49 protein-coding genes and 1 pseudogene (2 of these 50 only partly in view) are annotated in these 56,969 nt (G+C 71.5%); 27 read left to right on the top strand and 23 right to left on the bottom strand.

Annotated features, from left to right (window positions below; genetic code table 11):
- Positions 1-574, top strand: partial view of a peptide ligase PGM1-related protein gene (locus ACMATS_RS24460; RefSeq protein ID WP_414169051.1) — the end only. Its footprint begins 740 nt before the window's first position; the window shows 574 of its 1,314 coding nt (coding positions 741-1,314); its start codon lies beyond the left edge, outside the window; its stop codon occupies positions 572-574.
- Positions 574-1,773 carry an MFS transporter gene (locus ACMATS_RS24455; RefSeq protein WP_414169050.1) on the top strand — a complete coding sequence of 400 codons (1,200 nt, stop codon included), beginning with the start codon at positions 574-576 and terminating at the stop codon, positions 1,771-1,773. Before ACMATS_RS24460 ends, ACMATS_RS24455 begins: the two co-directional genes overlap by 1 nt.
- Positions 1,774-1,874: 101 nt before the next feature.
- Here the strand turns inward: ACMATS_RS24455 and thrS are convergent, their stop codons facing one another.
- Positions 1,875-3,935 (bottom strand): threonine--tRNA ligase, encoded by a 2,061-nt coding sequence (gene thrS / locus ACMATS_RS24450; RefSeq protein WP_414169049.1) that lies wholly within the window; start codon positions 3,933-3,935, stop codon positions 1,875-1,877.
- Between the two features lie 93 nt (positions 3,936-4,028).
- Here thrS and ACMATS_RS24445 point away from each other — a divergent pair, with 93 nt between their 5' ends.
- Entirely contained in the window at positions 4,029-4,559 is a 531-nt protein-coding gene (locus ACMATS_RS24445; RefSeq protein WP_414169048.1) for a nuclear transport factor 2 family protein, read from the top strand.
- Positions 4,560-4,590: 31 nt separating this feature from the next.
- Here ACMATS_RS24445 and ACMATS_RS24440 read toward each other — a convergent pair whose 3' ends face one another.
- Positions 4,591-6,678: a UvrD-helicase domain-containing protein gene (locus ACMATS_RS24440; RefSeq protein ID WP_414169047.1), complete on the bottom strand. Its 2,088-nt coding sequence runs from the start codon at positions 6,676-6,678 to the stop codon at positions 4,591-4,593.
- A gap of 195 nt (positions 6,679-6,873) precedes the next feature.
- Here ACMATS_RS24440 and ACMATS_RS24435 point away from each other — a divergent pair, with 195 nt between their 5' ends.
- The gene (locus tag ACMATS_RS24435; protein ID WP_414169046.1) at positions 6,874-7,368 is read left to right on the top strand and encodes a hypothetical protein; all 495 of its coding nucleotides are present in this window, start codon (positions 6,874-6,876) and stop codon (positions 7,366-7,368) included.
- A 106-nt stretch (positions 7,369-7,474) separates the two neighbouring features.
- On the top strand, positions 7,475-8,629 hold the full coding sequence (locus ACMATS_RS24430) for a hypothetical protein (RefSeq protein WP_414169045.1): 1,155 nt from the start codon (positions 7,475-7,477) through the stop codon (positions 8,627-8,629).
- Here the strand turns inward: ACMATS_RS24430 and ACMATS_RS24425 are convergent.
- Together ACMATS_RS24425 and ACMATS_RS24420 are read right to left on the bottom strand one after the other, a co-directional pair.
- Positions 8,619-10,694, bottom strand: coding sequence for an NB-ARC domain-containing protein (locus ACMATS_RS24425; RefSeq protein WP_414169044.1), 2,076 nt, complete (start codon positions 10,692-10,694; stop codon positions 8,619-8,621). The two genes, ACMATS_RS24430 and ACMATS_RS24425, sit on opposite strands and share 11 nt — an antisense overlap.
- Positions 10,695-10,845: 151 nt before the next feature.
- On the bottom strand, positions 10,846-11,088 hold the full coding sequence (locus ACMATS_RS24420) for a chaplin (protein WP_336413373.1): 243 nt from the start codon (positions 11,086-11,088) through the stop codon (positions 10,846-10,848).
- 249 nt (positions 11,089-11,337) lie between these two features.
- Between ACMATS_RS24420 and ACMATS_RS24415 the strand changes: the two genes are divergently transcribed.
- The 6 genes from ACMATS_RS24415 (at position 11,338) to ACMATS_RS24390 (ending at position 14,602) form a co-directional block, all read left to right on the top strand.
- Positions 11,338-12,576 (top strand): styrene monooxygenase/indole monooxygenase family protein, encoded by a 1,239-nt coding sequence (locus tag ACMATS_RS24415; protein ID WP_414169043.1) that lies wholly within the window; start codon positions 11,338-11,340, stop codon positions 12,574-12,576.
- A gap of 47 nt (positions 12,577-12,623) precedes the next feature.
- Positions 12,624-13,088: a fluoride efflux transporter CrcB gene (gene crcB / locus ACMATS_RS24410; RefSeq protein WP_414169042.1), complete on the top strand. Its 465-nt coding sequence runs from the start codon at positions 12,624-12,626 to the stop codon at positions 13,086-13,088.
- The gene (locus ACMATS_RS24405) at positions 13,085-13,429 is read left to right on the top strand and encodes a DUF190 domain-containing protein (RefSeq protein WP_414169041.1); all 345 of its coding nucleotides are present in this window, start codon (positions 13,085-13,087) and stop codon (positions 13,427-13,429) included. Before crcB (ACMATS_RS24410) ends, ACMATS_RS24405 begins: the two co-directional genes overlap by 4 nt.
- The gene (gene crcB / locus ACMATS_RS24400; RefSeq protein WP_414169040.1) at positions 13,426-13,785 is read left to right on the top strand and encodes a fluoride efflux transporter CrcB; all 360 of its coding nucleotides are present in this window, start codon (positions 13,426-13,428) and stop codon (positions 13,783-13,785) included. Before ACMATS_RS24405 ends, crcB (ACMATS_RS24400) begins: the two co-directional genes overlap by 4 nt.
- Positions 13,786-13,850: 65 nt before the next feature.
- Positions 13,851-14,297: a hypothetical protein gene (locus ACMATS_RS24395; protein ID WP_390781087.1), complete on the top strand. Its 447-nt coding sequence runs from the start codon at positions 13,851-13,853 to the stop codon at positions 14,295-14,297.
- The gene (locus ACMATS_RS24390; RefSeq protein ID WP_390781086.1) at positions 14,294-14,602 is read left to right on the top strand and encodes a transcriptional regulator; all 309 of its coding nucleotides are present in this window, start codon (positions 14,294-14,296) and stop codon (positions 14,600-14,602) included. Before ACMATS_RS24395 ends, ACMATS_RS24390 begins: the two co-directional genes overlap by 4 nt.
- A gap of 14 nt (positions 14,603-14,616) precedes the next feature.
- On the opposite strand, the gene ACMATS_RS24385 is transcribed toward ACMATS_RS24390, so the two are convergent.
- A complete protein-coding gene (locus tag ACMATS_RS24385; RefSeq protein ID WP_390781085.1) occupies positions 14,617-15,525 on the bottom strand; it encodes a LysR family transcriptional regulator in 909 nt (302 codons plus the stop codon).
- Between the two features lie 95 nt (positions 15,526-15,620).
- Here ACMATS_RS24385 and ACMATS_RS24380 point away from each other — a divergent pair, with 95 nt between their 5' ends.
- The 5 genes from ACMATS_RS24380 (at position 15,621) to ACMATS_RS24360 (ending at position 20,388) form a co-directional block, all read left to right on the top strand.
- Entirely contained in the window at positions 15,621-16,328 is a 708-nt protein-coding gene (locus ACMATS_RS24380; protein WP_414169039.1) for a succinate dehydrogenase cytochrome b subunit, read from the top strand.
- 2 nt (positions 16,329-16,330) lie between these two features.
- Positions 16,331-18,277 (top strand): fumarate reductase/succinate dehydrogenase flavoprotein subunit, encoded by a 1,947-nt coding sequence (locus ACMATS_RS24375; RefSeq protein WP_414169038.1) that lies wholly within the window; start codon positions 16,331-16,333, stop codon positions 18,275-18,277.
- Complete coding sequence (locus tag ACMATS_RS24370; protein ID WP_414169037.1) at positions 18,274-19,017, top strand: succinate dehydrogenase/fumarate reductase iron-sulfur subunit; 744 nt, start codon at positions 18,274-18,276, stop codon at positions 19,015-19,017. Before ACMATS_RS24375 ends, ACMATS_RS24370 begins: the two co-directional genes overlap by 4 nt.
- 301 nt (positions 19,018-19,318) lie before the next feature.
- Positions 19,319-20,137 carry a helix-turn-helix domain-containing protein gene (locus ACMATS_RS24365; RefSeq protein ID WP_414169036.1) on the top strand — a complete coding sequence of 273 codons (819 nt, stop codon included), beginning with the start codon at positions 19,319-19,321 and terminating at the stop codon, positions 20,135-20,137.
- Positions 20,134-20,388, top strand: a complete 255-nt coding sequence (locus ACMATS_RS24360; RefSeq protein WP_414169035.1) for a DUF397 domain-containing protein — start codon at positions 20,134-20,136, stop codon at positions 20,386-20,388. The genes ACMATS_RS24365 and ACMATS_RS24360 overlap by 4 nt, the downstream gene beginning before the upstream one ends.
- Before the next feature lie 73 nt (positions 20,389-20,461).
- On the opposite strand, the gene ACMATS_RS24355 is transcribed toward ACMATS_RS24360, so the two are convergent.
- From ACMATS_RS24355 to ACMATS_RS24345, 3 genes are all read right to left on the bottom strand, one after another.
- Positions 20,462-22,063: a sigma-70 family RNA polymerase sigma factor gene (locus ACMATS_RS24355; RefSeq protein WP_414169034.1), complete on the bottom strand. Its 1,602-nt coding sequence runs from the start codon at positions 22,061-22,063 to the stop codon at positions 20,462-20,464.
- Between the two features lie 94 nt (positions 22,064-22,157).
- Positions 22,158-23,642: a PH domain-containing protein gene (locus ACMATS_RS24350; RefSeq protein ID WP_414169033.1), complete on the bottom strand. Its 1,485-nt coding sequence runs from the start codon at positions 23,640-23,642 to the stop codon at positions 22,158-22,160.
- On the bottom strand, positions 23,639-24,145 hold the full coding sequence (locus ACMATS_RS24345; protein ID WP_414169032.1) for a PH domain-containing protein: 507 nt from the start codon (positions 24,143-24,145) through the stop codon (positions 23,639-23,641). Before ACMATS_RS24345 ends, ACMATS_RS24350 begins: the two co-directional genes overlap by 4 nt.
- Before the next feature lie 131 nt (positions 24,146-24,276).
- Here ACMATS_RS24345 and ACMATS_RS24340 point away from each other — a divergent pair, with 131 nt between their 5' ends.
- Positions 24,277-24,879, top strand: coding sequence for a TetR/AcrR family transcriptional regulator (locus tag ACMATS_RS24340; protein ID WP_414169031.1), 603 nt, complete (start codon positions 24,277-24,279; stop codon positions 24,877-24,879).
- A gap of 109 nt (positions 24,880-24,988) precedes the next feature.
- On the opposite strand, the gene ACMATS_RS24335 is transcribed toward ACMATS_RS24340, so the two are convergent.
- A complete protein-coding gene (locus ACMATS_RS24335; protein ID WP_390781075.1) occupies positions 24,989-27,085 on the bottom strand; it encodes an FUSC family protein in 2,097 nt (698 codons plus the stop codon).
- Positions 27,086-27,272: 187 nt separating this feature from the next.
- On the opposite strand from ACMATS_RS24335, the gene ACMATS_RS24330 reads away from it, so the two are divergent.
- On the top strand, positions 27,273-28,097 hold the full coding sequence (locus tag ACMATS_RS24330; RefSeq protein WP_414169030.1) for an SGNH/GDSL hydrolase family protein: 825 nt from the start codon (positions 27,273-27,275) through the stop codon (positions 28,095-28,097).
- A 39-nt stretch (positions 28,098-28,136) separates the two neighbouring features.
- Here ACMATS_RS24330 and ACMATS_RS24325 read toward each other — a convergent pair whose 3' ends face one another.
- The 5 genes from ACMATS_RS24325 to iolC all read right to left on the bottom strand — a co-directional run bounded on the left by ACMATS_RS24325 (position 28,137) and on the right by iolC (position 34,287).
- On the bottom strand, positions 28,137-29,630 hold the full coding sequence (locus ACMATS_RS24325; protein WP_414169029.1) for a CoA-acylating methylmalonate-semialdehyde dehydrogenase: 1,494 nt from the start codon (positions 29,628-29,630) through the stop codon (positions 28,137-28,139).
- 14 nt (positions 29,631-29,644) lie between these two features.
- On the bottom strand, positions 29,645-31,537 hold the full coding sequence (gene iolD / locus ACMATS_RS24320; protein WP_414169028.1) for a 3D-(3,5/4)-trihydroxycyclohexane-1,2-dione acylhydrolase (decyclizing): 1,893 nt from the start codon (positions 31,535-31,537) through the stop codon (positions 29,645-29,647).
- Positions 31,534-32,406, bottom strand: a complete 873-nt coding sequence (iolB, locus tag ACMATS_RS24315) for a 5-deoxy-glucuronate isomerase (RefSeq protein WP_390781148.1) — start codon at positions 32,404-32,406, stop codon at positions 31,534-31,536. The genes iolD and iolB overlap by 4 nt, the downstream gene beginning before the upstream one ends.
- A gap of 70 nt (positions 32,407-32,476) precedes the next feature.
- On the bottom strand, positions 32,477-33,361 hold the full coding sequence (locus tag ACMATS_RS24310; RefSeq protein WP_414169027.1) for a deoxyribose-phosphate aldolase: 885 nt from the start codon (positions 33,359-33,361) through the stop codon (positions 32,477-32,479).
- A complete protein-coding gene (gene iolC / locus ACMATS_RS24305) occupies positions 33,358-34,287 on the bottom strand; it encodes a 5-dehydro-2-deoxygluconokinase (protein ID WP_391151506.1) in 930 nt (309 codons plus the stop codon). The genes ACMATS_RS24310 and iolC overlap by 4 nt, the downstream gene beginning before the upstream one ends.
- A gap of 287 nt (positions 34,288-34,574) precedes the next feature.
- Here iolC and ACMATS_RS24300 point away from each other — a divergent pair, with 287 nt between their 5' ends.
- The 5 genes from ACMATS_RS24300 (at position 34,575) to ACMATS_RS24280 (ending at position 38,334) form a co-directional block, all read left to right on the top strand.
- Positions 34,575-35,504 (top strand): sugar phosphate isomerase/epimerase family protein, encoded by a 930-nt coding sequence (locus tag ACMATS_RS24300; protein ID WP_391151292.1) that lies wholly within the window; start codon positions 34,575-34,577, stop codon positions 35,502-35,504.
- A gap of 56 nt (positions 35,505-35,560) precedes the next feature.
- Positions 35,561-36,583 (top strand): Gfo/Idh/MocA family protein, encoded by a 1,023-nt coding sequence (locus ACMATS_RS24295; RefSeq protein ID WP_414169026.1) that lies wholly within the window; start codon positions 35,561-35,563, stop codon positions 36,581-36,583.
- 2 nt (positions 36,584-36,585) lie between these two features.
- Complete coding sequence (locus ACMATS_RS24290; protein ID WP_414170782.1) at positions 36,586-37,623, top strand: Gfo/Idh/MocA family oxidoreductase; 1,038 nt, start codon at positions 36,586-36,588, stop codon at positions 37,621-37,623.
- Positions 37,624-37,809: 186 nt separating this feature from the next.
- Positions 37,810-38,016 carry a helix-turn-helix transcriptional regulator gene (locus ACMATS_RS24285; protein ID WP_336413349.1) on the top strand — a complete coding sequence of 69 codons (207 nt, stop codon included), beginning with the start codon at positions 37,810-37,812 and terminating at the stop codon, positions 38,014-38,016.
- Between the two features lie 105 nt (positions 38,017-38,121).
- A complete protein-coding gene (locus ACMATS_RS24280) occupies positions 38,122-38,334 on the top strand; it encodes a heavy-metal-associated domain-containing protein (protein ID WP_391151288.1) in 213 nt (70 codons plus the stop codon).
- 467 nt (positions 38,335-38,801) lie between these two features.
- Here the strand turns inward: ACMATS_RS24280 and ACMATS_RS24275 are convergent, their stop codons facing one another.
- The 5 genes from ACMATS_RS24275 to ACMATS_RS24255 form a co-directional block, all read right to left on the bottom strand.
- The gene (locus ACMATS_RS24275) at positions 38,802-40,091 is read right to left on the bottom strand and encodes a citrate synthase (protein WP_390781068.1); all 1,290 of its coding nucleotides are present in this window, start codon (positions 40,089-40,091) and stop codon (positions 38,802-38,804) included.
- Between the two features lie 174 nt (positions 40,092-40,265).
- Positions 40,266-42,509, bottom strand: a complete 2,244-nt coding sequence (locus tag ACMATS_RS24270; protein WP_390781067.1) for an ATP-dependent RecD-like DNA helicase — start codon at positions 42,507-42,509, stop codon at positions 40,266-40,268.
- A 264-nt stretch (positions 42,510-42,773) separates the two neighbouring features.
- Positions 42,774-43,604 (bottom strand): sugar phosphate isomerase/epimerase family protein, encoded by an 831-nt coding sequence (locus ACMATS_RS24265; protein WP_390781066.1) that lies wholly within the window; start codon positions 43,602-43,604, stop codon positions 42,774-42,776.
- Positions 43,601-44,764 carry a dihydrodipicolinate synthase family protein gene (locus tag ACMATS_RS24260; protein ID WP_414169025.1) on the bottom strand — a complete coding sequence of 388 codons (1,164 nt, stop codon included), beginning with the start codon at positions 44,762-44,764 and terminating at the stop codon, positions 43,601-43,603. The genes ACMATS_RS24265 and ACMATS_RS24260 overlap by 4 nt, the downstream gene beginning before the upstream one ends.
- Positions 44,761-45,930 carry a Gfo/Idh/MocA family protein gene (locus ACMATS_RS24255; protein WP_414169024.1) on the bottom strand — a complete coding sequence of 390 codons (1,170 nt, stop codon included), beginning with the start codon at positions 45,928-45,930 and terminating at the stop codon, positions 44,761-44,763. The genes ACMATS_RS24260 and ACMATS_RS24255 overlap by 4 nt, the downstream gene beginning before the upstream one ends.
- Positions 45,931-46,001: 71 nt before the next feature.
- Between ACMATS_RS24255 and ACMATS_RS24250 the strand changes: the two are divergent.
- Positions 46,002-46,784, top strand: a pseudogene (locus ACMATS_RS24250) (sugar phosphate isomerase/epimerase family protein); the annotation flags it as partial.
- Here the strand turns inward: ACMATS_RS24250 and ACMATS_RS24245 are convergent.
- On the bottom strand, positions 46,666-47,640 hold the full coding sequence (locus tag ACMATS_RS24245) for an EamA family transporter (RefSeq protein WP_414169023.1): 975 nt from the start codon (positions 47,638-47,640) through the stop codon (positions 46,666-46,668). The pseudogene ACMATS_RS24250 and the gene ACMATS_RS24245 sit on opposite strands and share 119 nt — an antisense overlap.
- A gap of 100 nt (positions 47,641-47,740) precedes the next feature.
- On the opposite strand from ACMATS_RS24245, the gene ACMATS_RS24240 reads away from it, so the two are divergent.
- The 3 genes from ACMATS_RS24240 (at position 47,741) to ACMATS_RS24230 (ending at position 50,253) form a co-directional block, all read left to right on the top strand.
- Positions 47,741-48,646, top strand: a complete 906-nt coding sequence (locus ACMATS_RS24240; protein ID WP_414169022.1) for a LysR family transcriptional regulator — start codon at positions 47,741-47,743, stop codon at positions 48,644-48,646.
- Between the two features lie 59 nt (positions 48,647-48,705).
- A complete protein-coding gene (locus ACMATS_RS24235) occupies positions 48,706-49,332 on the top strand; it encodes a TetR/AcrR family transcriptional regulator (protein WP_414169021.1) in 627 nt (208 codons plus the stop codon).
- A 294-nt stretch (positions 49,333-49,626) separates the two neighbouring features.
- The gene (locus ACMATS_RS24230) at positions 49,627-50,253 is read left to right on the top strand and encodes a hypothetical protein (RefSeq protein WP_414169020.1); all 627 of its coding nucleotides are present in this window, start codon (positions 49,627-49,629) and stop codon (positions 50,251-50,253) included.
- A gap of 16 nt (positions 50,254-50,269) precedes the next feature.
- Here ACMATS_RS24230 and ACMATS_RS24225 read toward each other — a convergent pair whose 3' ends face one another.
- The 3 genes from ACMATS_RS24225 to kdpB form a co-directional block, all read right to left on the bottom strand.
- Positions 50,270-51,730, bottom strand: a complete 1,461-nt coding sequence (locus ACMATS_RS24225; RefSeq protein ID WP_414169019.1) for a S28 family serine protease — start codon at positions 51,728-51,730, stop codon at positions 50,270-50,272.
- 96 nt (positions 51,731-51,826) lie between these two features.
- Positions 51,827-55,615: an ABC transporter ATP-binding protein gene (locus ACMATS_RS24220; protein ID WP_414170781.1), complete on the bottom strand. Its 3,789-nt coding sequence runs from the start codon at positions 55,613-55,615 to the stop codon at positions 51,827-51,829.
- A gap of 147 nt (positions 55,616-55,762) precedes the next feature.
- Positions 55,763-56,969, bottom strand: partial view of a potassium-transporting ATPase subunit KdpB gene (gene kdpB, locus ACMATS_RS24215; RefSeq protein ID WP_414169018.1) — the 3' portion only. It continues 947 nt past the right edge of the window; only the last 1,207 of its 2,154 coding nucleotides appear in the window; its start codon lies off the right edge, out of view — the gene reads right to left on this strand; the stop codon is at positions 55,763-55,765.

Below are 56,969 nucleotides of genomic sequence, written 5' to 3'. Positions count from 1 at the left end.
CTCGCACCAGTTCTACGTCGAGTACGTCATCGGCGACGACGGCGTGCCGCGTTTCCTCGACAGCGGCACCATCCGGCTCCGCCCGGACAGCGACCCCGAAGCATCCGAACTGGTCTGGGTCGGCCTGGACATACCCGCCGAACTCCCCCCGTTCCTCTCCGCACAGGCCCTGACCCTCTCGACGCGGCTGGCCACGCTGGTCGCCCAGCTCGGCTACCGCGGTCACCTCAACATCGACGCCATCGCCACGGACACGGGCGAGATCGTCTTCAACGAAGTGAACGCCCGGTGGGGCGGCGGCCTGGTCGCGCACGACATCTGCGCACGGCTGCTCGGCGAGCGCTATGCGGACGGCCATGTGGCGTCCACCGTGCGGGACGTGCAGCCCGCCCCGCTGGACGACGTGCTGCGCATCCTGCGCGAGCACGGCCTGCACTTCGACCGAGCGACGCAGGAGGGCGTGCTGGTCCTGGCCTGCGACCCCCTGCTCGGCAACAGCATGGAGTGCCTCGTCGTCGGGGCGACGCGGGACCGCGCGCGGGAGATCGAGGCACAGCTGCGAGCCGCCCTCTGATGGCTTCTCCTCTGCGCCACAGCGCCTTCCGCAGGCTGTTCCTGGGCCGCACCCTCTCGCTCGTCGGCGACGCGGTGGTGCCCGCCGCGCTGGCCCTGGCCCTGCTGCGGGCCACGGGGTCGGCGTCGGCGCTCGGCATCGTCCTTGCGTGCGCCATGGTGCCCCGGCTCGTCCTGCTGCCGGTGGGCGGCGTCATGGCCGACCGCTTCAACGCCCGCAGCGTCGCGGTCTGCACGGACCTCGTCCGCTGTGCGATGCAGCTCTTCACCGGCTTCCAGCTGCTGAGCGGTCATCCGCACATCGCCTTCATCGCCGCGGCCGAGATGCTGGGCGCGGCCGCGTCCGCGTTCGCCATGCCGGCGATGTCCCCCCTCGTCAGCGGAACGCTCCCGGCCGAGACCCGGCAGCGGGCCAACTCCCTGCTGGGCACGGCCAACAGCCTCGCCAAACTCGGCGGCCCCGCGGTCGCCGGGATGCTGATCTGGGCGGCCGGACCGGGCTGGGCGTTCGTGCTCGACGCGGCGACCTTCGCCGCCAGCGCCGCGCTGCTGGCCTCGGTCCGCGTGCCGCACGTCAAGCCGCCGAAGCGCTCGTTCCGCGCGGACCTGGTCGAGGGCTGGGCAGAGGTGCGCAGCCGCGACTGGTACTGGTCCAGCCTGATCGTCCACGGGCTCTGGTGCTTCACCGCGAGCGTGTTCCTCGTCCTCGGCCCAGCCGTCGCGATCCACTCGCTCGGCGGCGAGGAGACCTGGGTGGCCGTGCTCCAGAGCGGCTCCGTCGGACTGCTCCTGGGCTCACTGGCGGCGAGCCGCACTCGGCTGCGCCGGCCGGTACTGGCCGGAGACCTCGCCCTGACCCTGTACGCGCTGCCGCTGGGCCTGCTCGCCGTGCCAGCACCCGCGCCGGTGGTGATCGCGGCGTACGGGGTGGGGATGGCCGGACTCGGCTTCCTCGGCCCGGTGTGGGAGACCGCGGTACAGAACAGCGTGCCCGAGCACACGCTCGCCCGGGTCACCTCCTACGACTGGCTGATGTCCCTGGGCCCGACACCACTGGGCTACGCCCTGGCCCCCGTCGCCGCCGACCTGTGGGGCCCGTCCGTCCCGCTGGCGGCCTGCGCGGTACTGGTGGCGGTGGCCTGCCTGGCCACGGCGGCGATGCCGGGGGTACGGGGGTTCACAGTGAACCGCGCCCCGTAACGCGCCCTGTCAGGGGCGCGGGGAACTGCGCGAGCAACCACAGCGCACCCGCACCCGAAGGCCGGCCGGTCAACGGGACCGGCCGGCCTTCGGCATGGGCGTCAGCCCTGCAGCGCAGGAAACAACTGAGCGGTCGGCGAAGCGTTCACCCGCCGCCCGACCCAGTCGGCAATGGTCTCCACGGCCTTCTCCACCGGCACCCCGTTGACCTGACTGCCGTCACGGAAGCGGAAGGACACCGCCCCGGCCTCCACGTCCTTGGCGCCCGCCAGCAGCATGAACGGCACCTTCTGGGTGGTGTGGTTGCGGATCTTCTTCTGCATGCGGTCGTCCGAGACGTCCAGTTCGGCCCGGATGCCCTTGAGCCGCAACGCCTGCTCCACCTCGCGCAGGTGCGGGATGAAGTCGTCGGCGATCGGAATGCCGACGGCCTGGACCGGCGACAGCCACGCCGGGAAGGCGCCCGCGTAGTGCTCGGTGAGCACGCCGAAGAACCGCTCCAGCGAGCCGAACAGCACGCGGTGGATCATCACCGGCCGCTGCCGGGTGCCGTCGGCGGCGGAGTACTCCAGGTCGAAGGCCTTCGGCAGGTTGAAGTCCAGCTGGATCGTGGACATCTGCCAGGTGCGGCCGAGCGCATCCCGCGCCTGTACGGAGATCTTCGGCCCGTAGAAGGCGGCGCCGCCCGGGTCGGGGACGAGCTCCAGACCGGACTCCACGGCGGCCGTGCGCAGCGCCTCGGTGGCCTTCTCCCAGACCTCGTCCGAGCCGACGTACTTCTCGTCGTTGCGGGTCGACAGCTCCAGGTAGAAGTCGTCCAGGCCGAAGTCGCGCAGCAGGTCCAGGACGAAGGACAGCAGCGACTTCAGCTCGTCCTGCACCTGGTCGGCGGTGCAGAAGATGTGCGCGTCGTCCTGCGTGAGGCCGCGGACGCGGGTGAGGCCGTGGATCGTGCCGGACTTCTCGTAGCGGTAGACGGAGCCGAACTCGAACATCCGCAGCGGCAGTTCTCGGTACGAGCGGCCGCGCGAGCGGAAGATGAGGTCGTGGAAGGGGCAGTTCATCGGCTTCAGGTAGTAGTCCTGGCCGGGCTTGCGCACCTCCCCGTCGCCGTCGAGCTCCGCGTCCAGGTGCATCGCCGGGTACATGCCGTCGCGGTACCAGTCGAGGTGTCCGGACGTCGAGAACAGGTTGGCCTTGGCGATGTGCGGCGAGTAGACGAAGTCGTAGCCGGCCGCGATGTGCCGGGCCCGCGAGTAGTTCTCCATCTCCTGCCGGACGATGCCGCCGCGCGGGTGGAACACCGCCAGGCCGGAGCCGATCTCGTCGGGGAAGGAGAACAGGTCGAGCTCGGTGCCCAGCTTGCGGTGGTCGCGGCGCTCGGCCTCGGCGATCAGCTCCAGGTGGGCGTCCAGGGCCTCCTGGGACTCCCACGCGGTGCCGTAGACGCGCTGCAGCTGCTGGTTGCTCTGGTCGCCGCGCCAGTAGGCGGCGGCAGTGCGCATCAGCTTGAAGGCCGGGATGTGCTTGGTGGTCGGCGCATGCGGGCCGCGGCACAGGTCGCCCCATACCCGCTCGCCGGTGCGCGGGTCCAGGTTGTCGTAGATCGTGAGCTCGCCGCCGCCGACCTCCATCACCTCGGAGGAGTCCACATCGCTCTTGATGTCGACCAGTTCGAGCTTGAACGGCTCGTCCGCCAGCTCGGCCTTCGCCGCCTCGGCCGACTCCACCACGCGGCGCGAGAAACGCTGCGAGCCCTTGATGATCTGCTTCATGCGCTTCTCGAGCACCAGCAGGTCCTCGGGCGTGAACGGGCGCTCGACCTGGAAGTCGTAGTAGAACCCGTCCTTGATCGGCGGGCCGATGCCCAACTTGGCCTCCGGGAACTCCTGCTGCACGGCCTGCGCGAGCACGTGGGCGCAGGAGTGCCGGATGACCATGCGGCCGTCCGCACTGTCGGCGGTGACGAGTTCGACCTCGGCGTCGGCCTCGGGCGCCCAGGACAGGTCGCGCAGCTGCCCCTGGGCGTCACGCACGACGATGACGGCCTTCGGCCCCTTCGGCAGGATCCCCGCGTCGCGGAGCACGGCACCGGCCGTAGTGCCGGCCGGCACCGTCGCGCTCGACGGGATCACGGACTGCACGGCACCGGGTTGCGACACGGGATGCTCCTCAAACGGATCATGACTGAACGTCCCGATGCTATGACGATCCGGTGCGGTGAAAGCGGGACTGTTGCCTACTCCACTCACGTGATGCACTTGCTTGAAATCGTGCTCCACTCGTCCGAACGGGAGGCCGTCGTGCCCGCATCCGTCCCTCTCCACCCCGAACGCACCGATGCCTCGTCCTCGGAATCCTCGGCATCCTCGGACGCGGAGGCCGTGTGGACCGTGGTCACCGGAATGTACGCGGCGCACGAAGCGTGCGACAGGGAAGAGGTCGACGCCCGGCTCGATCCGGAGGCGACGATGTGGCACTCGGAGGCGGACGGGCTGCTGCTCGGTAGGAAGGACCTCGACCGCCTGCGGGCCGAACGGGCCGCCGCCGCGAGCGGGCCCGAGTGGACGGGCCTCGACGCCCACGACCCGGTCGTGGACGTTCTCGGGGACACCGCCCTGGTGCGGTACTGGCTGCGCGTCGACTGCGCACCGGCGGCCGACGGCACGCCGCTGCGGCCGGAGTTGGTGCGCAACACGGCCGTGCTGCAGCGGGGCGGCAGCGGCGCCTGGCGCATCGTGCACCTTCACGAGGAGGTGCGACAGACGGGCGGTGTGCCCCTGTGAACCGACGGGGTGAACCCGACGGGCTTTCTTGCTACCTGCCGCCCGCTGCGACCGAACCCAGCCACAGGGTGTCCCGGGCCCGCGTCATGGCGACGAACAGCTGGGTGCGCCACAGCTCCTGGCGTTCACGCGTGACATCCGCATCGGGTGCGCTGCTGTCGGCTGAACCGCCAGACGCGATGTCGTGGTCCGGCAGATGGACGTGCTTGAACTCCAGGCCTTTGGCGCGGCGGTACGTGCCGAGCTTCACGGCCGCCACCGGCTGACCGTCGTAGCGGTCCAGCGGGCACAAAGGGATGCCCGACCGGTTGAGCAGATCCCTGAAGTGGTTCGTCTCCCGGTGCGAACGGCAGAGGATCGCGGAGTCCGGCCAGTTGGACGGTCCGAGCGTGCGGAGGGCGTCCAGGAGCGCCTCGTCCTGCGCTGCAGCGGTGCGGAAGACCACCCTGGTGACCGTGCCGTCGTGATAGGTCAGATCGACGTCCCGGTGCCCGGCGGTGCGAGTGCCGTCGATGTCGTCGAACGCGTCCTCGGCCACGACGGCCAGTGCCGCATCGAGGATCTCCTTGGCATTGCGGTAGTTGGTGCGCAGCACCTGACCCCGGTCGCCGCGGACGTCGATGCCCGCGTCGGACAGGCGGAACCCGCCCGGGTAGACGGACTGCTGACCGTCGCCCACCAGCAGCAGGCCGTTGGCCGTGTCGCCGACGAGAGCGTGCAGCAGACGCACACCCACGAGGGTCAGGTCCTGCACCTCGTCGGCTATCACCGCCGCGTACGGCGGACTGCCGGGATGCCGCCGGGCCTCGGCCAGGGCGAGGCTGAGGATGTCGTTGAAGTCGTGGACGCCATGCTCGGTGCGGATGCGCTCGTACTCCTCGTACAGCTCCCAGACCGCTTCCCGGTGCGTGCGCTGGAGGTTGGTGCGGCGGCGGATGCGGCGCAGCGTCGCATAGTCCTCGAAGCGCGTGATGCCACGGCCCTTTATGACGTAGTCGATTTCCTCGCGCCAGTAGCCCGGCGAACGGTCGACACTGGCGAGGACGCTGGACCGGCCACAACGCATCCAGGCGTGACTGAACGCGGTCTCCGCCCGCTCGCCGTTCAGCCGGTGGGCTATGCCGCGCTCTTCGAGGAAACCACGGGCCCAGGAATGCAGGCTGCGGAATTCGACGCGGTCGGCGACGGCGGGAGCCATCGTACCGAGGAACGTGCTCTGCACTCTGGGGAGGTTGTTGGCGAACGTCACGTACAGAATGCGGCCGGTGGTCCGCTGTGCGAGGTGGGCGGCGCGGTGCAGGGCCACGACGGTCTTGCCCGTGCCCGCCGGGCCGCTGATGCGGGCCGGTCCCGACCAGTTGCGCCGCACCAGGGGGACCTGTTCGGCGGCGAGGAAGGTCATCCACCGCTCGATCGGTGCACTGCGGGCGGCGTCCATGGCCGCGTCGCGCAGGCCGGTGACGTCGAAGAGGGCGTCGTCGACCGGTGTTTCCGGTTCCCGCAGTGTGGTGCTGCTGCGGTCCACCGACGAGGTCTCGTACGCCGGGAAGACCTCTTCCAAGTGGGCGCCCAGCATGCGCACTTGCGGCGCCGTGAGACGCGCCCGCTCGGCTATCAGCGCCGGAGCCACCTCCTGGTCGCCCAGGAGCCGCACCCGGCCGAGGCTCTCCGCGAGCGAGTGCCCAGCGAAGACCATCAACGGCTGCACCGCCACGGGCGACAGGCCCAGCGCGGCGACCGCGCCCTCCGCGACGCGCGTGACCGCCAGCAGCTTGCGGACCTCGCCGTCGCAGTCCCGGTCGCCGACCGTGAGACGGCCGTGCGCGATCTCCGGCGCGGATCTCCAGTTCTTGACGTCGATCACGAAGACGCCGCCGGGGCCGACGAGCAACATGTCGACATTGGCCGCGCGCGTACCCGGCCAGCGGCGGTCCACGAGCAGCCGCCAGCCGCGCTGCGCGAGTACCAACAGCTGGGCGTGCACCAGCTGTTCACCCTCGCTCGCCGCCTCCCAGCGCCGGGCCTCCCGCCGTGCCGCCCACAGCTGTTCACGCAACTCACGCTCGTGCCGCCGGGCCTCTTGCGCCCTGTTCAATGCCGAGCCGCCGGCCACCGCCATGCCCGCCCCCTCTTACGCTCCCCCTGCACGTAAAGTAATGATCATAGTGCGGATCGGAGTCACCGCACAGGGGCGCGGCAGGGATGCCGCCGGAGCGCGCAGCGGCAGCAAGGGCACGCAGGGCGTGCCGGAGCCGCCGGGTATCGTCTGCCGGAGCCGCCGGAGGGCGGCCGGAAGTGTGAGGAAGGAAGGGCCGTGCCGGACGCGGGACCGTCGCACATCCTGCTGCGCGAGGACGCCGCCGACTGGGCCACCGTCACGCCGGAACGGACCGTGCTCGGCGTCATCCACAACGTCACGTCCGCGACCCGGCTGCTCGACCTCCTGAAGCCCTTCGAGGGCGACACCCGCGTGCACGTCCTCTTCACCTGCACGGGGTCCTCGGCGTTCGAGGCGGGCATACGGGAGTTCATCGCCGAGCGCCAACTCCCCTACATATCCTGGGAGGAGGCCAAGCGCGAGAAATTCGACCTCGCGGTCAGCAGCAGCCGGGGCGGGGATCTGCAGCAGCTCAACGCTCCGCTCATCGGCGCCCCGCACGGTGCTGGATACAATAAATACTTGAGCCGGAAGCCGGAAGCCGGAAGCCGGAAGCCGGAAGCCGGAAGCCGGAAGCCGGAAGCCGGAAGCCGGAAGCCGGAAGCCGGAAGCCTTCGGCCTCGATGCCGAGTGGCTCACGCACAACGGTGAACTGATCCCCTCCGCGATCGTCCTCTCCCATGACGAACAGCGTGAACGCCTGCGCCGCGGCTGCCCCGAGGCCGTCCCCCTCTCCGTCGTTGCCGGCGACCCCTGCATGGACCAGCTCCTCGCCGGCGCTCCCTTCCGCGACCAGTACCGCGCGGCCCTGGGCCTCCGCCCCGGCCAGAAACTGCTCGTGCTGACCTCCACCTGGAAGAACCGGTCTCTGCTCGGTGCACACCGGGCCGACCTGGAGACCGTCCGCCGTTCCCTCGCCGAACTGCCCGCCGACGAGTACCGCGTGCTCTGCGCCGTCCACCCCAACGCCTGGTACGCGCACGGCGGTCACCAGATACGCGAGTGGCTCGCGCCGTTCCTGCGCTCCGGGCTCGTCCTCCCCTCCCCCGAGACCGACGTCTGGAAGGCAGCACTCGTCGCGGCCGACGCCTTCATCGGCGACCACGGCTCGCTGTCCCTGTACGCCGCGGCACTCGGCGTGCCCGGCCTGTTGGGCGCGTTCGGCGAGGACGCGGTGGCCGAGGGGTCGCCCATGGACCTGCTGGGCGGCGAACTGCCGCGCGTGACACGGCACGAGCCGCTCGGCGACCAGCTGCAGCGGGCCGTCGCCGCCCAGACCGGCCCGCTGCGCGAACGGATCGCGGAGATCGGCGCCCTGGTGACCTCCCGGCCCCTCAGAGCGGCCGGACTGCTGCGCAGCCTGTACTACGCGCGGATGGAGCTCGACGAACCGCAGCACCCCGCCGTCACCCGGCCCGTCGCGCTCCCCCTGCCGCTGCCTGCCGAACACCGCCAGCCGGCCGCTGCACCCGTGTACGCCGACCTGCGGGGCGACCGTCTCCGGCGCTACCCGGCCGAGCTCCAGGGCCAGGTCGCCGATCACCTGCCCGACCCCCACCTCGTGGCCTCCTACGGCGAGCCCGATCCCCGCTGGGCCCACGCGGCCGACGTGGTCCTCGCGCAGCCGCGAGACCCCGGCGAATCATGGGAGGACGCCGTCCGACGCGTCTTCCGGGACCACCCCGGATGCCTGCTTGCCGTCTTTCCCCAAGGGACGACGGGCTGCGTCGCGTTCACACGGGACGGACAGCATCGTCTGACCGCGCAGTGGCAGGACGGCACGGCGCCGTGGCCGTACGACACCGCGGTGGCCGCATCGGCTGTCTATTCCACTTTGACCAGCTGCGCAACTTCCCTACACATCAGCGTGGTCGACGGCATTCCACCGGCCGTCCTCACCATCAGCCGCTGACGCGGCGCCCGCGTGCGGCCTGCTCCTCTGCACCACGGCCCAGCCTCTTGTACAACTCGGCCGCTTCGCGCCAGTCGCCTCCGGCTGCCTGGTGTTCCCCCTGTGCCGCCCGTACGTCACCGCGCATCAGGAGTACGTCGGCCAGTTCCTTGGGGGCACCGCACGTGCGCATCAGCGCCACTGATACGTCAAGCGGTTCGAGTGCTTCGTCCAGCCGGTCGGCACGCTGCCGTGCCTGCGCGTAGTGCCACAATGCCTTGGCCTCGTTGAACGGGTCGGTCAGTGCGGCGAACAAACTCCGGGCCTGCAGGAGCAGTTCGGCTGCATCCTGGTGGCGGCGCTCGGCGCTGCGGGCACGCCCCAGGTGGAAGGTCAGCAGCGCCCTGCCCCGCGGGTGGTCGATGCCGTCGAGTGCCCCGGCTGCACGCTCGAAACAGTCTGCGGCCGTGCGTGCGTCCCCGGTGCGCAGGGCCAGCAGCCCGAGGCCTTCCAAGGCGGTGGACACCGTCCGCGCGTGGGTGACCACGGTGGCCTCGCGCAGGGCGTGTTCGTAGTGCTCCCGGGCGGCAGCACAGTCGTCGCCCTCGCCCCGGTCGGCGAGCGCGAAGGCGAGCTCGTAGTGCATGCGGGCCACGGCGACCGGATCGCCTGTCCGCCCGGCCGCGTCCAGGCCCTTCCGGCACACCCCGATCCAGTCCGTGTGGTACTTGCGACGGTAGAAGAATCCGCGCAGCGCCTCGCACAGCTGCCAGGCGGCTTCGTAGTGCCCTGCGGCGTGGGCGAGTTCGACGACGGCCACGGCGTTGGCGCGGTCGGGCTCCAGGGCGTCGAGTGCCGTGTTCACGTCCGGGAAGGCGGGCAGGTCGGTGCGGGTGAAGACTTGTCCGTGGCGCCAGCGGTCGGAGACCAGCCGCTCGACGGCTGCGGCCAGCGTCAGGTACCAGTCGATGCACCGCTCCACGGCGCCGTCCGGCCCACCGGCGTCGGCCGCCGCTCGCGCGTGGTCGTGCACCAAGCGGTGCATGCGCAGCCGGCCGTCCCCTGCGGGGTCGAGGAGCTTCTCCCGGACGAGCGTCCGCACGTCATCCGGCGCCCCTGCGAGCGACTGAACGAGCTCGCGGGAGAACTCCGGCGTGGGGTGGAGCCCCAGCGCGCGGTAGAGGGCCGCTGCGTCCTTGTGCAGGGAGCGGTAGACAACGTCGAAGACCTGCGCAACCGAAAGGTCGTCCGGCACGGTGAGCGCCTCCAAGCGGGTGCTCCGGTCGATGAGTTCGCGGGCGAGCCCGGCCGGATCCTCCCCCATGTCGCGCAGTTCACTCGCTCTGGCTCCTGCGATCCGCACGGCCAGGGGAAGCCCGGCACAGGCGTGCAGCACACCGTCCAGCAGCGGCCGTTCCATGACGCCCGAGCCCGCCACGGCCTCGAACAGCTCCTTGCTGGCCTTGGGTTTCAACGCATCCAGAGGAACACGCATCATGTGGTGCGAAGCCTGCAGACCGGTGAGGGGCGTGCGGCTGGTGACGACGACCACACTGCCGGGGTGTCCGGGCAGTAATGCGCGGACCTGCCCGGCGTTCACCACGTCGTCGAGCAGGACGAGCACAGGCCGGGCCGATGTGAGCGTTCTGTAGTGAGCGGCCAGTTCATCGAGGCCTGCGGGCAGGGGCGCGTCGGGCTGATGCGATGTCAGCGCGCGGACGAAGCCCTGCAGTACGGCGACGGGGTCGCGGGGACACAGTGGCCCCTGGGGGCTCATGTCGGCCTGGAGCTGTCCGCCGAGGAAGCGGTCGCTCAGGGCGTGCAACAGGCGCAGCGCGGTGGCCGTCTTCCCCACCCCGGGCATGCCGATCAGCAGGAGCACCAGCGGCGCCGCCCCGGCGGTCCGCTCCGCGACGGCCCGGGTGAGCGTGGCGAAGGTGCGGCGGTGATTGACGTACTTCTGTGGTGCCGGGGCGAGCTGACGGGGCGTCGGCGATTCAGGGGCGGCGTGGTACTGGATGTCCCGCCCCTGGATCGTCGTGCCCCATATCGTCGCGCCCTCAATGGTGTTCTCGGTGCCGTCCATGCGTCCCCATCCCCAGGTCCGCCCCCGCCCGTCGCAGCGGCGGCAGGTGATCCTACGTGCGCGTGGCGCCCGCCGACACTGTCGGGGGCGCCACACGCAGGACGGGTCCCGGCCGGGGACCGTCCGGAGGACGACGCGGACTAGCCGTGCATCAGCCGTTGACGCAGGTGTTGCCGGAGGCCGCGTTGAGCAGAGCGATGATGTCGATGGAGTTGCCGCACAGGTTGATCGGCACGTGCAGCGGGATCTGGATGACGTTGCCCGAGATCACACCCGGGGAACCGGCGGCAACGCCCTTCGCGCCGGCGTCGGCGACCGCGCTGCCGGCGGCGACGCCGGCGAGAGTGGCGCCCACGGTTGCGGTGATGACTGCTGCCTTGGCGATTCGTGACATGGGGAGACACCTTTGCTTGGTCGTACGGGACAGGCTCCCCGGCCGATGGGGCCAGGAGTCCGGTAAAACGCCCATAAGTCACAAAGGTTTCGTCCATGAAGCGTCCGGGTGACCGCCCCGTGGGCCGAATGGAGGTGCGAACCGGACGGTGCCCGCGACGGTCGTGCCGCCCGTATGCCGTCTGTACACGGTGCGCCCTGTGCGCTTACAACGGGTGAGGGTGGCAACCGTTCGATGGGGGAGGCGGCAATGCGCAGAATCGCCATCGTGGGCGCGGGACAGGCAGGCCTGCAACTGGCCCTGGGGCTGCGGTCGGCCGGGTACGAGGTGACGGTGGTCGCCGCGCGAAAACCTGAGGAGATCAGGGCCGGGCGCGTGACGTCCACCCAGCAGATGTTCGCTCCGGCGCTGACCCTGGAACGCGAGGCCGGGCTGAACCTGTGGGACGGCGAGGCTCCCTGGATCCACGGCGCCTCGCTGACCACGGTCGACCCGGAGGACGGCCGGAGGCCGTCCGTCACCGGTCCGCTCGCCGCGCCCGCCCAGTCCGTCGACCAGCGGATCAAGACCGCGCGGTGGCTGGAGCTCTTCGAGGAGCAGGGCGGCTGCGTGGAGTACCGCGAGGCGTCCGCCGACGACCTGGCTCAGCTGGCCTCCGGTCACGACCTGACGGTCGTCGCCACGGGGCGCGGGCCGCTCGGGGAGGTGTTCGGTCGGGACGAGCGGCACAGCCCCTTCGACCGCCCGCAACGCGTGGTCGCCGTCGTGTACGCACACGGGATCGCACCGGCACCGGGCGAGCCGTATCTGCGCATGGTCGGCTTCCCGGGTGTCGGCGAGTACTTCGTCATGCCGGCGCTGACGCTGTCCGGGCCGTGCCACGCGGTGCTGTGGGAAGGGGTGCCGGGCGGGCCGCTGGACTGCTGGCAGGAGTCGGCCGGCGATCCGCAGGCCGTGCTCGCGCGCACGCTGGAGGTGCTGCGCGAGCGGGCACCCTGGGAGTACGAGCTGTGCGCGCACGCCGAGCCGACGGATGCGGGGGCCGCGCTGTCCGGTGCCGTCACTCCGGTGGTGCGGCATCCCGTCGCGGAGGTCGCGCCGGACACGTACGTGCTCGGCATGGCGGATGCGGTCGTCGTCAACGACCCGATCACCGGGCAGGGCAGCAACAACGCGGCCCGGGCCGCGGCCCGATACCTGGCGGCGATCCGCGAGCGGGGCGAGTTGCCGTTCGACCGGGCATGGATGCACGGCGTCTTCGCCGCTTACTGGGAGCACGCACGGCACGGAACGGCCTTCACCAACCTGGTGCTGAGCACACCGCTGCCCGAGCACGTGCGGCGCCTGCTGACCGCGGCGGGCGAGCACCGCGAGATCGCCCACCGGTACGTCAACGGTTTCGCCGACCCCGCCGACTACCAGGACTGGCTGATGGACGAGGACCGTGCGGAGGCGTATCTGAAGGCCGTCACGGGAAGCGGGCGATAACCTGAGCTCTGCATGGAGTAGGGCACAGGCGGAGGCAGAGAGCGCACGTGGGCACGTCACAGGCCGAGGCGGTCGCGTCGGCACAGAGCGGGCGCACACGCCGTCCCCGCCCCTCCGGCCAGTGGCCGGTCGTGGGCGTCGTCTCCGCCGGAGGGGCCATCGGCGCGGTCACCCGCTACGGCGCCGGGCTGCTGTGGGCGACGCCGAGCGGAGCCTTCCCCTGGACCACGCTCCTGATCAATGCGGTCGGCTGCGCCCTGATCGGCGTACTGCTGGTCACCGTCTCCGAACTGGGCTCGGCTCACCGGCTGGTGCGGCCCTTCCTGGGAACGGGGGTGCTGGGCGGCTTCACCACGTTCTCGACGTACGCGGTGGACGCGCAGCAGTTGCTGCAGGCCGGCCGCGTGGCGAGCGCTCTGGCGTACCTGGCCGCCACGCTGCTGACGGCGTTGGCCGCGGTGTGGGCAGCGGCGGCGTCGACCCGCCGGTTCGTTCTCAGGAGGTCCCGTTGAGACTCCACGGCAATGCGCTGCGGGTGACGGCCTACGTCGGCGAGTCCGACACCGTGCACGGCCGACCGCTCTACTCCGAGATCGTCCACCGCGCTCATGCGGCGGGTCTGGCGGGCGCCAGCGTCTTCCGCGGCATCGAGGGCTTCGGCGCCTCGTCCTTGATCCACACGACCCGGCTGCTGTCGCTCAGCGAGGACCTGCCGGTGGCGGTCGTGATCGTGGACACGGAGGAGCGGGTACAGGCCTTCCTGCCCGTCCTCGACGAGCTGGTCGGCGAGGGCCTGGTCACCCTGGACGAGGTCGCGGTCCTGCACTACCGGGGCCGGGAGGCGCCCGCGTGAACTGGCTCCTCGTCATCGGGGGCGCGCTGGTCGGCGCTCCTCTCCGCTACCTGACGGACCGCGCGGTCCAGTCCCGGCACGACTCGGTCTTCCCGTGGGGCACGTTCGTGGTGAACGTGGTGGGCTGCTTCATCCTCGGCGTCCTGACCGCGGCCGCCCCGGCCGACGTGCGCCTGCTGCTGGGGACGGGCCTGTGCGGGGCACTTACGACATATTCAACGTTCTCCTACGAAACCCTCCGCCTGGCGGAGGCCGGGGCCCGGAGTTACGCCGTGGCGAACGCGGCGGCAAGCGTGGTGTGCGGACTCGGGGCCGCCTTCGCGGGGGTGGCGGTGGGGGGCTGGGTCCGAGGGTGACGAAGTTTTCCACAACGGAAACTCGTCAGTTGCCATGACGGAAAGTCCGTGCCAGACTTTCCGTCATGGCAACTGACGAGAACTCACGCCTGTCTCGCGAGAGCGCCGCGGAATCGCTGGCGCTCGCCGAGCAGGCGCAGGCGGCGGTGGGATCGATCAAGCCCTCGCGCCGGTACGAACTGAAACTCGCCGCGTGCGTGGCCGCGGTCTTCCTCGCCAACCTGCTGCCCAGGCCGTACGACCTGGTCGCCATCGCGGTCTCCTTCGCGTGTCTGATCACGTTCGTGATCCGGCAGGTGCAGACCAGCGGCGTCAAGCACCGCTACACCCCGAAGGTGGGACGGCAGATGCTCGGCGGCGCCGTGCTCGGACTGCTGGGATTCGTGGGGGCGGACCTGCTGGACCGGCTCGCGGGCATGTCGTGGATATGGGTGCTGGCAGCACTGCTGGTCGCAGGTGGCACCCTGGTCATCGACCGCTTTCCCCGCAAGAAGGGCATACCCGCACCGTGACCGCCCCCGAAGACGGCTTCAACGAGACGATCCACGCGCCGAACAGGCTGCGGATCTGCGCCGCGCTCGACGCCGTCGAGGAGATCGAGTTCGGGACGATACGGGACACGCTCGGGGTGAGCCCCTCGGTGCTCAGCAAGCACGTGACGGTCCTGACGGACGCGGGCTACGTCGAGCAGCGGCGTGCGGTGCGCGAGACGCGCCAGCGGGTCTGGCTGCGCCTCACCAAGGACGGGCGCGCGGCCTATCGGGCACACCTCGCCGCGCTGCGGGCGATCGTCAACGCCGATCTGGGCGAGGGTTAGCAGGGCCGGCAGGATCACAGGGGATTCTCGGAGGCGGCGCCGGCGCCGAGGTGCTCCAGCAGCACCCTGCGCAACTCCCGCGCGGCGCGCGGCGGCGGGGCGTCCTTGCGGTGGGCGACGGCCACCGTGCGGCGCATGCGGTCACCCTCGAAAGGGGTGACGCGAAGGCCGGACCGGGAGGCCACCATGCCGGGAACCACGGCCAGGCCCAGGCCCGCACGCACGAAGCCCAGCACCGCGTCCATCTCCCCGCCCTCCACCGTGAAGGACGGTTCGAAACCGGCCTCGCGGCAGGCGGAGATGGTGATCTCCCGCAGGTCGTAGCCCCGGCGGAACATGACCATCGGGAGGTCGCGGAGGTCCTCCACGCGGATGCGGCGCCGGAGGACGGGAGGCGGATCGGAAGGGGAGGTGACGACGACCAGTTCCTCGTGCAGCAGTTCCGTGGTGGCGAGGGCGGGGGCCGCGGCACCGAGCGGAGTGATGATCAGGGCCAGGTCGAGCTCGCCCGCGGCAAGGGTGCGGACGAGGTCACGGGAGCCGCCCTCGTCGACGAGGAGGTCGATGCCGGGATACCGGGCGTGATACGTGCGCAGCACGTCCGGGACGAGGCTCGCGCACAGGCTGGGCGGGGCGCCCAGGCGCACTCTGCCCCGGCGCAGCTGAGCGACTTCCTGCACCTCGCGGTGTGCGGTATCCGCGTCGGCCAGAATGCGCCGGGCCAGCGGCAGGAGGGCCTCGCCGGCGTCGGTGAGGGTGATGTTGCCGCGGGCGCGGTGGAAGAGCTCGGCGCCCAACTCCCGTTCCAAAGAACGGATCTGCTGGGACAGCGAGGGCTGGGCGACGTGCAGCACCTCCGCGGCCCGGGTGAAGTGGCGGAGTCCGGCGACGGTGGCGAAGTAGCGGAGCTGCTGGAGTTGCACAGCGGCATGGTAGTGCTTGCATAGGAGATGCCTATCGAAACCAGGCTCATCATGTCTTGGACGGATCGCCGAGCGGCGGCCTAGCGTCTCGGGTCATGGCACTGGCGACGACCCGGAGGGCACCTGCGTCCTCCTTCATCGGCTCCGCGTGGCGGTCGACCGTCGGCAAGAAGGCGGTCATGGCGGTCACCGGCCTGATCATGCTGGCGTACCTGGTCGCCCACATGATGGGCAATCTGAAGGTGTTCTTCGGAGCCGGGGAGTTCAACCACTACGGGCAGTGGATCCGCACCATCGGAGAGCCCTTCCTGCACCACGAGTGGTTCCTGTGGATCGCGCGGGTGGGACTGACCGTCTCGGTCGTGCTGCACGGCACGGCCGCGTACCAGCTCAGCCGCCGCGACCTCGCAGCGCGACCCGCGAAGTACGTGCGCAAGCGGGCCCGCGCGAGTTATGCGACGCGGACGATGCGCTGGGGCGGGGTGATCCTCGGCCTGTTCATCGTGTGGCACATCCTCGACCTGACCACCCTCACCGTGAACCCCAACGCCCAGGAGGGACACCCCTACGAGAACCTGGTGGCGTCCTTCGGCCGCTGGTACGTCGATGTCTTCTACATCGTCGCCATGCTGGCCCTCGGTCTCCACATTCGGCACGGATTCTGGAGCGCGGCCCAGACGCTGGGCGCCAACTCCCCGCGCCGCGACCGGGCGTTCAAGTTCCTCGCGAACGCCCTTGCTGCCCTGTTGACCTGCGGATTCATTGCCGTACCCATCGGTGTCATGACGGGAGTCGTGAGCTGACCATGAGCGAGTACCTCCAGTACGGGACCGGCGGTCCCGTCAGCGATACGAAGGCGCCCGGCGGGCCGATCGCCGAGCGGTGGGACCGGCGCCGGTTCGAGGCCAAGCTCGTCAATCCGGCGAACCGGCGCAAGCACACCGTCATCGTCGTCGGGACGGGCCTGGCGGGCGGTGCCGCCGGGGCCACGCTCGCCGAACAGGGCTACCACGTCGTGCAGTTCTGCTACCAGGACTCCCCGCGCCGCGCCCACTCCATCGCCGCGCAGGGCGGGATCAACGCCGCCAAGAACTACCGCAACGACGGCGATTCCGTGCACCGGCTCTTCTACGACACGGTCAAGGGCGGCGACTTCCGCGCCCGGGAGTCCAATGTGCACCGGCTCGCGCAGATCTCCGTCGAGATCATCGACCAGTGCGTGGCCCAGGGCGTGCCCTTCGCCCGCGAGTACGGAGGGCTGCTGGACACCCGCTCCTTCGGCGGCGTGCAGGTCTCGCGGACGTTCTACGCCCGCGGCCAGACCGGGCAACAGCTGCTGCTCGGCGCGTACCAGGCGCTCAGCCGGCAGATCGATGCCGGAGCCGTCGAGATGCACGCCCGCACGGAGATGCTCGACCTGATCGTCGTCGACGGGCGGGCCCGGGGGATCGTCGCCCGGGATCTGATCACCGGGCGGATCGACACGTACTTCGCCGATGCGGTCGTGCTCGCCAGCGGCGGCTACGGGAATGTGTTCTACCTGTCGACCAACGCCAAGAACTCCAATGCCACGGCCGTCTGGCGGGCCCACCGGCGCGGTGCGTACTTCGCCAACCCCTGCTTCACCCAGATCCACCCGACCTGCATCCCGCGGTCCGGCGACCATCAGTCGAAGCTGACGCTGATGAGCGAGTCGCTGCGCAACGACGGCCGGATCTGGGTGCCCAAGGCCCAAGGCGACACGCGGCCCCCGGCCGAGATCCCCGAGGACGAGCGGGACTACTACCTGGAACGGATCTATCCGTCCTTCGGCAACCTCGTCCCGCGCGACATCGCCTCGCGTGCGGCGAAGAACGTGTGCGACGAAGGGCGCGGCGTCGGGCCCGGCGGACAGGGGGTGTACCTGGACTTCGCGGACGCGATCCGGCGCATGGGGCGCAAGGCGGTCGAGGCCAAGTACGGCAACCTCTTCGAGATGTACGAGCGGATCACCGCCGAGGATCCGTACGAGGTGCCCATGCGCATCTACCCCGCCATCCACTACACGATGGGCGGCCTGTGGGTGGACTACGACCTGCAGACCACCGTCCCCGGCCTCTTCGCCATCGGCGAGGCCAACTTCTCCGACCACGGCGCCAACCGGCTGGGCGCCTCGGCCCTGATGCAGGGGCTGGCCGACGGCTACTTCGTCCTGCCGTCCACCATCAACGACTACCTGGCCCGCCATCCGCACGACGACGTGCCGCACGACCATCCGGCGGTCACGGAAGCAGTGAACGGTGTGAGCGACCGGTTGCGCCGTCTGCTGGAGAACGACGGCGACCGGACGCCCGATTCGTTCCACCGCGAGCTCGGCGAGCTGCTCTGGGACGAGTGCGGCATGGCCCGCACCGAGAGCGGGCTGCGCAAGGCGCTGGACCGGATCCCGGAGATACGGGAGGAGTTCTGGCGCCGGATCACGGTGCCGGGCAGCGGCCAGGAGCTCAACCAGTCGCTGGAGAAGGCCAACCGCATCGTCGACTATCTGGAGCTCGCCGAGCTCATGTGCCTTGATGCGTTGCACCGGAGCGAGTCCTGTGGCGGGCACTTCCGCGAGGAGAGCCAGACGGCCGACGGCGAAGCCGCGCGCAGGGACGAGGAGTTCGGCTACGTGGCCGCCTGGGAGTTCACGGGCACCGGCACGGCGCCCGTCCTCCACAAGGAAGACCTGCACTTCAAGTACGTCCACCCCACCCAGCGGAGCTACGCATGAAGCTCACCCTGCGCATCTGGCGCCAGCCTTCGGCGGACGCCGCCGGCAGCATGGTCACGTACGAGGTGACGGGCATCAGTCCGGACATGTCCTTCCTGGAGATGCTCGACCACCTCAACGAAGAACTCATCCTGCGCGGCGACGAGCCCGTGGCCTTCGACCACGACTGCCGCGAGGGCATCTGCGGCGCATGCGGCATGGTCATCAACGGGCAGGCGCACGGCCCCGAGCGGACCACCACCTGCCAGCTCCACATGCGGCACTTCCAGGACGGCGACGTCGTCGACGTCGAGCCGTGGCGGGCCGGCGCCTTCCCCGTCGTCAAGGATCTGGTCGTCGACCGGTCCGCGTTCGACCGGATCATCGGCGCCGGCGGCTACGTCTCCGTCCCCACCGGCTCGGCACCCGACGCACACGCGACGCCCGTACCGAAGCCGGTCGCCGACCTCGCGTTCGAGCACGCGGAGTGCATCGGGTGCGGAGCGTGCGTCGCCGCCTGCCCCAACGGGTCCGCGATGCTCTTCACTTCGGCCAAGGTGGTGCACCTGAACGTGCTCCCGCAGGGGGCTCCCGAGCGGGAGTCGCGCGTGCTCGGGATGGTGGAGACGATGGACTCCGAAGGGTTCGGCGGCTGCACGAACACGGGCGAGTGTGCTGTCGCCTGCCCGAAGGGGATCCCGCTGTCGGCGATAGGCACGATGAACCGCGAGTACCTTCGGGCCACCGTGCGGCGCCGGTGACTCAGTGGGCGGCGCGGTGATGACGGCCCATGGCCGCAATGCACCACTCGACCGCTGCACGGTTCCCCTCGCGGGACGCGGCGTGGTACGCCGCCCGGATGCGGCGGCACTCCGGACAGGGGTTCGGGCGGCGCCGGGTCGGCAGTAGGGGCTTCGGCGGGAGCGGGGCGTCGGATGGCGGCATGAGTACCTCGTGCGTGGGGTCAACTACTCGGTGTGCCACCAGAGTTGCGGTCCGCGAGTACGCTCCAAAAGAGGGGAGCCGATAACACCGGAAGAGTTATGGCGAAGGGTGCCACGCATGACCGCCGAGACCGACGCACCGGACCCGACCTCGTCCCTCCTGGCCTTCTTCGGCTCCGAGCTGCGGCGTGTGCGGACGGCAGCGGGGCTGTCGCAGGGGGAGTGCGCCAAGAGGGCGCATACGACGCAGGCGATGATCAGTTATGTGGAGGCGGCACGGCGGGTTCCTTCGGAGGACCTCGCACGGGACCTCGACGTGGCGTTCGGCACGGACGGACACTTCGGACGCCTGCACCCGCTGGTGATCCGGTTCGCCTACCCGAGCTGGTTCCTGCCGTATGTGGAGATGAAGCGGGAGGCCACGTCCATCCGCTCGTTCCAAGCACAGGTCATTCCAGGGTTGCTGCAAACAGAGGAGTACGCGCGGGCGGTACTTGCCGGTGGACGACCGGACAGCCTTGACGACCTAGTGGCCGCCCGCATGACTCGACAGAGTCTCTTCGAGCGGGAAAACCCACCCCACACCTGGTTCGTCATCGACGAATACGCACTGATTCGCCCCCTTGCCACCTCGGCCAATATGAGGCGGCAGCTTGAACATCTGCTTCACGCAAGCGAGCAACCTCGCACGGTGATCCAGGTAGTGCCGCGAGATGCTCCACCTCACCCGGGGCTGGATGGCTCGTTCACCATCATGGGCTTCGACTCGGGGGAAGATGTACTCCACGTCAACGGGTTCTCCCAGGGCCGGATGGCGGTAGATGTGGCCGAAGTGACCGCTGCGTCGTACTCGTACGACCTGATCAGGGCCATGGCCCTATCCCCCAACGCATCAGCTGACCTGATCCGAAAGCACCTGGAGGAGCTCGGCCCATGACCTCATGGCGAAAGAGCAGCTACAGCAGCAACAACGGCGGGGACTGCGTCGAGGTGGGCGCGTGGCTCAAGTCGAGTCACAGCGGCCCCAACGGCGGCGACTGCCTCGAATGGGCCCCCGCCCGAATACCCACCGGCGCGGTGCCCATACGGGACAGCAAAACCGCCCCGCACGGGCCCGCGCTCCTCGTGCCCGCCGCCGCGTGGCGGACGTTCGTCACCGCCATCAGCGACCACAGACTGCCTCTATAGGCGGCCCCGCCACCCCAAACCATCACCCCGCACGGCGTGTCCGAAGATTTGCGTCCAGCCGAGCCCCTTCCCCCTACCTCGCCCCGAAGTTCTGCGTCCAACGCGGGCCGCCCGGCGCCTGGTTGATGCCCACGCCTATCTCCTTGAAGGCGCAGTTCAGGATGTTCCGGCGGTGGCCGTCGCTGTGCATCCAGCTGTCCATCACCGACGCCGGGTCGGCCTGGCCGTAGGCGATGTTCTCGCCGTACGTGCTCCAGTGGTAGCCCGCGGCGGTGATGCGCTCGCCCGGGCCCTGGCCGGAGGGGTTGGTGTGGTCGAAGAAGTGGCGGGCGGCCATGTCGTCGGAGTGGCCCTGGGCCGAAGCGTCCAGCTGGCTGTTCTCGGCGACCGGTGAGCAACCGGCCTTGGCGCGCTCCACGTTCACCAGGCTGATCACCTGCTGGACGAGGCCGCCGTCCGCGGGGGCGGACTTCGGCTGCGGGGCCGGGCGGGCCGGGGCCTTGGGTGCCGGGGCGTCGGGGGTCTCGCTGGAGGGCTCGGCCTTCGGGGAGGCCGTCGTCGCGCTGGGCGACGGCGAGGCGCTCGCCGACGGGGAGGCGGACGCAGAAGCGGAGGCAGAGGCCGAGGCGGAAGGGCTCGGTACGGCCGAGGTCTTGGCGTCGAGGGCCTTCACGCTGGCCGGTACGTCGCCGGCGGCCTGGGTGCGGGTCGGCTTGCCGTTGGAGGAGTCGGTGTAGAGGTACAGGCCGCCCAGCACACCGGCGGCCACGAGTGCGGCGGCCGCGGCTCCGGCCACGGTGCGGCGGCGGCCGTCCTTGTTGGCGCGGCGGCGGCCGGAGCCGGCCCGGTGGCCGCGCACCACGTGGGAGACCGGCTGGGCGTCGCGCAGGACGGCGCCGCTCCCCCACCATGCGAGCAGCCCGGCGCCGAGCGGTACGAGGCCGAGGCCGACGAGAAGCCGCTCGGCGGGGACGAGCGAGGACCAGGAGCCGCCGCAGGTGCCGCAGTCGCGCGCGTGGCGGGCGATCCGCTTGCGCCAGAGGGCGGACGGGGTGCCGTCCCAGTGCGAAACGAGTTCGGCGAGCTGTGCGCAGCGCGGCTGGGCGGCGAGGGCCCGTACGACGCCGCGGGCGACGTCGAGTTGCTCCTTGGTGCGCTGGACGCGCACTGCCGTGTGCTGCGGGGTGAGCTCCAGGGCGGCGGCGACCTCGGCGCGGGTCAGTTCACCGGCCGCTTCGAGCCACCAGAGGGAGAGGACGGTCTGCTCGCCGTCGTCGAGCCAGCGGGTGGCCTCGGCCACCTCCTTGCGCTGGCCCTCCAGGCCGAGCCGGACGATGGTGAGGTCGACGAAGTCCGCGTCGGGGTCGGGGACTTCGGCGACCTCCTGGAGACCACTGACGGGCGCCTCGGGGCGCTGCCGCCAGTGGGTGCGTATCTGGTTGGTGGTGATGGCGACGAGCCATGAGCGGAACCCGGCGGGGTCGCGCAGGCCGTCGAGGCCGTTGATGACGCGCAGCATGCTCTCCTGGACGACGTCGTCGACGTCGGCGTGGCCGTTGAGGGCCCGGCCGACGATGTTGTAGACGAGCGGCAGGTACGTGGCGACGAGCTCGTCCTGTGCCGCCGCGTCTCCGGCTCGCGCCGCCTCGACCACGGCCACGCTCTCACTCTTCACGCCCCGACCACCTCTTTCCGTTCGGTCCGACACATAGGAGACGCAGAGCGGACGGGTGGATAACAAAAACCGGGGACTAATTTTCGGACGGCTGTCAGATGTCCAGAAACTCCCTCAACATCCCTGGCACGACGGTGTCTGCGAAGCCTGCGGCCTCCGCGGCCGCCATGTCCCGAATGCGGTATCCGTCCTCGCCGGCGGCGACGGCGGCGGTTGCCGTGACGACTCCGGCGCGCCGGGAGAACGGGGTGTCCGTGAACGTCCATGCCAGGACGGACGACCGGTCGAGGGTCACCGTCTCGCGCTCGAAAGTGCCGGAGCGGATGACGAGCCAGTTGCCGCGCAGTGCGTGTCCGAGTGAGCGGTAGGCGTCACGGGCGAGGGCGTAGACGATCGGTGTGGCGAGGACGGCGTAGGCGGCTGCGCAAGAGAGGAGGACGGGGGTGAGGAGGGTGCCGAGGACGGCGAGTGCGGCCGTCACCGGGGCCACTGCCCACAACACCCCTCGGACGAAGCGGCGGCGCAGCGCGGCGCGCGGGTGAGCGGTCAGTGCGGTGTTCACCTGACCGCCCTGTTGGCCGAGTACGTGCGTACAGACATGCACCGCCTCGGACTTGGGGGCGGGCGGGAGGATGACGCTGCGCTTGCGGTTCTCCTCGCGGTTGCCGAGGCCGCCGGCCACGGCGCGCACGCTCGCGCCGCCGCCTGCGCGCAGCAGCATCGGTTCACGCAGGACGACGCCGCGCAGGCGGGCACGTTCGATGGAGACGGAGCGGGTGGTGAACATGCCGCGGCGGACGCGGAGGGTGGCCGCGTCGGTCCATTCCAGGCGGTACTTCCACCAGTTCTCGGCGTAGAGGGCCATGGCGCCGACCGCACCGAGCGTGACGATCACGAGGAGAGCGAGTGGAATCGTCAACCACAAGGCGCTGTTGCCGAAGTCCTCGAAGGCGTGGCGGACGAAGCCGATCCGCCAGGGCTTGATGCCGACACCGTCGAAAATGCGCCAGATCGCGCCCACTGCGGCGAACACCCCTCCGAAGATCCAGAAGGTGAGCGGTGCGTAGCGCAGCCAGCGGGGATCGGCGGTGGAGAGGACGGGGTCCTCGGCGTCCACGGCCCCGGCGCGGGCGAGGAGTTCGACGCGAAGCCGTTCCGCGGCGGGGCGGGTGAGGGCTTCGAGGGAGAGCGCGGCGCCATGCGTGCCGCCGCCCGTTCCGGCGCGCAGGACGGCGAGGCCGAGAACGCGCTGGACGGGGTTGGCGGTGAGGTCGACGTTGCGGATGCGGTGGAGGGGGACGGAGCGGACGCGGCGGGTGAAGAGGCCCGTGTGCAGTTCGAAGGCGTCGGGGGTGACGCGGTAGCGGGTGCGGCGGTAGGTGACGAAGCCGGCGGCGGTGATGACGAGGAAGACGCCGGTGAGGGAGCCGAGGGTGCCCCAGGCGCCGCCGTCGAGGCGTCCGCCGGTGGCCAGGAGGGTGAGGCCGAAGGAGCCGAGGGGGGCGCCGAGCCAGGCGCAGTGGGCGAGGAGGGTGCGCGGGGAGAGGGTGCGCCAGGGGGTTTCGGCACGGGTTGTCACGTTGCGTCCCCCGGCATCAACTGGGCTGCTTCGCCGATGCGTTCGGCGAGCATGCCGGCGTCGGCCCCGGATATGCCGACGATCTTCACGTCGCCCGCCGTGGAGGCGGTGGTGACGACGACCGTGGCGAGCCCGAAGCGCTGCTGGAGCGGTCCGCGATGGGTGTCGACGGTCTGCACGCGGGAGAGCGGGACGATGCGGCGCTTCTGCCAGAACCAGCCGCCGGCTGCGTAGACCGCGAATTCGCCGAGTTCCCAGGCGTGGACGCGGTAGCGCCAGGCCGGCATGACCAGCGCGTAGAGCAGCGCGGGGAGGGCCAGGACGACGAGCGCCAGGGGGGCCAGCCAGGGCAGGGCGCCGGGGAAGAAGAGAGCGGACAGGACGAGGAGTGCGGCGGCCACCAGGAGGATCGGGCCGCTGACGGCCGTCCAGGCCTGGACGGCCCACCAGGTGCGGGCACGGGGGTCCATGCGGTGGCGAGGCGGGCGGAGTACTGGCGGCATCGGGCCCCCCGATCCTTTGCAGGCCGTACAGGCCTTGCAGGCTTTGCAGGTCAGTTGTATGGCGAAGCGTTGCCGCTAAGCTATAGCAATACGAACGACCTGTAAAACGGAAAACGGAAGGGCTGCTGCCCGTGCCCAAGCGCGTTGACCATGGAGAGCGTCGTCGGCGCATCGCCGAGGCGTTGTGGCGGATCGCGTCCGCGCGGGGGCTGGACGGGGCGAGCCTGCGGGACGTGGCGGCGGAGGCCGGGATCTCGCTGGGACAGCTCCAGCACTACTTCTCGTCCAAGGACGAGATGCTGGTGTTCGCACTGGAGCACATCAACGAGATGGCAACCGGGCGGATCCGGGACCGCATCACGGCGCTGAGCGACGAGCCGCCCGCGCCGCGGATCGTCCTGCGGGAGGTCGCGGCGGAGATGCTGCCGCTGAACGACGAGAGCCGGACGGGGCTGCTCGTCCAGATCGCCTACTTCATCCGGGCCGTGCACGACCAGCAGTTGCAGCGGCACGCGCGGGAAGGGGCGCCTGCGCTGCGGGAGTTCTATGCGGGGTTGCTGCGCTCGGCCATGGAGCGGGGGGAGGTGGCTCCGGATCGGGATCCGGAGACGGAGGCGGCGTTGTTCATGGCGCTGGTCGACGGGCTGGGCAGCTATGCGCTGCTCGGCGTGCACTCGCCGGAGGAGGCGATGGGGTTGGTGGACGCGCACTTGGGGCGGCTGTTCGGGGGATGATGCCCCGGCCCCACCCTTTCACCGTTTCTCAGGGGGCTTCGCCCCCGCCCCCCTGATCGCGGCTTCGCCGCTCGTCCTCAAACGCCGGACGGGCTGAAGTTGCCCGGCACTACCCCCGCCGCTTCGCCCGGTTCTTCCCCTTCATCCCCGGCGACAGCGCCTCCCCCAGTTCCTCCAGCGCGTCCATCAGCAGTTCCGACGCGCGCACCGCCACCCCCTCGTCGCCCTCCTTCTCCTGCCATTCGGTCAGTGCCGCGCGGGGTTTCGACCAGTCCAGGGTCTCCCGGACCCGTACTGCCTCCACCGCCGTCGGCAGGGCGATGCGCAGGGTCGTGGCGAACTTCTCCGCTGCCGGGGAGGGTTCGGCGTCGCGGTCCGGGAGGTGGGCCTCCATCAGCATGGTCACGCGGCCCATCGTGATCAGGGCCGCCTCGGACGCGCGCTCGGCGCTGCGGGAGATGCCGCGGTGGCGGACCGGTTCCTTCTGGGCGCGGGCCGCGGCCTCGTCCCATTCCAGGCGGGCGGCGCGGCAGTCGAGCAGGGCCTCGCGCACGCGGCGCGGCCGCCGGTCGGCCGGGCGGGCGTGGAGGGCGAGGACGGCGAGCGTGTAGTCGCCGGTGGTGCGCAGCCAGTCGCCGAGGCGGTCGCGCAGCTTCGTCGTCTCCCAGACGGGGAAGAGCGCGTACGCGGCCATCGCCAGCAGCCCGCCCAGCAGGGTCAGGGCCAGCCGCTCCTGGACCGTCTGCGACCACGCCTCGCCGACGATGCCCAGCAGGAAGACGACGTACGCGCCGATGCACGCCGACACCACGAAGTAGCCGCTCTGCATCAGCAGATACAGCAGCCCCACGCACAGCACCGACAGCCCGGCGCAGACGTACCGGCCGGGGTGGGTGAGGACCGCGATCCCGCCGCCGATGAAGACGCCGACGAGGGTTCCGGCGAAGCGGGCGATGCCGCGCTGGTAGGTCTGGGCGAAGTCCGGGCGCATCACCATCACCGAGGTCATCGGCGCCCAGTAGCCGTGTCCGAGCGGGAGGGCGGTGCCGACGACGTAGCCGGCGCAGGCGACCGCCGAGACGCGGACCGCGTGCCGGCCGATGGCGGACGACCAGCGGGCCTCGCGCCTCAGGGCGCGCAGGGCGACGGGGACGAGCCGGGGGACGGTGGGGCGCAGCAGGTGGCGGCGCTCCTCCGGGGTGGTGGGCCGGGTGGGCTTCACGGGCTCGTCGCTGGCCTCGACCACGTCCGCGAGGAGGGCCATCAGGCGGAGTGCGGACCGGCGGGCGGCGCCGTTCAGCTTGGGCCCGTCGGCCGGGACCTCCAGCGTGGCCATGGTCTCCGGCGAGAGCCGTACCGGTTTTCCGGTGCGGATGGCCCGGGCGACGGCGTCGAGAACGCTTGCGGCGGCGCCCAGCAGTTCGCGGGCGCGGTCGCGTTCGGGACCCTCGGGGGGTGCGCCGAGGACGGGGTCGGCGAGGGCGGCGAGCACGGGGCGCAGCCGTTCGGCGACGCCGCGCGGGCCGGCCAGCTGGCGCGGGCGGCTGCGTGCCTGGCTGGGCGTCAGCTCGGCGGCGTGCCGGGCGTCCATCAGGGGCTGGGGGTCGAAGGGGGCCACCGGGTCGTGCCGCAGCCTGCGGGCGTAGTCGGCCTCGGCGGCCAGCGCGTCGGCGAGCGCGTCGCGCTGCCGGCCCCAGGGGCGGATGGGGAACAGGACGATGAGCGCGGCCTGGACCAGACCGCCGAAGACGATCAGTGCGCCGTGCTGCGCGGCACCGGCGACGGAGGTGGGCAGGGTGACCGTGACGAGCATGACCGCCACCGTCTGGGTGGCGATGAGGCCGGAGACGGGCCCGATGGCCCAGGCCATGCCGGCGAGCAGGGTCCAGACGGCCAGCAGCGTGACGAACACGACGTGGTCGAAGGCGGCCAGGTAGCCCAGGAACGTACTGACGCCGAGGCCTGCTGCGACCGCGAGGGCCAGGATGGGGCGCGGCCGCCAGCTGCGCTGGAACGTGGCGAGACCGGAGGCGAAGGCTCCGAAGGCGGAGGAGACGGCGAGCGCGGGCGAGCCGAAGCCCAGCAGGACGCCGATGACGATCGCGACACCGCAGGCGCCGCGGACGGCGACGAGGGGTTCGAGCGTGGTCCGCTCGACCGTCAGCCCGGCCCGGGCGGTGTCTTTCAGGGCGCTCGACCAGGTCATATGGCTGAGAGTAGTGTCCTGGCGAACGATAAGCGGAGAGTGGCCCGCCGATTTGGCGTGCTCTTGGCGATTTGACGGTCTTGACCGGCGATCACGGACGTTCCAGACTCCCCACGGTGCTCCCCCCACGGGCAGAGGCAGACGGGTGTGACCGTCACACCTGCGCGTGCAGAGGAGGAGATCCGCGATGAGATTCCGCCGAACGGCCGTGTGCGCCGCCACCGCGACGGCGCTGCTGGCCGCCACCGCCGGTACCGCCCACGCCACCCCGCCCATTCCGACGCGGATGGCCGCGCTGGGCGACTCGCTGACCCGCGCCGTCAACTCGTGCACGGTGGGCGGCGGCACGCTGTGCGCCCGGAACTCGTGGTCCGCCGGCGCCAATCCGGCCGTCGGCAGCCACTACGCGCGCATCAAGGAGCTCAACCCCGAGGTGCTCCCCTACAACGAGGCCCGGGCCGGGGCCACGTCCGCCGACCTCGCACAGCAGGCACGGGCCGCCGTCGCGGAGGGCGGGATCGACTACGTCACGATCATGATCGGCGGGGGTGACGCCTGCGCGGCGTCCGAGGCGCGGATGACCTCGGTCGGTTCGTTCGCGAGCCGGATCCGGGCGGCGCTGCGGATCCTGCGGTCCGGGGCTCCCGACGCGTCGGTGTTCGTCGCGAGCGTGCCGGATCCCCTCCGGGTGTGGGAACTGGGGAAGGGCAACCCGGCGGCGGTCAAGGCGTGGAAGGACGGCGGGGTGTGCCAGGCGGTGCTCGCCAACCCGACGTCGCTCGCGGCGGGCGACGCGGAGCGGAGGGAGCGGGTGCGGGAGCGGGTGGTGGACTACAACGCGGCGCTGGAGAAGGTGTGCGGGGAGGATGCGGGGTGCCGCTATGACGGGGATGCGGTCTTCGACCACCGCTTCTCGGCGGCTGATGTGAGCACGGCGGACTACTTCCACCCCAGTCTGGTGGGGCAGCGGACGCTGGCGGAGGTCACGTACGAGGCGGGGTTCGACTGGTAGGAGGGGCGCGCCGACCAGCGGCGCACCCCGCGCGGAGCACTACCGGTGACTGGGGAACCCCAGGTCCACTCCCCCGTCCTCCGGGTCCGGCCACCTCGTCGTCACGACCTTGCCGCGCGTGTAGAAGTGCACGCCGTCGTTGCCGTAGATGTGGTGGTCGCCGAAGAGGGAGTCCTTCCAGCCACCGAAGGAGTGGTAACCGACCGGGACCGGGATGGGGACGTTGACGCCCACCATGCCTGCCTGGACCTCCAGTTGGAAGCGGCGGGCCGCGCCGCCGTCGCGGGTGAAGACGGCGGTGCCGTTGCCCCAGGGCGAGGCGTTGATGAGGGCCACGCCCTCCTCGTAGGTCTCGGCGCGCAGCACGCACAGCACGGGGCCGAAGATCTCGTCGCGGTAGGCGTCGGCGTCGGTGGGGACCTTGTCGAGCAGGGACAGGCCGATCCAGTGGCCGTCCTCGTAGCCCTCGACCGTGCAGCCCGTGCCGTCGAGGACGACCTCGGCGCCCTGGGCTGCGGCGCCCTGCACGTACGAGGCGACCTTGTCGCGGTGGGCCTTGGTGATCAGCGGGCCCATCTCGGAGGCCGGGTCGTCGCCGGGACCGATCTTGATCTTCTCGGCGCGCTCGCGGATCTTCGCGACCAGCTTGTCGCCGGTGTCGCCCACGGCCACGACCGCCGAGATCGCCATGCAGCGCTCGCCCGCGGAGCCGTAGGCCGCCGAGACGGCGGCGTCCGCGGCCGCGTCGAGGTCGGCGTCGGGGAGCACCAGCATGTGGTTCTTGGCGCCGCCCAGCGCCTGGACGCGCTTGCCGTTGGCGGAGGCGGTGGTGTGGATGTGGCGGGCGATGGGGGTGGAGCCGACGAAGGAGACGGCGGTGATGTCCGGGTGTTCGAGGATCCGGTCGACGGCCGTCCTGTCCCCGTTGACGACGTTCAGGACGCCGTCCGGAAGCCCGGCCTCCGCGGCCAGTTCGGCGAGCAGGAGGGCCGCCGACGGGTCCTTCTCGCTCGGCTTGAGGACGAAGGTGTTGCCGCAGGCGATCGCGAGCGGGAACATCCACAGCGGCACCATGGCCGGGAAGTTGAAGGGCGTGATGCCCGCGACGACGCCCAGCGGCTGGCGGATGGCGGCCACGTCCACACGGCTGGAGACCTGGGTGGACAGCTCGCCCTTGAGCTGGGTGGTGATCCCGCAGGCCAGTTCCACGATCTCCAGGCCGCGGGCGACCTCGCCGAGCGCGTCGGAGTGCACCTTGCCGTGCTCGGCGGTGATCAGCCGGGCGATCTCATCGCGATTCCGGTCCAGCAGCGCGCGGTAGGCGAACAGGACGGAGGTGCGGGTGGCGAGCGAGGAGGTGCCCCACGTCGCGAACGCGGCCTTCGCGGCCGCGACCGCGGCGTCCACCTCGGCGGCCGAGGCGAAGGCGACCCGGGTGGTCTGCACACCGGTCGCGGGGTCCGTGACCGGCCCGTAGGCGCCCGAGGTGCCCTCGACGGCCTTGCCACCGATCCAGTGGTTGACGGTCTTCATGACGTGCGCCTCTCTCACGTTCCAAGGTAGCGGTGACGGGCGGCGGCGTTGCGCTCGTACTCCTCCCGGGCCCGGACGGCCGCGGGGCGGGTCGCGGTCTCGGCGACAGGCACATCCCACCACGCCTGTGCGGGGGGCGCGCCGGACACTGTGTCGGCTGTTTCGGTCTCCACATAGACACATGTGGGACGGTCCGCGGCACGCGCCTCGGCCAGCGCGGCGCGCAGTTCCGCGACCGTTCCGGCGCGCAGGACCGTCATCCCGAGCGAGGCGGCGTTGGCCGCGAGGTCGACGGGGAGCGGGTCGCCGGTGTACGAGCCGTCGGGCGCGCGGAAGCGGTAGGCGGTGCCGAAGCGCTCGCCCCCGACGGCCTCCGAGAGGCCGCCGATGGAGGCGTAGCCGTGGTTCTGCAGCAGGACGACCTTGATGGCGATCCCCTCCTGCACGGCCGTGACCAGCTCGGTCGGCATCATCAGGTACGTGCCGTCGCCGACCAGCGCCCACACCGGCCGGTCGGGCGCGGCCAGGCGCACGCCGATCGCCGCGGGGATCTCGTAGCCCATGCAGGAGTAGCCGTACTCCAGGTGGTACTGGCGCCGGGAGCGGGCGCGCCACAGCTTGTGCAGGTCGCCGGGGAGGGAGCCGGCCGCGTTGACGACGATGTCGTCGTCGCCTGTGACGGCCTGCAGGGCGCCGATGACCTGGGCCTGGGTGGGGCGGGTGCCGTCGCCGTCGGGGCGGCGGGAGTACGCGTGGTCGACGGCCGCCTCCCACTCGGCCTTGCCGGCGGTGTACGCGCCGGCGTAGTCGTCGGCGACGCGGTGGCCGGGCAGGGCCGCGGTCAGGGCTTCGAGGCCGGTGCGTGCGTCGGCGACCAGGGGCAGGGCGGACTGCTTGTAGGCGTCGAACGCGGTGATGTTGAGGTTGACGAAGCGAACGTCCGGGTCGGCGAAGAGAGTTGCGGAGGCGGTGGTGAAGTCGCTGTAGCGGGTGCCGACGCCGATGACGACGTCCGCGGTGCGGGCCAGGGCGTTGGCCACGGCCGTGCCGGTGTGGCCGATGCCGCCGACGTCCGCGGGGTGGGCGTGGTGCAGGGCGCCCTTGCCGGCCTGGGTGGAGGCGACGGGGATGCCGGTTGCGTCGGCAAAGGTGCGCAGTGCTTCCTCGGCCTCGCTGTGGACCACGCCGCCGCCCGCGATCAGCAGCGGACGGCGGGCCTGCCGCACCGCCCGTGCGGCGGCGGCGAGTTCGGCCGGATCGGGCGCGGGGCGGCGGACGTGCCAGACGCGGTCGGCGAAGAACTCCTCCGGCCAGTCGTACGCCTCGGCCTGCACGTCCTGCGGGAGCGCGAGGGTGACGGCGCCGGTCTCGACGGGGTCGGCCAGGACGCGCATGGCCTGGAGGGCGGCGGGGATCAGCGCCTCGGGGCGCACGATGCGGTCGAAATAGCGGGAGACCGGGCGGAGGCAGTCGTTGACCGACACGTCGCCCGCGGCGGGGTGTTCGAGCTGCTGGAGCACCGGGTCGGCGGGGCGGGTGGCGAAGGTGTCGCCGGGGAGGAGGAGCACGGGGATGCGGTTGACGGTGGCGAGGGCGGCGCCGGTGACGAGGTTGGTGGCGCCGGGGCCGATGGAGGTGGTGACCGCGTGCGCGGAGAGCCGGTCGCACTGGCGGGCGTAGCCGACGGCGGCGTGCACCATGGCCTGTTCGTTGCGGCCCTGGTGGAAGGGCAGGGCGTCGCCGGTCTCCAGCAGGGCCTGGCCGATGCCGGCGACGTTGCCGTGGCCGAAGATCCCCCAGCAGGCGGTGATCAGGCGCCGACGGCGGCCGTCGCGCTCGGTGTACTGGTGGGCGAGGAACTCCACCAGCGCCTGGGCGACGGTGAGGCGGCGGGGCTTCGTCGTCATACGCGTCCTCGGCCTTCCGGGGAATGAGGGGAGTGGGCGGAGTGAGTGGAGCGGTCGGGGCGGGCGGAGTACAGGGGCAGTCTGGGGTCCGTCTCCTGGTCCGGCCAGGTCGAGCGGATCCAGGTGTGGTCGGGGTGGTCGCGGATCAGCCACTCGCGTTCGGCGCGGGGGCCTGCCATGACGTTGAGGTAGTACATGTCGTGGCCGGGGGCCGCGATGGACGGGCCGTGCCAGCCGTCGGGGATCAGGACGGCGTCGCCGGTGCGGACTTCGGCGAGGACCTCGGTTCCGCCGGGGCGGGAGGGCGTGACCCGCTGGTAGCCGAGGCCCGGGGTGCCGGTGGGCCCGTCGGCGATCTCGAAGTAGTAGATCTCCTCCAGTCGGGACTCCTCGCCCGGGTGGTACTCGTCGTGTTTGTGGGGCGGGTAGGAAGACCAGTTGCCGCCGGGGGTGAGGACTTCGACAGCGATGAGCCGGTCGCAGGGGAAGGCGTTCGCGGCGGCGAAGTTGTTGACCTGGCGGGAGCAGGTTCCGCTGCCGCGGAGCTCGATGGGGACGGTGTCGGCCGCGCCGTGGCGGGCGGGGAGGCGGTTCTCGCAGCGGGCGCCGGCTGCGGCGAAACGGCCTCCGGCCGGGGAGGTGACGGTGACCGTGGTGTCGCGGGGGACGTAGGCGAAGTCGGTGACGGCCGTGAAGACGGAGGCGCGGCCTCGGAGTTCGAAGGTTTCGCCTTCGGCGGTGGTGACGGTGCAGCTGCCGCTGAGGGGGAGGACGATCCATTCGTGGTCGGCGGTGGCGAAGGTGTGGCTGTCACCTGCGGGGAGGGTGAGGATGCGGAGGGCGCAGTGGGGAAGGGTGTGGCTCGTCATGCTGGGCACCGCCGGACTCCTTGGTCGTGGTGTTCGTGGTTGCTCGCCGTTGCGGCGGGAGGAGAGGGGCTCACAGCAGCCCCACCGCCGTGTCCACCGCCCCCGCCACGTCCCCGTCCGCGGGGTACAGCAGGGCCCTCCCCACCACCAGCCCCCGTACCGTTGGCAGTTGCAACGCCGTGCGCCAGCGTTCGTACGCCGCGTCCTGGTCGTCGCCGACGTCGCCGCCCAGCAGGACCGCCGGCAGCGTCGTCGCCTCCATCACCCGGGCCATGTCGGCGACGTCGTCCGTCACCGGCACCTTGAGCCATGTGTACGCCGACGTCGCCCCGAGCCCGGACGCGATGGTGAGCGACTTCGTGACCGCCTCCGCCCCCAGGTCGTTGCGGACCTTCCCGCCGGTCCTCCGGGAGAGGAACGGTTCGACGAAGACCGGCAGCCGCCGCTCCGCCATCTCGTCGATCGCCCGCGCCGCCGACTCCATCGTGGCCAGCGAACCAGGGTCGTCGTAGTCGATGCGCAGGAGCAACTTGCCCGCGTCGAATCCGCGTTGGCGCAGGTCCTCCGCCCGTGGCCCCGTGAAGCGGTCGTCCATCTCGAAGGAGGCGCCCAGCAGTCCGCCGCGGTTCATCGAGCCCATGACGACCTTGTTCTCCAGTGCGCCGAGCAGCAGCAGGTCGTCGAGGATGTCGGACGTGGCCAGCACCCCGTCGACGCCGGGGCGGGACAGGGCGAGGCACAGCCGCTCCAGCAGTTCGGCCCGGTTGGCCATGGCGAGGGCGCGGCCTCCGACATCCAGTGCGCCGCGTGCCGTGTGGTCGGCCGCGATGATCATCAGCCGGCCGCTGTCGCCGATCAGCGGGCGGCGCACCCGGCGCGCCGCGGCCTCCGCGATCGCCTCGGGGTGACGGCTCCGTACCGCCACCAGGTCCGGGATCCGTACAGCGGCGCTCATGCCGCACCTCCGGCCGCGAGCAGTTCCGCGATCTCCTCGGGGACCGGCATGGCAGACGAGCAGGCGAGCCGCGAAGCGACCAGCGCACCGGCCGCGTTGGCGTAGCGCACCGTGCGTTCCAGGTCCCAGCCGGCGAGCAGCCCATGACAGAGGGCGCCGCCGAACGCGTCGCCCGCGCCCAGGCCGTTGACGACGTCGACCCGCACCGGCGGCACCTCCGCCGTCGTGCCGTCCCGGTGCACGGCGAGGACGCCCTTCGGGCCCTGTTTGACGACGGCGAGCTCGATCCCGGCCGCGAGCAACGCCCGTGCCGCGGCGTGCGGTTCGCGTTCACCCGTGGCGACCTCGCACTCCTCGGCGTTGCCGACGGCGACCGTCGCGTGCGCGAGGGCGCGTGCGTACTGCTTGCGGGCCGCTGCCGGTTCCTGCCAGAACATCGGGCGCCAGTCGAGGTCGAAGACCGTGGTCCCGGACCGGCCGCGGGCCTCCAGTGCGGCGAGCGTCGCGCTGCGGCTGGGCTCCTCGCTCAGGCCCGTTCCCGTCACCCAGAAGATCCGCGCGGCGCGGATCGCGTCCAAGTCCAGCTCGGGGGTGCGGATCTCCAGGTCGGGGGCCTTGGGGCGGCGGTAGAAGTAGAGCGGGAAGTCGTCCGGCGGGAAGATCTCGCAGAAGGTGAGCGGGGTCGGGTACGCGGCGACGGGGGTCACCCAGCGGTCGTCGACGCCGAAGTCCCGCAGGGTCTCGTGGAGATACTGCCCGAAGGGGTCGTCACCGGTGCGGCTGATCAGGGCCGTGCGGCGGCCCAGCCGGGCCGCGGCGACCGCGACGTTGGCCGCCGATCCGCCGAGGAACCTCCCGAACGTCTCGACCTGCGCCAGCGGCACGCCCGTCCGGAGCGGGTAGAGGTCCACGCCGAGCCTGCCCATGGTGATCAGCTCGTGGGGCCCGCCGGCCTCATCGGCCTCATCGGCATCGGCCTCGCCGGGCCCGCAAGGCGCGTACGGGAACGGATCGTTCGGGCCGTCCGGCCCGTGCGGCTGCGCACTCATGGAGGTCATCGTTGCGCCCCGCTCCGCACCGCGTCAAGCATTTGTCCTTACATATAGACGTCATCAGGCATCCTTGACGTGACGTCCTTATGTCCGGACGAACTCTTGACACCCGTGCACCCTGCGAGGAGGCTACGGGCAACCCCCGAGAGGAGCGCCGCCGGATGTCCGCTGCCCACTCCCCCTCGCCCGCCACGCCCGCGCTCGACCGGATCCGTGTCGGGTCGGCGCCGGACTCCTGGGGGGTCTGGTTCGCCGACGACCCGGTCCAGACCCCCTGGCGGCGCTTCCTGGACGAAGTGGCCGAAGCCGGGTACGAGTGGATCGAGCTCGGCCCCTACGGCTACCTGCCGACCGACCCCGGACGGCTGCGCGAGGAGGTCGCCCGGCGCGGCCTGAACGTCTCGGCCGGCACGGTCTTCACCGCCCTGCACCGGGGCCCCGCCGTCTGGGAGGAGACCTGGGAGCAGGTCGCCCGGGTCGCTGCGCTGACCCGGGCCATGGGCGCGGAACACCTCGTCGTCATCCCCTCCTTCTGGCGCGACGACAAGACCGCCGAGCTGATCGAGGAGCCCGAGCTGACGCCCGAGCAGTGGCGTCACCTCGCCTCCGGCACGGAACGCCTCGCCCGCGAGGTCCGCGAGGCCTTCGGGCTCGGCATCGCCGTCCATCCGCACGCCGACACCCACATCGACACCGAGGCGCACGTCGCCCGCTTCCTGGACGCCACAGACCCCGGCCTCGTCAACCTCTGCCTGGACACCGGGCACTACGCCTACTGCGGCGGCGACAGCGTCAAGCTCATCGAGACCTACGGCGAACGCATCGGCTACCTGCACCTCAAGCAGGTGGACCCCGACGTCCTCGCGGGCGTCGTCCGGGACGGCACGCCCTTCGGGCCCGCGGTACGGCAGGGCGTGATGTGCGAACCGCCGCGCGGCGTACCGGAGCTGGAGCCCGTCCTGGCCGCCGCGCAGGGGCTGGGGGTCGACCTCTTCGCCATCGTCGAGCAGGACATGTACCCGTGTCCGCCCGAGCAGCCGCTGCCCATCGCCCGCCGCACGCGCGCCTTCCTGCGCTCGTGCGGCGCGTGACGCACGATCGGCACGATCTCGTTCCACCGACGTACAACGACGTACGAGGAAAAGTCATGACGTATCAGCACGCACCGCTCGGCGTCGCCGTGATCGGCACCGGCCGGATGGGATCGGACCACGTCCGGCGCATCGACGAGGTCATCAGCGGGGCGCGGGTGGCCGCCGTCGTGGACATCGACGGCGACCGCGCCAAGGCGGTCGCCGACCGCATCGAGGGCTGCACCGCCCACACCGATCCCGCGGCCGCGATGGCCTCCTCCGAGGTGGACGCCGTGCTGATCGCCTCGCCCGGGCCGGCCCACGAGGCGGCGCTGCTGGAGGCGTTCGCGCGCGGCCTGCCCGTCCTGTGCGAGAAGCCGCTCACCCCGGACGCGGAGTCCGCCCTGCGCGTGGTGGAGGCGGAGGCGCGGCTGGGCAGGCGGCTGGTGCAGGTGGGGTTCATGCGGCGGTACGACGCCGAGTACCGGCAGCTCAAGGAGCTGCTGGACGGGGGCGGGATCGGGCGGACGCTGATGCTGCACTGCACCCATCGCAACGTCGCGACGCCGCCGGGTTTCACGGGCCCGATGATGATCAACGACTCGGTCGTCCACGAGATCGACGTCACCCGCTGGCTGCTGGGCCAGGAGATCACCGCGGTGCAGGTGCTGCGGCCAGCGCCCACCGCGGCGGCGCCGGCCGGGCTGAGCGATCCCCAGCTGGTCCTCTTCGAGACCGCGGGCGGTGCCGTCGTCGACGTCGAGATCTTCGTCAACTGCGGCTTCGGCTACCAGGTGCGCTGCGAGGCGGTCGGCGAACGCGGCACGGCACGGATCGGCGAGGCGCACGGGCTGTCGGTGGACGCGGCCGGGCGCTGGGGCGGGGCGATCGCGCAGGACTTCGTCGAGCGCTTCCGGGACGCGTACGACCGCGAGGTGCAGGCCTGGGTGGACGCCACCCGGCGCGGGGAGACCACGGGCCCGAGCGCCTGGGACGGGTACGCGGCCGCCGCCGTCTGCGCGGCGGGCGTGCGGGCCCAGGACACGGGCGGGCGCACGCCCGTGCTGCTGGCCGAGCGGCCGGAGCTGTACCGGTGAGCCTGCGGGTCGGACTGCTGGGCGCGGGGCGGATCGGCTCGTTCCACGCGGCGGTGCTGGCCGCGCTGGACGAGGTGGACGAGCTGCTGGTCGGGGACGCGGACGCGGGACGGGCCGCGGAGCTGGCCACGGGACTGGCCGCGCGGCTGGGCGGCGCGCGGGTGCGCCCCGTCCCCGCCGTCGACGACGTGTTCGCCTCCGGCGTCGACGCCGTCGTCATCGCCACCGCGACCGCCTCGCACGCCGGCCTGATCACCCGGGCCGCACGGGCCGGCCTGCCGGCCTTCTGCGAGAAGCCCGTCGCCCTGGACGTGGCGGGCACGGCGGCCGCACTGCGGGAGGTGTCGGCGGCGGGCACGCTGCTGCAGATCGGCTTCCAGCGGCGCTTCGACGCCGGGTACCGGGCGGCGCGCGAGGCGCTGCGCAGCGGCCGGCTCGGGCGGGTGCACACCATCCGGGCCGTCACCTCCGACGCCGCTCCCCCGCCCGCGGAGTTCCTGCCGCTGTCGGGCGGGCTCGTGCGCGACTGCATGGTGCACGACTTCGACGCCGTGCGCTGGCTGACGGGGCGCGAGGTGGTGGAGGTGTTCGCGCGGGGCTCGGACGCGGGCGCGGCCATGTTCCGCGAGGCCGGCGACGTGGACACCGCCGCCGCGCTGCTCACTCTGGACGACGGCACGCTCGTCACCGCGACCGCGACGCGCTGCAACGGCGCGGGGTACGACGTGCGGATGGAACTGTCCGGGGAGCTCGACCAGTGGGCCGTCGGGCTGGACGGCCGGACGCCCGTGACCTCCGCCGAGCCGGGCGGTCCGGCGGCACCGGCACGGCCCTGGCCGGGCTTCCTGGAGCGCTTCGAGGGTGCCTATCGCGCCGAGCTGGCCGCGTTCGCCGGGGCGGTGGCCGGGGGCGGCGCGAGCCCGTGTCCCGGCGCGGAGGGGCTGCGGGCGCTGCTGGTGGCGGAGGCCTGCGAGCTCTCCCGGCGCGAGAACCGGCCGGTGCGGGTGGCCGAGGCGGCTGCCGCCGCGGGCATCGGCTGACGGTCACGCCTCCGTAACGGACGTCACACGCCCGCACGCCCTGCGTCACAGCCGGGCAACTGCCGTACGCGCACGGTCACTCTGCGTCGCCGTCGAGGGCCAGGCTCTGGGGGACCGAAAAGGCCGCGCCGCAGTCCCCCGACGGAACCCCCTCCGTGGCTGCGGCGCTGCGGAGAGGCGCGAGAGATGACCGACCGTCGGCTCTGGTCCTACAAGGAGATCGCAGCGCACATCGGCGTGCAGACCGACACCGTGCGCTCGTACCGGAAACACGGGGTGATGCCCGCCCCGGACCTCACCGAGGGCGGCAAACCGTACTGGTTCGCCGACACGATCCGCTCCTGGGTGGCCTCCCGGCCCGGCAACCGCCCCCGGCGCGGTCTGCGGACCTGATCGTCCGTCACCCCACACCCCCTGGGAGGAAATACCCCCAGGGGGTAAGGTGTTGTCCGCCGCGAGACGGTACGAGACACCCGATGCACCGACGAGGAGAACGCCATGAGCACCACCACCTACAAGGTGACCGGCATGACCTGCGGCCACTGCGAGTCCGCGGTCAAGAGCGAGATCTCGGCCCTCGACGGCATCACCGCGGTCGAGGCCGCCGCGGCCACCGGACTGGTCACCGTCACCGCCGCCGCCCCGCTGGACGACGAGGCGATCCGCGCCGCCGTCGACGAGGCGGGCTACGAGCTCGTCGGCCGCGTCTGATTCCGGACGCACCCCGTCCGGCCCCGCCCCACCCCGTTCGGCAGCCGACCCCGCTAAGGCCGGATCCTTCACGAAATCTGCACGATCAACCCCTTGCCCTTTTACGTCCGCTTATGGCAAGAGACCTAGATCACATCGATTTACAGGTAACCATTACCGGGGGTCGCTGGTCTAACCGGGCAGTGCTGGATCGTCTTGGGGGACGGTACCGGCCACGCGTGGCCGGGGCACGTACCCGGGGAGCTTTGAGCGGCCCTCCCGTCCGTACGTGTTCCGGCAGATCGCGCAGGCGTGAGCCCAGGCGTACCGAGGCTCCCGGACGGATCCCGTGGGGGGAATCCGGGCCGGGGTGATGGAAAAGCGCCCCGCTCCGACCCGTGGGGGGATCGGACGCGGGGCGCTTTTTCTCTGCTCAGGTTCCTGTTCGGGTTCCCTGCTCAGATTCCCTGCTCAGGCGGGGAGCCGGGTCAGCGCTCTTCCACCGGGACGAAGTCGCGCTGGACGACGCCCGTGTAGATCTGGCGCGGACGGCCGATGCGGGAGCCCGGCTCCTTGATCATCTCGTGCCACTGGGCGATCCAGCCGGGGAGCCGGCCGAGCGCGAAGAGCACGGTGAACATCTCGGACGGGAAGCCCATGGCCCGGTAGATGAGACCGGTGTAGAAGTCCACGTTCGGGTAGAGGTTGCGCGAGACGAAGTAGTCGTCGCTGAGCGCGTGCTCCTCGAGCTTGAGCGCGATGTCCAGCAGCTCGTCGCTCTTGCCGAGGGCGGAGAGGACGTCGTGCGCCGCAGCCTTGATGATCTTCGCCCGGGGGTCGAAGCTCTTGTAGACGCGGTGCCCGAAGCCCATCAGGCGGACGCCGTCCTCCTTGTTCTTCACCTTGCGGATGAAGGCGTCGACGTCACCGCCGGAGGCGGCGATGGACTCCAGCATCTCCAGCACGGCCTGGTTGGCGCCGCCGTGCAGCGGGCCCCACAGGGCGTTGATGCCGGCGGAGATCGACGCGAAGAGGTTGGCCTGCGAGGAGCCGACCAGGCGCACGGTCGAGGTCGAGCAGTTCTGCTCGTGGTCCGCGTGCAGGATCAGCAGCTTGTCGAGCGCGTTGACGACGACCGGGTCCAGCTCGAACTCGGCGGCCGGCACGGAGAACGTCATGCGCAGGAAGTTCTCGACGTAGCCGAGGTCGTTGCGCGGGTAGACGACCGGGTGGCCGATCGACTTCTTGTAGGCGTAGGCCGCGATCGTCGGCAGCTTGGCGAGCAGCCGGATCGTGGACAGGTGACGCTGCTTCTCGTCGAACGGGTTGTGGCTGTCCTGGTAGAAGGTCGACAGCGCACTGACCACCGAGGACAGCATGGCCATCGGGTGGGCGTCGCGCGGGAAGCCGTCGAAGAACCGCTTGACGTCCTCGTGCAGCAGGGTGTGCTGGGTGATCTCCTGCTTGAAGGCCGCCAGCTCGTCGACGGTCGGCAGCTCGCCGTTGATCAGCAGGAACGCCGTCTCGAGGAACGAGCTGCGCTCGGCCAGCTGCTCGATCGGGTAACCGCGGTAGCGGAGGATGCCCTGCTCGCCGTCGAGGTAGGTGATCGCGGATTTATAGGCGGCAGTGTTGCCGTAGCCGGAGTCAAGGGTCACCAGACCGGTCTGGGCGCGGAGCTTGCCGATGTCGAAGCCCTTGTCGCCGACGGTGCTCTCGACCACCGGGTAGGTGTATTCGCCGTCGCCGTACCGCAGTACTACAGAGTTCTCGCTCACGTCATCCCTCACCGACGTTGTGCCTCTTCTTCGAGGTGCCCTGACTACCCCTACCTTCCCCCATTTGGACGATGTACGTGCACTCGGGGTCGGCCATAGGGCCCAAGAACGGCACTGAGTGCCGTCCAACCCGCCCATCCTGCCCCCTTCGCCCTGATTGGTAAACCGTTCTGATCAGAGACGAACACCACCTCCTCCGCTTGTGAAGAGTCGGTGGTCAAGGGCGGTACAGCGCCTTCCCGCCGAAACGGTGCGCACCGCCTGGCCCAGGGCTCTCCGGGAGCCCACCAGTACCACCAGTTTCTTCGCCCTGGTGACCGCTGTATAGAGGAGATTACGCTGGAGCATCATCCAGGCACCCATGGTGACCGGGATCACCACTGCCGGGTACTCGCTGCCCTGCGAGCGATGGATCGTCACCGCGTAGGCGTGGGCGAGCTCGTCGAGCTCGTCGAAGTCGTAGTCGACGTCCTCCTCCTCGTCGGTGCGCACGGTCAGCTTCTGCTCCACCTCGTCCAGTGCCGTGACCACGCCCACCGTGCCGTTGAAGACGCCGTTCCGCCCCTTCTCGTAGTTGTTGCGGATCTGGGTGACCTTGTCGCCGACGCGGAAGACCCGCCCGCCGAAGCGGCGTTCGGGCAGATCGGGGCGGGCGGGGGTGACGGCCTGCTGGAGCAGGCCGTTGAGCGTGCCCGCGCCGGCCGGGCCGCGGTGCATGGGGGCCAGTACCTGGACGTCCCGGCGCGGGTCGAGCCCGAACTTCGCGGGGATGCGCCGGGCGGCCACGTCCACCGTCAGCCGGCCCGCCTCGTCGGTGTCCTCCTCCGCGAAGAGGTAGAAGTCCGCCAGCCCCTGAGTGATGGGCGGCACCCCGGAATTGATGCGGTGTGCGTTGGTCACCACGCCGGACTGCTGCGCCTGCCGGAAGATCCGCGTGAGCCGCACGGCGGGGACGGGACTGCCGTCGGCCAGCAGGTCGCGCAGCACCTCGCCCGCGCCGACGGAGGGGAGTTGGTCCACATCGCCGACGAACAGCAGGTGGGCGCCCGGCGGAACGGCCTTGACGAGCTTGTTGGCCAGCAACAGGTCGAGCATGGACGCCTCGTCGACCACCACCAGGTCGGCGTCCAGCGGCCGGTCCCGGTCGTACGCCGCGTCACCGCCGGGCTTGAGCTCCAGCAGCCGGTGGACGGTCGAGGCCTCGGCGCCGGTCAGCTCGGACAGCCGCTTGGCGGCCCGTCCGGTCGGGGCGGCGAGCACCACCTTGGCCTGCTTGGCGCGCGCCAGCTCCACCACCGAGCGCACGGTGAACGACTTGCCGCACCCCGGACCGCCGGTGAGGACAGCGACCTTGCTGGTCAGCGCGAGCCGGACCGCCTGCTGCTGCTCGGCGGCGAGCTCCGCGCCCGTGCGCCCGGACAGCCAGGCCAACGCCCGCTCCCAGTCGACGTCCTGGAAGGCCGGGAGTCTGTCCTCCTCGGTGCGCAGCAGGCGCGTCAGCTGGCCGGCCAGCGACAGCTCGGCTCGGTGGAACGGCACGAGGTACACGGCCGTGACGGGCTCGCCGCCGTCCGGGCCGGGGACGCTCTCGCGGACCACGCCCGCACCGTCCTCGCCGTGCTCGTCCGAGGCCAGTTCGGCGAGGCAGTCGATGACGAGGCCGGTGTCGACCTGGAGCAACTTCACGGCGTCCGCGATCAGTTGCTCCTCGGGCAGGAAACAGTGGCCCTGATCGGTGGACTGGGAGAGGGCGTACTGCAGGCCCGCCTTGACGCGGTCGGGGCTGTCGTGCGGGATGCCGACGGACTGGGCGATGCGGTCGGCGGTCAGGAAGCCGATGCCCCAGACGTCGGCGGCCAGCCGGTAGGGCTGGTTGCGCGTGACGGAGATCGAGGCGTCGCCGTATTTCTTGTAGATGCGCACGGCGATGGACGTGGAGACGTTGACGCCCTGGAGGAAGAGCATGACCTCCTTGATGGCCTTCTGCTCCTCCCAGGCGGCGGCGATGGAGCGGGTGCGCTTGGGGCCCAGGCCGGGGACCTCGATCAGGCGCGCGGGCTCCTTCTCGATGATGTCCAGGGTGTCCGTGCCGAAGTGACTCGTGATCCGGTCCGCGATGCGCGGGCCCACGCCCTTGATCAGGCCGGAGCCCAGGTAGCGGCGGATGCCCTGGATCGTGGCGGGCAGGACCGTGGTGTAGTTCTCCACGGTGAACTGGCGGCCGTACTGCGGATGGGAGCCCCAGCGGCCCTCCAGGCGGAGCGACTCGCCCGGCTGCGCGCCGAGCAGCGAGCCGACCACGGTGAGGAGGTCGCCGCTGCCGCGGCCCGTGTCGACGCGGGCGACCGTGTAGCCGTTCTCCTCGTTGGCGTAGGTGATCCTTTCGAGGACCCCTTCGACCACTGCCAGTTGCACCATGCCCCGACGGTACCGGTGCGGTCCGACAGGGCGTTCAGGGCTGGGGATATCCGTGGTTCCGCTTACGCGAATTCCGCTGACGCATTTCGAGGGGCCCGGTCCGTCGACCGGGCCCCTCGGGTCCCCCCTTGCAACGGCTTCCTCCGAATCCCCCCGGATCCCTCCCCAGGAAGCCTGATGCACAGTACGACCCACGGGAGCCGCGAACGGTTGCAGCGGATCCAAGGCGTTATGATTCCGTTACGGACGGTAGGGAACCCCAGTTCACAGCACGTGCATCCGATACCGGTCCAGCACTTCGGCGAGCACGTCGGCCCCGTCCCGCGCCCACAGCGCCGGGCTGAAGATCTCCACCTCGACCGGGCCCGCGTAGCCCGCGGCATCGGCCCGTTCACGGAACCACCGCAGGTCCACCGCACCGTCGCCGAGCTGTCCCCGCCCCAGCAGCGCGCCCTCGGGCAGGGGCGTGACCCAGTCGGCGAGCTGGAGGGCCGCGATACGCCCGCCCGCCCCCGCCCGCGCCAGCTGCCCGGCCACCGTGTCGTCCCACCACAGGTGGTAGGCGTCGGCCACCACCCCCACGCGCTCCGCCGGGAAGCGCTCGGCGAGGTCGAGGGCCTGCCGGAGGGTGGAGACCACGCTGCGGTCGGACGCGAACAGCGGGTGCAGCGGCTCGACGGCCAGCCGCACCCCGTGGGCCGCGGCGTACGGCGCCAACTCGCCCAGCGCGTCCGCGATCCGCTCGCGCGCCCCGTGCAGGTCGCGGCTGCCCGGCGGCAGCCCGCCGCACACCAGCACCAGCGTTCCGGTGCCGAGGACGGCCGCCTCCTCGATCGCCGCCCGGTTGTCGTCGACGGCGGCGATCCGCTCGGCAGGGTCGGCGGCCGTCAGGAATCCGCCCCGGCACAGGCTGCTGACCGCCAGCCCCGCCTCCCGCACCAGCCGTGCCGCGGCCCGCAGTCCGTACGCCTGCACCGGCTCCCGCCACAGCCCGACGTGCCGGACACCGGCCGCCGTGCAGCCGGACACCAGCTCGGGCAGGGACCACTGGCGAATGGTCTGCTGGTTGATGCTGAACCGGTCGATGCCGCTCACTGCTCCACCCCGTGCACGGCCAGCAGCCGGACCATGCGCGCCTCGGCCAGCTGCGGATCGGGGAACAGGCCCAGCCCGTCGGCGAGTTCATAGGCACGCGCGAGGTGCGGCAGCGACCGGGCGGAGTGCAGGCCGCCCGCCATGGCGAAGTGCGCCTGATGACCGGACAGCCAGGCCAGCAGCACCACTCCCGTCTTGTAGAAGCGCGTCGGAGGCGCGAACAGATGACGCGCCAGTGGCACGGTCGGATCCAGCAGTGCGCGGAAGCCGGAGCGGTCGCCGTCGTCCAGCAGACGCAGCGCCTGCGCCGCGAGAGGGCCCAGTGCGTCGAAGACACCGAGCAGGGCGTCACTGTGGTGTCCGCCGTCGTCTCCTGCGACGAGTGCCGGGTAGTGGAAGTCGTCGCCCGTGTAGCAGCGCACGCCGTCCGGAAGGCGGCGTCGCAGGGCCCGTTCGTGCTCCGCGTCCAGCAGGGACACCTTCACCCCGTCGACCTTGTCCGCGTGCTCGGCGACGATCGCGAGCAGCGTGCCGGTGGCCTCGTCCGGGTCGGTGCTGCCCCAATAGCCGTTCAGCCGAGGGTCGAACATCGGGCCCAGCCAGTGCAGGATGACCGGTGCAGCAGTTTGGCGGAGCAGGCGGCCGTACACCTCCCGGTAGTCGTCCGGAGTCGTGGCCACGGCTGCCAACGCCCTGGAGGCCATCACGACCGCCCGGGCGCCCGCCCCCTCGATAGCCGACAACTGCTCCTCGTAGGCCGCCGCGACGTCGGCGAGGGTCAGCGAGCCGTAGGGCGGGGCGAGTTGGTCCGTGCCCGCCCCGCAGACGAGCGGGCCGCCCACGACTGCCGCCTCGGCGGCCGTGCGGCGGATCAGTTCGGCGGCAGTCGGCCAGTCCAGGCCCATGCCGCGCTGTGCGGTGTCCATGGCCTCCGCCACCCCCAGGCCGTGCGCCCACAGGTGCCGTCGGAAGGCGAGCGTGGCGTCCCAGTCGAGGGCGGCCGGGCCGTGCGGCGTGGTGTTGCCGAAGGGATCGGCGACGACGTGAACGGCGGCGAAGGCCGTGCGGGACACCGGGGGCGGGCCCGGCGCGACAGGCTGCGGCTCGGCCCTGGGCGCGTAGCGGCGCAGCTCCCCCGTCGCGTCCGGCAGCCGGATCACCGGGCCGGCTCCGGCACGTCGAGCCTGCGCCCTTCGGCCGAGGAGCGCACGCCCAGTTCGGCGAGCTGCACGCCGCGCGCCCCGGCGAACAGGTCCCAGCGCCAGGGCTCGCCGCGCGCCACGTGCCGCAGGAACAGCTCCCACTGCGTTTTGAAGGCGTTGCCGAACTCCCCGTTGTCCGGCACCTCCTGCCACTGGGCGCGGAAGTCGTCGGCGGCCGGGACGTCCGGGTTCCACACGGGCCGCGGGGTGACCGAGCGGTGCTGCACGCGGCAGCCGCGCAGTCCGGCGACGGCCGAGCCGTCCGTCCCGTCGACCTGGAGCTCCAGCAGCTCGTCCCGGTGCACCCGCACCGCCCAGGAGGAGTTGAACTGGGCGACGGCTCCGCCCTCCAGGCCGAAGACCGCATAGGCGGCGTCGTCGGCGGTCGCCTCGTAGGGCTTGCCCTGCTCGTCCCAGCGGCGGGGTATGTGCGTCGACAGCTGTGCCTGCACGGTGCGCACGGGGCCGAACAGCTCCCTCAGCACGTACTCCCAGTGGGGAAACATGTCGGCGACGATGCCGCCGCCGTCCGCCGCACGGTAGTTCCACGACGGCCGCTGGGCGCTCTGCCAGTCCCCTTCGAAGACCCAGTAGCCGAACTCCCCGCGCACCGAGAGCACGCGCCCGAAGAAGCCACCGTCGACGAGCCGTTTGAGCTTGCGGATCCCCGGGAGGAAGAGCTTGTCCTGGACAACGCCGTGGCGCACGCCTGCAGCGTCCGCCAGGCGGGCCAGACCGATCGCGCCTGCGTGGTCACTTGAGACGGGTTTCTCGCAGTACACGTGCTTGCCCGCGTTGATGGCCCTGCGCACTGCATCCTCACGGGCGCAGGTGGCCTGTGCGTCGAAGTAGATGTCGACGGACGGGTCGGACAGGACGGTGTCCAGGTCGCAGGACCACTGTGTGATCCCGTACCGCCGGGCGAGCGTCGCCAGTTTGTGTGCGTCACGCCCGACGAGCACCGGTTCGGGCTGCAGGACCGTCCCGTCGGCGAGTGACAGGCCGCCCTGGTCGCGCAGGGCGAGGACGGAGCGTACGAGGTGCTGGTGGTGGCCCATCCGGCCGGTCGCACCGTTCATGGCGATGCGGAGGACCGTGCCGTCGGCCGACTCCCTGGCCGTCATCCCGCGAAGCTAGCACCCCCGTCTGCCGTACGGGGCGCATTCCGGACCGCCGGGCGGGGAAGCCGCTTTCCATGAAACTGGCTTTCTCCACCCTCGGTGTCCCCGGCCTGCCCGTCCCCGACGTGGTGCGCCTCGCCAGGAACTGCGGCTACGACGGCGTCGAACTGCGCACGCACCCGGAGGAACCCGTGCACCCGGGCATCCCGCCCGGTGAACGGGCCGGAGTGACCGCGGCGTTCGCCGATTCGGGCGTGGAACTGCTGTGCCTCGCCGGATACGTCCGGGTCGCCTCGCCCGGCCCGGACGGCCCCGTGCTGGAGGACCTCGCGGAGCTGGTGCGGCTGGCCGGCGAGCTCCAGGCGCCGTACGTGCGGGTCCTCCCCGGCGCCGGTGATCCGCCCGCGGCGGAGGCCGACGCCGTCGCCGCGCGCCGGCTGGGAGCCATCGCCCCGCTCGCCGTGGACTCGGGCGTGCGGGTGCTGCTGGAGACCCACGACTCGCACAGCCGCGCCCAGGACGCGGTGCGCGTCCTGGGCCCGGTGGGGCACGGCAGCATCGGTGCGCTGTGGGACGTGCTGCACACCTGGCGGGGCGGGGAGCCGCCGGAGGCGACCTTCCCCGCGCTCGCCCCGCACCTGGGCTATGTACAGGTGAAGGATGTCGCCTCCGCGGAGGACACCGCTCCGCTGCCGCTGGGCGCGGGGGTGCTGCCGCTGGCCGGCTGCGTGAGCGTGCTCACCGCGGCAGGCTGGGACGGCTGGCTGTGCTGGGAGTACGAGAAGCGCTGGTACCCGCAGGCCGCGGACTTCGCGCAACTGGCAGGCCACGGGCGGGAGTACCTGCGGGAGCTGGTCGCCGCCGCCCCGGCAGCGAGGTGAGCGCGACCCCGCCCACCAGGAGGGCCGCCGCGCACCAGCGCAGCGGGCTCACGCCCTCGCCCAGCAGGAGGGCCGCGGAGGACATGCCGAACACGGGCACCAGCAGCGAGAAGGGGGCCACGGTCGAGGCGTCGTAGGTGCGCAGCAGGAACCCCCAGACCCCGAAGCCGAGCAGCGTGGTGATCCAGGCGACGTACACGACGGCGCCCACACCGCTCCAGTCCAGCGAGCCCAGCGCCGCGGCGTCGGCGGCCGGGCCCTCGAAGAGCAGGGAGAGCAGCAGCAGGGGCAGCACCGGGACCGCGCTGACCCACACCATGAACCGCAGGGCGTCCGGCGGGGCCGCCTTGCGGGTCAGGACGTTGGAGACGCCCCAGAACGCCGCGGCGGCCACCACGAGGGCGAAGCCCGTCAGCGGCCCCGAGGCGCCCTCGTCGACGGCGGCCACCACTATGCCCGCCAGGGCGACGGCCATGCCCAGGAGCCGGACGCGGCCGGGCCGTTCGCCCAGGGCGGCCATGGCGAACAGGGCGGTGAAGACCGCCTGGACCTGGAGCACCAGCGAGGACAGCCCGGCCGGCATCCCGGCGTGCATCCCGATGAACAGCAGTCCGAACTTGGCCACGCCCAGCACCAGTCCGACCGCGACGACCCACCGCCACTGCACCCGGGGCCGGCCGACGAGGAGGACGGCGGGCACGGCCGCCGCGAGGAAACGCAGCGCGCAGAACAGCAGCGGCGGGAAGTGGCCGAGGCCGACGTCGATGACGACGAAGTTGACGCCCCAGAGGGCGGCGACGAGCACGCCGAGGGCGATGTGGAACGGACGCATGCGATCAGCATCACGGCACCGAATCGTTCAGCACCAGCACGGGCTGCTTCATCATGGGATTCAGCAACGCTCAACAATGGGACACCTGCCGGGGGCTCACATGCTGGACCTGTCACGCCTGCGCGCCCTGCACGCCGTCTCCGTGCACGGCTCGGTCAGTGCGGCGGCCCTCGCGCTGGGCTACACACCCTCCGCGATCTCGCAGTCGATCACCAAGCTGGAGCGGGAGACGCGCACCACGTTGCTGGAGCGGCGCGGGCGGGGCGTGATGCTCACGGACGCGGCCGTCGAACTGGCCGAGACCGCACGGGAACTGCTGGCCATGGTCGAGCAGGCGGAGACGGACCTGGAGGAGCGGCGCGGGCAGCCCACCGGCCGGATCGTCGTCGGGGCGTTCGCCTCGGCCGCACGCGGACTGCTGCCCGGCGTGCTGGCCCAGCTCACCCGCGAACACGCCGCGCTGGACGCCCGGCTGATCGAGGTCGACCCCCACCTGTCGGTCGGCCTGGTGGCCCAGGGCGCCCTCGACATCGCGGTCTGGCACGACTGGGACATCGTGCCGCACACCACGCCGGAGCGGCTGGAACGGGCGAAGATCGGCGACGACCTGTGCGACGTGCTCGTACCGGAGGGACACCCGCTGGCCGGGCGCGAACGGCTGGAGCGCAGTGACCTGGTGGGCCTGCGCTGGATCAGCAATCCGCCGGGCACCGTCTGCCACGACTGGCTGGTCCGTACGCTGCGGGCCCTCGGCAGCGAGCCGGACCTCGCCTACCAGGCCGCGGAGAACCACACTCAGGTCGCCCTCGTCGCGGCCGGGCTGGGCGTCGCCCTCATGCCCCGGCTGGGCCGCGGACCGCTGCCCGAGGGCGTGGTGGACGTCCCCCTGGAGCCCGTACCCGTACGCCGGCTGTTCGCCTACTGGCGCACCGGAGCGGCTCGCAGGCCCGCCATCAGGGAAACCCTGCGGGTATTGCGCGAACAGTGGCCGCAGCGGGCCTGCTGACCGGTCGATTTGAGCGATCGATTGAACCGTATGATGAACGCTCGTCGAGAGGGCGGCACATGTCGGTGGAGACCAGGGAACGGCTGATCGCCGCAGCGGGGTCGGTGCTGCGCACACAGGGCTACGGCAAGGCCAGCGCGCGGACCATAGCCAAGGAGGCGGGCGTCAACTCGGCGCTGATCTTCTACCACTTCGGGGGCGTCGACCCACTGCTGTTCGCCGCGCTCGACCGGTCGTCCGACGAACGCATGGCGATGCACGCCGCCACCGTCGCCGAGTGCCGCACCCTGGAGGAGCTCGCGACGGCCGCCACCCGCATCTACCGTGACGACCTCGAGGGCGGCCACATAGCCCTGCTCTCCGAGCTCGTGGCTGCCGCCGTGGCCAAACCCGAGCTGCGCCAGGAGATCAAGGTGCGGGTCGAGCCGTGGATGGCGTTCATGGAGGAGACCCTGGAGCGGGTCATCGGCGGCACCGCGCTGGCCCGGCTCACTCCGCCGCGCGATCTGGCCAACGCCGCCTGCACGTTCTACCTCGGGGTCAACCTCTTCACCGTGCTGGACGCCGACCGCTCGCGCACCGAGTCGGTCTTCACGATGGTCCGGCGGCTCGCCCCGCGCGCAAAGCTGCTCACCCTGCGCCGTCCCGCACGCCTCCGCAGGGCACGGCACCGCGCAGCGCAGTAGGCCGCGGGGCACGGAACCGCTCCGGTGCGCCGTACGTCGAAGCGACGTGCAGCCGGGGAGCCTCCGCAGAGCGGTGTCGGCGTCGCTGACCGCCGCGTTGCTGACCACCCTCTCCGCCGCCTGCGGCCGGCCGCACCCCGCCGTCGGCGTACCCCCTCCCGACAGCGCCGGCGGTGGGCCGCCCCGCGGGCGCACGATAGGGACGGCCGGTCACCCTGCGCGAAGCCCGGCGCACGCCTGGCGTGTGCCGGTCGCGTCGGGTAACTGTGGGCCGGTGCCAGGGGTTGGGGGATCATGCGTCATCACTTGCTGTCCGCAGCGTTGCTCGCGTCGGCCACGCTGTCGGGGATGTTCACGCTGAGCGGCTGCCAGGAACAGCCGGTGCAGAGCGCCGCCGCCTCCGGCAGCCAGACCCTGCAGGCGCGGCAGGGGCGCCCCGCGCAGTTCCTGGCGCGGGGCACGTGTGCCGGACGGGGGCGGGGCCGGGCGGCCTTCGAGGAGGTCGACTGCGCGAGCGGCGAGGCCGCCGCCAGCGTGCTGGCCCGCTACAGCGGCCCGCAGGCGAGCGGGCCGCGCTGCCCGGACGACACCGACTTCGTCCTGCACATCGCGGCCGTCGACACCGGTACTTCGGAGCGGGAGAGCTCGCCGGAGGGCTACGCGTGCATGCGCAACCTGCGACCCCCGCACCCCGGCGACCCCGGCATGGGCGGCGGGCCGCTCACGGTGGCGGGGGACTGCGTCTACACGGAGCGCGAAGGGGTGGTGAAGGAGACGGCGTGCGACGGCTCGACGGGGCACGCGCCGGAGTACCGCGTTGAGGAGACGGTGCCCACGCGGGACGACTGCCCGGAGCGGACGGACCTCTACGTGGACGTGGGCGGCAGGGCCCCCGTGGGGTGCGCCCGCCGCCTGTCCTGACCCGCCGGAAGCGGCTTCACGGCCGCAGCGAGGCCTCCCGCTCCACGGGCTGGCGGTCCAGCTTGGCGTCGTACGGCGCCAGCGGCTTCGCGTGCCGCTCGTCCTTCTGGACGGCCGCGGGGGCGACGCCCGCCCACTTCAGGACCTCGGCCGTGGCCGTGGCCCGCTCGTCGGCCACCAACTGCGCAATGTTCGAACCGTGGTTGCCGCCGGGGGCGACGAAGCGGAAGTCGTGCCGGGCCGCTGCGTTGCGGCCGAGGCGGAACGGTTCGGCACCCCAGGGGTCGTTCTGGCCGTAGACGAAGAGCATCTGCGTGCTGTCGTTGCGCACCCAGCGGTCGACGTCGGCCATGACGCCCGGCTTCCACTTCATCGGTATGTCGCGCGACACGTAGTTGCGAGGGGCGTAGATGCCGGGGTAGCGCAACAGGCCCTTCAGATGAGGGCTCTTGAAGGTCGGGGAGCCGAGCTCGGTGCCCGCCTGGTAGTAGTACGGGGTGAAGCGCTCCAGGCCCTGGTCCGTGTAGCCGTCGAAGCCCGAGATGGTGTCGATGAACTTGTAGAGCTCGTCCGTCGAAGCCTTGGTCGCGGGCACGGAGGCGCAGTCGCTCTGCAGGTGGTACTGCCAGAACGACCACACCAGGTCCAGGACGACGTTCTCGTACGCCTTGTCGGCGCTGCCGACGACCTTGAACGTCTTGCCGTTCTCGTCGGCCCACTTCTGGTAGCGGGCGACGATCTCGTCACGGCGCACGAGCGCCTCGCGCTGCACCGAATCGAGCTGCGTGCGGCAGGCCTTGTCGCCGACGGTGGCGAAGAACCGGTCGTACGGGCGGTCGTCGCCGTTGTGCACGTCGTTGGGCGCGACGTAGGCGACGGTGCCGTTCATGTCGTGGGGGAAGAAGCGGCGGTAGTAGGTGGCGGTCATGCCGCCCTTGCTGCCGCCGGTCGCCAGCCAGTTCTTGCCGTAGACGGTCTTCAGGGCCTGGTAGAGGCGGTGCTGGTCGTTGGCCGCCTGCCAGATGTCGAGCGTGGACCAGTCGGCCGGCTGCGGCCGGGACGGAGTGAAGAAGCGGTACTCCATCGACACCTGGTTGCCGTCGACGATGCGCGTCGGCTCGCTGCGGGACGGGGTGGTGGAGACGTTGTAGCCGGAGGTGTAGAAGACGGTGGGCCGGTCCGTGGACTTGTGCAGCAGGGTGAAGCGCTGCTCGAACGTCCCGCGGTCCGGGTGGCGGTGGTCCACCGGCTGTGTGTAGGTGAGCACGAGGTAGCGGTAGCCCTGGTAGGGCTTCTCCTCGACGAAGTGCATGCCGGGGATCTGCAGGATGCGGTCCTTGATGTCCGCGGTCTCCTGCGTCTCCCCGGCGCTCGTCCCGGTGACGGCCGTGGCCGCCAGGGCCGGTGCGGCGCCGGCGCCGGCGAGTGTGCCTATGCACATCACCAGTGCCGGCAGCCATCTGCGTGCCGTGCGCATGTTCCCTCCCCTGGGTTCGCAAAGGTCGCCGCGAACCTACCCAAGGGGGCATGCGGCACGCCAGAGTTCACCCGTGAGAGGAGGGACACCGGTGGTCTACGCCGGGATGACCTCTCCCGTGAACGTGCGCCACAGCTGCGCGTACCGGCCGTCCTGTGCGAGCAGTTCGGCGTGGGTGCCGTCCTCCACCACACGCCCGTGGTCGAGGACCACCACGCGGTCGGCGCGGGCGGCCGTGGTCAGGCGGTGGGCCACGACCAGCGTCGTGCGGCGGCCGGCCAGCCGGTCGGTCGCCTCGTTGACGAGCGCCTCCGTCGCCAGGTCGAGCGCGGCCGTGGCCTCGTCGAGCAGCAGGATGTCCGGGTCGACCAGCTCCGCGCGGGCCAGGGCGATCAACTGCCGCTGGCCGGCGGAGAGATTGCGGCCGCGCTCCGTCACGGTGTGCAGGTAGCCGCCGTCGAGCGTGGCGATCATCGCGTGCGCGCCCACCGCCCGCGCCGCCGCCTCGACCTCCGCGTCGGTGGCGTCCGGACGCCCGTACGCGATCGCGTCGCGCACGGTACCGGGGAAGAGGTACGGCTCCTGCGGCACGACGCCGAGCCGGCGCCGGTAGGCGACCGGGTCCAGGTCCCGCAGGTCGTGCCCGTCCACGCGCACCGCTCCCCCGGTCGGGTCGTAGTACCGCGCCACCAGCTTCACCAGAGTCGACTTGCCCGCACCCGTCTCACCGACGAAGGCGACCGTCTGGCCCGCCGGTACGGTCAGCCGGACGTCCGACAGTGCGGCGTCCCCGTCATCGGCGGCACCGTAGTGGAAACGCACACCGTCGAATTCGATCCGGCCGCTCAGTTCGCCGACGGCGACGGGCTGTTCGGCCACCGGCGTGGTCGTCGGCTCGCGCAGCAGCGCCTGGACGCGGCCCAGGGAGACGGTTGCCTGCTGGTAGCCGTCGAAGACCTGGGAGAGCTGCTGCACGGGTGCGAAGAACAGGTCTATGTACAGCAGGTACGCCACCAGCGCACCCGCCGTGAGCGTCCCGTCGCTCACCCGTCCCGCGCCCACGATCAGCACGGCGGCCGCCGCGACGGACGACAGCAGCTGAACGAACGGGAAGTACACGGAGATCAGCCACTGACCGCGCACCCGGGCGTCGCGGTAGGACAGGCTGCGCTCGGCGAACCGGTGACCGCCCGTGGTCTCACGGCGGAACGCCTGCACGATGCGCAGGCCGGCGACGCTCTCCTGGAGGTCGGCGTTGACCACTCCGACGCGTTCCCGCGCGAGTTCGTACGCCTTGACGCTGTGGCGGCGGAAGTAGACGGTGCCGATGACGAGCAGGGGCAGGGTCGCGAAGACGACGAGGGCCAGCTGGACGTCGATGACCAGCAGGGCGACCAGGATGCCGAAGAAGGTGAGCACGGAGACGACCGCGGTGATCAGACCGGTCTGCAGGAACGACGACAGGGCGTCCACGTCCGTCGTCATCCGGGTCATGATCTTGCCGGTGAGCTCGCGCTCGTAGTAGTCCAGGCCGAGCCGCTGGAGCTGCGCGAAGATCTTCACGCGCAGCGCGTACAGCACGCGTTCGCCCGTCCGCCCGGTCATCCGGTTCTCGGCGACCTGTGCGGCCCACTGGCCCAGGACGACCAGCAGGGCGAGGGCGGAGGCCGCCCACACCGCCCCCAGGGCCAGGCGCTGCACGCCCTGGTCGATGCCGTGCCGGATCAGCACGGGCAGCAGCAGACCGGCGACCGCGTCGACGGCCACGAGCAGCAGGCTGAAGGTCAGAGGCGCGCCGAAGCCGCGCAGCAACTGGCGCAGGCCGTAGGCCTTCTCGGGGCGTGCGGCCTGTTCCTCGTCGATGTCGGGCGTGTCGGTGGCGGGCGGCAGCGCGGCCACCTTGGCGAGCAGTTCGGGGGTGGCGGGCATCCCTGCGAGCGCGCCGTGCGCCTCCGGGGTGTCGGAGGCGTCCTTGCGCACCCACAGGTGCGGGGTGACTCCGTCGACGACCTTCCGCTTGCCCCTGACGGGCGCGACGGCCGGTGGTTCGGCAAGGCCGGTGGCCGCCGCCTCGCCGCCGAAGACACCCGCGAGGGCCACCGTGCGGCTCCCCCCGGCGGCCAGGCCCGCCGGGTCCTTGCGCACGCCCGCGAGCTCCTCCGGGTCCGTCAGCAGGCGCCGGTACAGCTCGCAGCCGGCCTCCAGCTCCTCGGCGGTGCCGACCGCGGCCAGCCGGCCGCCGTCCAGGACGGCGATGCGGTCGGCCAGGGCGAGCGTGGACGCCCGGTGGGCGATGAGGAGGGTCGTACGGCCCGCCATGACGCCGCGCAGCGCCTCGTGGATCTCGTGCTCCACGCGCGCGTCGACGGCCGACGTCGCGTCGTCCAGGAGCAGCAGGCGGGGGTCGGTCAGGATCGCGCGGGCGAGGGCGATGCGCTGGCGCTGGCCGCCGGAGAGGGTCAGGCCCTGCTCGCCGACCGTGGTGTCGTAGCCGTCCGGCAGTTCGGAGATGAAGCCGTCCGCCTGGGCCGCCTGCGCGGCCGTGCGGATCTGTTCGTCCGTGGCGTCCGGCATGCCGTAGGCGATGTTGGCGCGGATGGTGTCGGAGAACAGGAAGCTGTCCTCGGGGACCAGTCCGATGGCCGCGCGCAGTGACGCGTGGGTGAGGTCGCGGACGTCCACGCCGCCGACCCGTACGGTGCCGGAGGTGACGTCGTAGAAGCGGGGCAGCAGCAGTGCGAGGGTCGACTTGCCGCTGCCGGAGGCGCCGACGACGGCCAGGGTCTCGCCCGGCTCGATGCGCAGGGAGAGGCCGTCGAGCACGGGCCGTTCGGAGTCATAGCCGAAGGTGACGTCGTCGAACTCGACAGCGGCAGGGGCGTCCACGGGAAGGTCGTGCGCCCCATCGCGCTCCTGCACCACCGGCTCGGTGTCGATGAGTTCGAGGACCCGTTCCACACCGGCCCGGGCCTGCTGCCCGACCGTGAGCACCATGGTGAGCATCCGCACGGGCCCCACGAGCTGCGCGAGATACGTGGAGAAGGCGACGAACGTGCCGAGGGTGACCTGGCCGCGCGTGGCCATCCAGCCGCCGAGGGCCAGCATGGCGACCTGGCCGAAGGCCGGAACGGCCTGCAGGGCGGGCGTGTAGCGGGAGTTGAGGCGCACGGTGCGCAGCCGTCCGGCGAAGAGCCTGCGGCTGACCTCGCGGAGCTTCCCGGTCTCCTGGGCCTCCTGGCCGAAGCCCTTGACGACGCGGACGCCCGTAACAGCACCGTCCACGACACCGGCGACCGCGGCGGCCTGGCCCTGCGCGTACCAGGTGGCGGGGAAGAGGCGGGTGCGGCTGCGCATCGCGAGGAACCACAGTGCGGGGGCGACCGCGAGGGCGACGACGGTGAGCAGCGGCGAGAGGACCGCCATCACCACGAGCGAGATCACGAACAGCAGGATGTTGCCGATCATCATCGGCAGCATGAAGAGCAGGCTCTGGACGAGCTGGAGGTCGCTGGTGGCCCGGCCGACCACCTGGCCGGTGGAGAGCTCGTCCTGCCGCCTGCCGTCGAGCCGGGCGATGGCGGCGTACATGTCCGTCCGCATGTCGTGCTGGACGTCGAGCGCGAGCCGTCCGCCGTAGTAACGGCGGACGTAGGTGAGCGCGTAGACGACGACGGCCGCCACGACCAGCAGCGTGGCCCAGGGGGCCAGAGGGCGCTGGTGGGAGCCTATGACGTCGTCGATGATCAGGCGGGGTATGAGGGGCACGAGCGCCGTGACGGCCATGCCGACGAGCGAGGACCCCAGAGCCAGCAATACCGTCCTGCGGTACCGCCAACAGTAACCGGCGAGCCTCCTGGCCCACCCCCGACCGGTTGCGTCCTTCACCGCCACCCCAGACCTCCTGCTGGTCTTCTCCCGCACTGCCGACGGAAGGCCCCAACGCTCCGGGCGGCCGATTTCATCCCGCTGCAACACAAGCGGCCGGAACGACCGCATCCGGTCACCTGTGCCGCAGCCGCGCCGCGGGACGGATCAGATCCCGGGGATGTACTGGATCAGCAGGTCGATCAGCTTGATGCCGACGAACGGGGCGACGAGCCCGCCGACCCCGTAGAGGCTCAGGTTGCGGCGCAGCAGCGCGTGGGCCGAGGACGGCGCGTAGCGCACGCCGCGCAGGGCGAGCGGGATGAGGGCCACGATGATCAGGGCGTTGAAGATGATCGCGGAGGCGATGGCGGAGGTCGGGCTGTGCAGGCCCATGACGTTGAGCTTCTCCAGGCCCTCGTAGCCGGCGACGCCGCCGAACATGGCGGGGACGATCGCGAAGTACTTGGCGACGTCGTTGCAGATGGAGAAGGTCGTCAGGGCGCCGCGGGTGATGAGCAGCTGCTTGCCGACCTCGACGATGTCGATGAGCTTGGTGGGGTTGGAGTCCAGGTCCACCATGTTCCCGGCCTCCTTGGCGGCCGGCGTGCCGGTGTTCATGGCCACGCCCACGTCGGCCTGGGCCAGTGCCGGGGCGTCGTTGGTGCCGTCGCCGGTCATGGCGACGAGGTTGCCCCCGGCCTGCTCCTCGCGGATGCGCGCGAGCTTGTGCTCGGGGGTGGCCTCGGCGATGAAGTCGTCGACGCCTGCTTCGGCGGCGATGGCCCTGGCGGTGAGCGGGTTGTCGCCGGTGACCATGACGGTCTTGATGCCCATGGCGCGCAGTTCGGCGAAGCGCTCGGCGATGCCGGGCTTGACGACGTCCTTGAGGTGGACGGCTCCGAGCACGCGGGCGCCGTCGGGGTCCTCGACGGCGACGAGCAGCGGCGTGCCGCCGGCCGCTGCGACGGACTCGACGATCCAGGCGGCCTCCTCGGGCACCTGGCCGCCGCGCCGGGCGACCCACTGGACGACTGCGTTGCCGGCGCCCTTGCGGATGCGGCAGAAGTCGCCCTGGAAGGCGAAGTCGACGCCGCTCATGCGCGTCTGGGCGGAGAAGGGGACGAAGCGGCCGTGCGAGAAGTCCCCGTCGTTGTGGTGGATTCCGTACTGCTTGGCCAGCTCGACGATGGAGCGGCCCTCCGGCGTCTCGTCGGAGAGGGACGACAACTGCGCGGCGTCGGCGAGGAGTTCGTGCCCGATGCCCTTGACGGGCACGAAGGCGGCCGCCCGGCGGTTGCCGAGGGTGATGGTGCCCGTCTTGTCCAGCAGGAGCGTGCTGACGTCCCCGGCGGCCTCCACGGCCCGGCCGGAC

Origin of the sequence: Streptoverticillium reticulum (genome assembly GCF_047456005.1) — a bacterium.
Classification (GTDB): domain Bacteria; phylum Actinomycetota; class Actinomycetes; order Streptomycetales; family Streptomycetaceae; genus Streptomyces; species Streptomyces reticulum.
Note: the sequence above shows the minus strand (reverse complement) of the source record. Positions and strands in the feature narration are given on the sequence as shown.

Coding starts and splice junctions, on each gene's coding strand:
- ACMATS_RS24455 (WP_414169050.1), top strand. CDS start 574: ATGGCTTCTCCTCTGCGCCACAGCGCCTTCCGCAGGCTGTTCCTGGGC.
- ACMATS_RS24445 (WP_414169048.1), top strand. CDS start 4,029: ATGCACTTGCTTGAAATCGTGCTCCACTCGTCCGAACGGGAGGCCGTC.
- ACMATS_RS24440 (WP_414169047.1), bottom strand. CDS start 6,678: ATGGCGGTGGCCGGCGGCTCGGCATTGAACAGGGCGCAAGAGGCCCGG.
- ACMATS_RS24430 (WP_414169045.1), top strand. CDS start 7,475: ATGGACCAGCTCCTCGCCGGCGCTCCCTTCCGCGACCAGTACCGCGCG.
- ACMATS_RS24425 (WP_414169044.1), bottom strand. CDS start 10,694: ATGGACGGCACCGAGAACACCATTGAGGGCGCGACGATATGGGGCACG.
- ACMATS_RS24420 (WP_336413373.1), bottom strand. CDS start 11,088: ATGTCACGAATCGCCAAGGCAGCAGTCATCACCGCAACCGTGGGCGCC.
- ACMATS_RS24415 (WP_414169043.1), top strand. CDS start 11,338: ATGCGCAGAATCGCCATCGTGGGCGCGGGACAGGCAGGCCTGCAACTG.
- ACMATS_RS24395 (WP_390781087.1), top strand. CDS start 13,851: ATGGCAACTGACGAGAACTCACGCCTGTCTCGCGAGAGCGCCGCGGAA.
- ACMATS_RS24380 (WP_414169039.1), top strand. CDS start 15,621: ATGGCACTGGCGACGACCCGGAGGGCACCTGCGTCCTCCTTCATCGGC.
- ACMATS_RS24375 (WP_414169038.1), top strand. CDS start 16,331: ATGAGCGAGTACCTCCAGTACGGGACCGGCGGTCCCGTCAGCGATACG.
- ACMATS_RS24370 (WP_414169037.1), top strand. CDS start 18,274: ATGAAGCTCACCCTGCGCATCTGGCGCCAGCCTTCGGCGGACGCCGCC.
- ACMATS_RS24365 (WP_414169036.1), top strand. CDS start 19,319: ATGACCGCCGAGACCGACGCACCGGACCCGACCTCGTCCCTCCTGGCC.
- ACMATS_RS24360 (WP_414169035.1), top strand. CDS start 20,134: ATGACCTCATGGCGAAAGAGCAGCTACAGCAGCAACAACGGCGGGGAC.
- ACMATS_RS24345 (WP_414169032.1), bottom strand. CDS start 24,145: ATGCCGCCAGTACTCCGCCCGCCTCGCCACCGCATGGACCCCCGTGCC.
- ACMATS_RS24335 (WP_390781075.1), bottom strand. CDS start 27,085: ATGACCTGGTCGAGCGCCCTGAAAGACACCGCCCGGGCCGGGCTGACG.
- ACMATS_RS24330 (WP_414169030.1), top strand. CDS start 27,273: ATGAGATTCCGCCGAACGGCCGTGTGCGCCGCCACCGCGACGGCGCTG.
- ACMATS_RS24325 (WP_414169029.1), bottom strand. CDS start 29,630: ATGAAGACCGTCAACCACTGGATCGGTGGCAAGGCCGTCGAGGGCACC.
- iolD (WP_414169028.1), bottom strand. CDS start 31,537: ATGACGACGAAGCCCCGCCGCCTCACCGTCGCCCAGGCGCTGGTGGAG.
- iolB (WP_390781148.1), bottom strand. CDS start 32,406: ATGACGAGCCACACCCTTCCCCACTGCGCCCTCCGCATCCTCACCCTC.
- ACMATS_RS24310 (WP_414169027.1), bottom strand. CDS start 33,361: ATGAGCGCCGCTGTACGGATCCCGGACCTGGTGGCGGTACGGAGCCGT.
- iolC (WP_391151506.1), bottom strand. CDS start 34,287: ATGGGCAGGCTCGGCGTGGACCTCTACCCGCTCCGGACGGGCGTGCCG.
- ACMATS_RS24300 (WP_391151292.1), top strand. CDS start 34,575: ATGTCCGCTGCCCACTCCCCCTCGCCCGCCACGCCCGCGCTCGACCGG.
- ACMATS_RS24295 (WP_414169026.1), top strand. CDS start 35,561: ATGACGTATCAGCACGCACCGCTCGGCGTCGCCGTGATCGGCACCGGC.
- ACMATS_RS24285 (WP_336413349.1), top strand. CDS start 37,810: ATGACCGACCGTCGGCTCTGGTCCTACAAGGAGATCGCAGCGCACATC.
- ACMATS_RS24280 (WP_391151288.1), top strand. CDS start 38,122: ATGAGCACCACCACCTACAAGGTGACCGGCATGACCTGCGGCCACTGC.
- ACMATS_RS24270 (WP_390781067.1), bottom strand. CDS start 42,509: ATGGTGCAACTGGCAGTGGTCGAAGGGGTCCTCGAAAGGATCACCTAC.
- ACMATS_RS24255 (WP_414169024.1), bottom strand. CDS start 45,930: ATGACGGCCAGGGAGTCGGCCGACGGCACGGTCCTCCGCATCGCCATG.
- ACMATS_RS24245 (WP_414169023.1), bottom strand. CDS start 47,640: ATGCGTCCGTTCCACATCGCCCTCGGCGTGCTCGTCGCCGCCCTCTGG.
- ACMATS_RS24240 (WP_414169022.1), top strand. CDS start 47,741: ATGCTGGACCTGTCACGCCTGCGCGCCCTGCACGCCGTCTCCGTGCAC.
- ACMATS_RS24235 (WP_414169021.1), top strand. CDS start 48,706: ATGTCGGTGGAGACCAGGGAACGGCTGATCGCCGCAGCGGGGTCGGTG.
- ACMATS_RS24230 (WP_414169020.1), top strand. CDS start 49,627: ATGCGTCATCACTTGCTGTCCGCAGCGTTGCTCGCGTCGGCCACGCTG.
- ACMATS_RS24225 (WP_414169019.1), bottom strand. CDS start 51,730: ATGCGCACGGCACGCAGATGGCTGCCGGCACTGGTGATGTGCATAGGC.